The 43,443-nt window shown below is 69.6% G+C and carries 42 protein-coding genes and 1 pseudogene; 20 read left to right on the forward strand and 23 right to left on the reverse strand.

Going from position 1 to position 43,443, the window contains the following annotated elements; all coding sequences use genetic code 11:
- Positions 1 to 82 precede the first annotated feature (82 nt).
- The 6 genes and pseudogenes from IMZ11_RS46645 to leuA form a co-directional block, all read right to left on the reverse strand.
- Positions 83 to 457, reverse strand: a pseudogene (locus tag IMZ11_RS46645) (transposase family protein); the annotation flags it as partial.
- 192 nt (positions 458 to 649) lie between these two features.
- On the reverse strand, positions 650 to 1,126 hold the full coding sequence (locus IMZ11_RS07285) for a hypothetical protein (RefSeq protein WP_228638855.1): 477 nt from the start codon (positions 1,124 to 1,126) through the stop codon (positions 650 to 652).
- 299 nt (positions 1,127 to 1,425) lie between these two features.
- On the reverse strand, positions 1,426 to 4,671 hold the full coding sequence (locus tag IMZ11_RS07290) for a DNRLRE domain-containing protein (protein ID WP_228638857.1): 3,246 nt from the start codon (positions 4,669 to 4,671) through the stop codon (positions 1,426 to 1,428).
- Between the two features lie 34 nt (positions 4,672 to 4,705).
- Positions 4,706 to 5,488, reverse strand: a complete 783-nt coding sequence (locus IMZ11_RS07295; protein ID WP_228638858.1) for a hypothetical protein — start codon at positions 5,486 to 5,488, stop codon at positions 4,706 to 4,708.
- A gap of 258 nt (positions 5,489 to 5,746) precedes the next feature.
- Positions 5,747 to 7,138 (reverse strand): serine hydrolase, encoded by a 1,392-nt coding sequence (locus IMZ11_RS07300; RefSeq protein ID WP_228638860.1) that lies wholly within the window; start codon positions 7,136 to 7,138, stop codon positions 5,747 to 5,749.
- A gap of 90 nt (positions 7,139 to 7,228) precedes the next feature.
- Positions 7,229 to 8,935, reverse strand: coding sequence for a 2-isopropylmalate synthase (gene leuA, locus IMZ11_RS07305; protein ID WP_228638932.1), 1,707 nt, complete (start codon positions 8,933 to 8,935; stop codon positions 7,229 to 7,231).
- Positions 8,936 to 9,262: 327 nt separating this feature from the next.
- Here leuA and IMZ11_RS07310 point away from each other — a divergent pair, with 327 nt between their 5' ends.
- A complete protein-coding gene (locus IMZ11_RS07310) occupies positions 9,263 to 9,952 on the forward strand; it encodes a FadR/GntR family transcriptional regulator (RefSeq protein ID WP_228638862.1) in 690 nt (229 codons plus the stop codon).
- A gap of 37 nt (positions 9,953 to 9,989) precedes the next feature.
- On the opposite strand, the gene IMZ11_RS07315 is transcribed toward IMZ11_RS07310, so the two are convergent.
- The gene (locus IMZ11_RS07315) at positions 9,990 to 10,880 is read right to left on the reverse strand and encodes an endonuclease/exonuclease/phosphatase family protein (RefSeq protein ID WP_061258512.1); all 891 of its coding nucleotides are present in this window, start codon (positions 10,878 to 10,880) and stop codon (positions 9,990 to 9,992) included.
- Positions 10,881 to 11,074: 194 nt separating this feature from the next.
- Complete coding sequence (locus IMZ11_RS07320) at positions 11,075 to 11,953, reverse strand: siderophore-interacting protein (RefSeq protein WP_228638864.1); 879 nt, start codon at positions 11,951 to 11,953, stop codon at positions 11,075 to 11,077.
- Between the two features lie 141 nt (positions 11,954 to 12,094).
- On the opposite strand from IMZ11_RS07320, the gene IMZ11_RS07325 reads away from it, so the two are divergent.
- Complete coding sequence (locus IMZ11_RS07325; protein ID WP_228638866.1) at positions 12,095 to 12,934, forward strand: TetR/AcrR family transcriptional regulator C-terminal domain-containing protein; 840 nt, start codon at positions 12,095 to 12,097, stop codon at positions 12,932 to 12,934.
- Positions 12,935 to 12,937: 3 nt separating this feature from the next.
- Complete coding sequence (locus IMZ11_RS07330) at positions 12,938 to 13,930, forward strand: YafY family protein (RefSeq protein WP_228638868.1); 993 nt, start codon at positions 12,938 to 12,940, stop codon at positions 13,928 to 13,930.
- A 7-nt stretch (positions 13,931 to 13,937) separates the two neighbouring features.
- On the opposite strand, the gene IMZ11_RS07335 is transcribed toward IMZ11_RS07330, so the two are convergent.
- Positions 13,938 to 14,528 (reverse strand): CGNR zinc finger domain-containing protein, encoded by a 591-nt coding sequence (locus IMZ11_RS07335; protein WP_228638870.1) that lies wholly within the window; start codon positions 14,526 to 14,528, stop codon positions 13,938 to 13,940.
- A gap of 26 nt (positions 14,529 to 14,554) precedes the next feature.
- Here IMZ11_RS07335 and IMZ11_RS07340 point away from each other — a divergent pair, with 26 nt between their 5' ends.
- Positions 14,555 to 15,034 (forward strand): GNAT family N-acetyltransferase, encoded by a 480-nt coding sequence (locus IMZ11_RS07340; RefSeq protein WP_228638872.1) that lies wholly within the window; start codon positions 14,555 to 14,557, stop codon positions 15,032 to 15,034.
- A 39-nt stretch (positions 15,035 to 15,073) separates the two neighbouring features.
- On the opposite strand, the gene IMZ11_RS07345 is transcribed toward IMZ11_RS07340, so the two are convergent.
- The 3 genes from IMZ11_RS07345 to IMZ11_RS07355 form a co-directional block, all read right to left on the reverse strand.
- On the reverse strand, positions 15,074 to 15,988 hold the full coding sequence (locus IMZ11_RS07345) for an SDR family oxidoreductase (RefSeq protein ID WP_228638874.1): 915 nt from the start codon (positions 15,986 to 15,988) through the stop codon (positions 15,074 to 15,076).
- A gap of 124 nt (positions 15,989 to 16,112) precedes the next feature.
- Positions 16,113 to 17,132 carry a hypothetical protein gene (locus tag IMZ11_RS07350; protein WP_228638875.1) on the reverse strand — a complete coding sequence of 340 codons (1,020 nt, stop codon included), beginning with the start codon at positions 17,130 to 17,132 and terminating at the stop codon, positions 16,113 to 16,115.
- Positions 17,133 to 17,223: 91 nt separating this feature from the next.
- Complete coding sequence (locus IMZ11_RS07355; RefSeq protein WP_228638877.1) at positions 17,224 to 17,664, reverse strand: nuclear transport factor 2 family protein; 441 nt, start codon at positions 17,662 to 17,664, stop codon at positions 17,224 to 17,226.
- Positions 17,665 to 17,755: 91 nt separating this feature from the next.
- On the opposite strand from IMZ11_RS07355, the gene IMZ11_RS07360 reads away from it, so the two are divergent.
- A complete protein-coding gene (locus tag IMZ11_RS07360; RefSeq protein WP_228638879.1) occupies positions 17,756 to 18,322 on the forward strand; it encodes a TetR/AcrR family transcriptional regulator in 567 nt (188 codons plus the stop codon).
- A gap of 193 nt (positions 18,323 to 18,515) precedes the next feature.
- Here the strand turns inward: IMZ11_RS07360 and IMZ11_RS07365 are convergent, their stop codons facing one another.
- Together IMZ11_RS07365 and IMZ11_RS07370 are read right to left on the reverse strand one after the other, a co-directional pair.
- Positions 18,516 to 18,890, reverse strand: a complete 375-nt coding sequence (locus IMZ11_RS07365; RefSeq protein ID WP_228638881.1) for a VOC family protein — start codon at positions 18,888 to 18,890, stop codon at positions 18,516 to 18,518.
- Complete coding sequence (locus IMZ11_RS07370) at positions 18,887 to 19,516, reverse strand: TetR/AcrR family transcriptional regulator (RefSeq protein ID WP_228638883.1); 630 nt, start codon at positions 19,514 to 19,516, stop codon at positions 18,887 to 18,889. The genes IMZ11_RS07365 and IMZ11_RS07370 overlap by 4 nt, the downstream gene beginning before the upstream one ends.
- A gap of 273 nt (positions 19,517 to 19,789) precedes the next feature.
- On the opposite strand from IMZ11_RS07370, the gene IMZ11_RS07375 reads away from it, so the two are divergent.
- A complete protein-coding gene (locus tag IMZ11_RS07375; RefSeq protein ID WP_228638885.1) occupies positions 19,790 to 20,476 on the forward strand; it encodes an MBL fold metallo-hydrolase in 687 nt (228 codons plus the stop codon).
- A gap of 196 nt (positions 20,477 to 20,672) precedes the next feature.
- On the opposite strand, the gene IMZ11_RS07380 is transcribed toward IMZ11_RS07375, so the two are convergent.
- Positions 20,673 to 21,245 (reverse strand): hypothetical protein, encoded by a 573-nt coding sequence (locus IMZ11_RS07380; RefSeq protein ID WP_228638887.1) that lies wholly within the window; start codon positions 21,243 to 21,245, stop codon positions 20,673 to 20,675.
- A gap of 295 nt (positions 21,246 to 21,540) precedes the next feature.
- On the opposite strand from IMZ11_RS07380, the gene IMZ11_RS07385 reads away from it, so the two are divergent.
- Positions 21,541 to 22,317, forward strand: a complete 777-nt coding sequence (locus tag IMZ11_RS07385) for a GNAT family N-acetyltransferase (RefSeq protein WP_228638889.1) — start codon at positions 21,541 to 21,543, stop codon at positions 22,315 to 22,317.
- A gap of 212 nt (positions 22,318 to 22,529) precedes the next feature.
- On the forward strand, positions 22,530 to 23,438 hold the full coding sequence (locus tag IMZ11_RS07390) for an NAD(P)H-binding protein (RefSeq protein WP_228638891.1): 909 nt from the start codon (positions 22,530 to 22,532) through the stop codon (positions 23,436 to 23,438).
- Between the two features lie 135 nt (positions 23,439 to 23,573).
- On the opposite strand, the gene IMZ11_RS07395 is transcribed toward IMZ11_RS07390, so the two are convergent.
- The 3 genes from IMZ11_RS07395 to IMZ11_RS07405 form a co-directional block, all read right to left on the reverse strand.
- Entirely contained in the window at positions 23,574 to 24,161 is a 588-nt protein-coding gene (locus tag IMZ11_RS07395) for a TetR/AcrR family transcriptional regulator (protein ID WP_228638893.1), read from the reverse strand.
- Between the two features lie 170 nt (positions 24,162 to 24,331).
- Positions 24,332 to 25,744 (reverse strand): MFS transporter, encoded by a 1,413-nt coding sequence (locus tag IMZ11_RS07400; protein ID WP_228638895.1) that lies wholly within the window; start codon positions 25,742 to 25,744, stop codon positions 24,332 to 24,334.
- Between the two features lie 180 nt (positions 25,745 to 25,924).
- Positions 25,925 to 27,091 carry an erythromycin esterase family protein gene (locus IMZ11_RS07405; RefSeq protein ID WP_228638897.1) on the reverse strand — a complete coding sequence of 389 codons (1,167 nt, stop codon included), beginning with the start codon at positions 27,089 to 27,091 and terminating at the stop codon, positions 25,925 to 25,927.
- 90 nt (positions 27,092 to 27,181) lie between these two features.
- Here IMZ11_RS07405 and IMZ11_RS07410 point away from each other — a divergent pair, with 90 nt between their 5' ends.
- From IMZ11_RS07410 to IMZ11_RS07420, 3 genes are all read left to right on the forward strand, one after another.
- Positions 27,182 to 27,865 carry a TioE family transcriptional regulator gene (locus IMZ11_RS07410; protein WP_228638899.1) on the forward strand — a complete coding sequence of 228 codons (684 nt, stop codon included), beginning with the start codon at positions 27,182 to 27,184 and terminating at the stop codon, positions 27,863 to 27,865.
- A 285-nt stretch (positions 27,866 to 28,150) separates the two neighbouring features.
- Complete coding sequence (locus IMZ11_RS07415) at positions 28,151 to 28,414, forward strand: hypothetical protein (protein WP_228638902.1); 264 nt, start codon at positions 28,151 to 28,153, stop codon at positions 28,412 to 28,414.
- A 188-nt stretch (positions 28,415 to 28,602) separates the two neighbouring features.
- A complete protein-coding gene (locus IMZ11_RS07420) occupies positions 28,603 to 29,295 on the forward strand; it encodes a formylglycine-generating enzyme family protein (protein WP_228638904.1) in 693 nt (230 codons plus the stop codon).
- A gap of 46 nt (positions 29,296 to 29,341) precedes the next feature.
- Here IMZ11_RS07420 and IMZ11_RS07425 read toward each other — a convergent pair whose 3' ends face one another.
- Together IMZ11_RS07425 and IMZ11_RS07430 are read right to left on the reverse strand one after the other, a co-directional pair.
- Positions 29,342 to 30,496: a cell wall metabolism sensor histidine kinase WalK gene (locus IMZ11_RS07425; RefSeq protein ID WP_228638906.1), complete on the reverse strand. Its 1,155-nt coding sequence runs from the start codon at positions 30,494 to 30,496 to the stop codon at positions 29,342 to 29,344.
- Positions 30,493 to 31,146, reverse strand: a complete 654-nt coding sequence (locus IMZ11_RS07430) for a response regulator transcription factor (protein ID WP_061258486.1) — start codon at positions 31,144 to 31,146, stop codon at positions 30,493 to 30,495. Before IMZ11_RS07430 ends, IMZ11_RS07425 begins: the two co-directional genes overlap by 4 nt.
- 154 nt (positions 31,147 to 31,300) lie before the next feature.
- On the opposite strand from IMZ11_RS07430, the gene IMZ11_RS45895 reads away from it, so the two are divergent.
- Positions 31,301 to 31,684 (forward strand): hypothetical protein, encoded by a 384-nt coding sequence (locus IMZ11_RS45895; RefSeq protein WP_305075852.1) that lies wholly within the window; start codon positions 31,301 to 31,303, stop codon positions 31,682 to 31,684.
- Positions 31,685 to 31,779: 95 nt separating this feature from the next.
- On the opposite strand, the gene IMZ11_RS07440 is transcribed toward IMZ11_RS45895, so the two are convergent.
- Positions 31,780 to 32,469: a TenA family protein gene (locus IMZ11_RS07440; protein ID WP_228638908.1), complete on the reverse strand. Its 690-nt coding sequence runs from the start codon at positions 32,467 to 32,469 to the stop codon at positions 31,780 to 31,782.
- 176 nt (positions 32,470 to 32,645) lie between these two features.
- Between IMZ11_RS07440 and IMZ11_RS07445 the strand changes: the two genes are divergently transcribed.
- The 3 genes from IMZ11_RS07445 to IMZ11_RS07455 are packed head-to-tail and all read left to right on the forward strand — an operon-like array spanning position 32,646 to position 36,341.
- Positions 32,646 to 33,833, forward strand: coding sequence for an acyl-CoA dehydrogenase family protein (locus IMZ11_RS07445; RefSeq protein WP_228638910.1), 1,188 nt, complete (start codon positions 32,646 to 32,648; stop codon positions 33,831 to 33,833).
- The gene (locus tag IMZ11_RS07450) at positions 33,830 to 34,810 is read left to right on the forward strand and encodes an acyl-CoA dehydrogenase family protein (protein WP_228638912.1); all 981 of its coding nucleotides are present in this window, start codon (positions 33,830 to 33,832) and stop codon (positions 34,808 to 34,810) included. Before IMZ11_RS07445 ends, IMZ11_RS07450 begins: the two co-directional genes overlap by 4 nt.
- A 1-nt stretch (position 34,811) precedes the next feature.
- Positions 34,812 to 36,341, forward strand: coding sequence for an AMP-binding protein (locus IMZ11_RS07455; RefSeq protein WP_228638914.1), 1,530 nt, complete (start codon positions 34,812 to 34,814; stop codon positions 36,339 to 36,341).
- A gap of 23 nt (positions 36,342 to 36,364) precedes the next feature.
- Here IMZ11_RS07455 and IMZ11_RS07460 read toward each other — a convergent pair whose 3' ends face one another.
- The gene (locus IMZ11_RS07460; RefSeq protein ID WP_061258481.1) at positions 36,365 to 36,955 is read right to left on the reverse strand and encodes a helix-turn-helix transcriptional regulator; all 591 of its coding nucleotides are present in this window, start codon (positions 36,953 to 36,955) and stop codon (positions 36,365 to 36,367) included.
- Positions 36,956 to 37,038: 83 nt separating this feature from the next.
- On the opposite strand from IMZ11_RS07460, the gene IMZ11_RS45900 reads away from it, so the two are divergent.
- Both IMZ11_RS45900 and IMZ11_RS07475 read left to right on the forward strand, forming a co-directional pair.
- Positions 37,039 to 38,772: an FAD-dependent oxidoreductase gene (locus IMZ11_RS45900; RefSeq protein ID WP_305075853.1), complete on the forward strand. Its 1,734-nt coding sequence runs from the start codon at positions 37,039 to 37,041 to the stop codon at positions 38,770 to 38,772.
- Positions 38,773 to 39,324: 552 nt separating this feature from the next.
- The gene (locus IMZ11_RS07475; RefSeq protein ID WP_228638916.1) at positions 39,325 to 40,620 is read left to right on the forward strand and encodes a dicarboxylate/amino acid:cation symporter; all 1,296 of its coding nucleotides are present in this window, start codon (positions 39,325 to 39,327) and stop codon (positions 40,618 to 40,620) included.
- A gap of 116 nt (positions 40,621 to 40,736) precedes the next feature.
- Here the strand turns inward: IMZ11_RS07475 and IMZ11_RS07480 are convergent, their stop codons facing one another.
- Positions 40,737 to 41,573, reverse strand: a complete 837-nt coding sequence (locus IMZ11_RS07480; protein WP_228638918.1) for an alpha/beta fold hydrolase — start codon at positions 41,571 to 41,573, stop codon at positions 40,737 to 40,739.
- Between the two features lie 104 nt (positions 41,574 to 41,677).
- Here IMZ11_RS07480 and IMZ11_RS07485 point away from each other — a divergent pair, with 104 nt between their 5' ends.
- From IMZ11_RS07485 to IMZ11_RS07495, 3 genes are all read left to right on the forward strand, one after another.
- Positions 41,678 to 42,142, forward strand: coding sequence for a MarR family winged helix-turn-helix transcriptional regulator (locus tag IMZ11_RS07485; RefSeq protein WP_228638920.1), 465 nt, complete (start codon positions 41,678 to 41,680; stop codon positions 42,140 to 42,142).
- Positions 42,143 to 42,438: 296 nt separating this feature from the next.
- Entirely contained in the window at positions 42,439 to 42,654 is a 216-nt protein-coding gene (locus IMZ11_RS07490) for a hypothetical protein (protein ID WP_228638922.1), read from the forward strand.
- A gap of 4 nt (positions 42,655 to 42,658) precedes the next feature.
- A partial coding sequence (locus IMZ11_RS07495; protein ID WP_228638924.1) for a winged helix DNA-binding domain-containing protein occupies positions 42,659 to 43,443 on the forward strand: 785 nt, incomplete at its 3' end.

Here is a 43,443-nt window from a genome sequence, read left to right on the forward strand (position 1 = left end):
CTATCGCGATCACCTGACGCAGGCGCCGCCCATCCGGCGGGGCGCTGGAGGCGACAGGCATCCGGCTCGCAATCCATGAACCGACCGCGCGGTCAAGGACGTCGGCATCCACGTGGCCGAGCGCGCGGCGGATGGTGGCCTCATGCGGAGGCCGCCACCGCCCGGTCGCCGGATCGCGTCGGACCCCGAGGACGGCCAGGACTTGCGCGGGAGCATCGGTCACCCACTCGGCGATGGCGGTCAGCGAACACGCTCCGGCCGCGACGGTCACCGCGGCGACGGCCAGCAGCGTGCACCAGGCATGACGGACTCCACGGCGTCGCCGGGGATCAGGCACCGCGGCCAAGTGCTCTAGCAGACTCCGACAGTCCGTCACCGGGAGTCCGGCGGCGTCCGCGGGGAGAGCGGCGAGTTGGCTCAAGGCAGGCGGAATCAGGAATGATGAGGGGGCAGGCACGATCTTCTCTGATCATGTGGCGTAGACACCCTCATGATCGCTTAGGTCGTGCCTGCTCGCATGTCCGGCCGTGTCCCACAGTCAGCCCCCACGGTCCTCGACCGGAATCACGCGACTATGCCGAGGCCCTGACAGATCAGGTGCCTACCAAACCGACGCAAAGACCACCATCTAACATACCGCAGTCTGCCGTTACGAAAGGTCAATCGGGGATTTTCCGACGAATGGCCAGAACTGGAGAAGGTAGAATTCATTGCCTGGCGGAATCTTCTCAACTGTGCGATCAATGGTCGCAGTGTCCCTCAGAAGCCTGCAATGGGCTCGTATATTCCACCAGGAATTGCGCCGACCAAGATCGAAAATTGGGTGGTCGCCATCTGATCCCATCAGCTCTTCGAGGTGCACACGGCCCGCCTCGGAAAAGAATTCCTCCTCCTGAACCTCATTCCAGCCTCCCGACAAATGAGGGGTCTGATTCCATAGCTCGAAACGCACTTCAACGGTGTGGCCAGAGTCGTGAGCAGTGAGCCGCATGACATTGGGAGCTACCAGAAACCATGCGGATTCATCACCATCGAAATCCCAAGGGGCACCCTCCTCATCGATAATCTCGAACTGTGAATACTCGACCGATACCGAATCGGTCAATTCGGCGACTGGATTAGGCATTGAATTCTCCATCTGAACCGCCCAGAAGTGATTCCCTACTCTCATATAGAGGCCGGGCAGAGTCGATAGATACAGAACCTGAGACAGGCAGGCAGGGCTACCTGCATTCTCGAATGCTGAGATGCTGAAGGCTCTTCGGGCGGGCGGGCCTCTCACTCGCAGCGCACGCAGTCTGTGTCCATCGACCGAGACGACGTTCGTCTCGACTTGTGAGAATGCAGTAGGCCCTGGACAGGTGGGAGTGTCGTCCGCCCAAGAGCCTTGCGAACGACACTCCCGCCCTATGTAAGAGATTGTATTTACATCGAAGTGAATCCGATGGTGAACATATCGCCATCGATTATGCGATTGTTGTAGTACCACGCCTTGAGCGAGTTGCCGAACCTTTGGTTCTGCCTAGCGTTGATCAAGCGAACCGAGAAATTGTAGGAGGGATTTGCATTAAGTGAGCCCTGATAGGTTGAGGCGAAGGGGAACTCATCGCAGTTCAGGGCCTTGTCTCCGTACAGCTTGATACTCCCTGGCCACGTCTTTGAGATTTCGGTACGACAGATTCTCGACGACTCCTCTTGCTGCTCGTCGCGTTTGTCCCCGTTGGTCATCCTGGAGAGTGGATGTTCGCTGGTCAGACCAGGAAGATTCTTCACAGTTAACGGCGGCAATCCAGGGAAGTTGGACCCTCCAGGAACTGGATACGCACCGTTGTGGAATATGAGCGCCTTATAGAGGTGATCGAACTGCTCGGGCCACGTTTCACCGTGCTGATTGGTATCATTCCTGCCCAGATCAAGCGAAGGCATCCCCATCAAGGTGACGCACCCCCCTCCCAGCTTGTTGTACCCGAACTTGATCGCAGCTGACTTGTCGCACCGTACGAAGATCTCCGAACCTTTCCGAGCCATCTTTCTCGTGCCGGTTGAGGAGGTAACCTTTACATACGGCTGAATACTGCATTGCTCGATTCCATTGGGGGCAGCGAGGTGCGTCGACTTGAACCGAACAGAGGCGTCCCAGTCGTGGCCATCATAGCCGAGTCCCCAGGAGTAAAGCGGTCTCTTTAGTACACCGTACCCTTCGGCAGGCGCGCAAGTGCGGACCGCATCTCCAGAGTCACTGTCGTAGGCGAGATCCCATTCGAATTGCGCGTCAAATAGAGTCCCCAACGAGAATCCTGGCTGAAACTTCTGGTAAATAGTGAACTCTCGCCGGTTCAACTCTGTTTCGACTCGGACGTAATAGGTGAGGAAGGCGTCGCCGATCTTCTTTTTGACGGGGCCTCTCTTGACCCACTGGTGCGCTACCACATCCACGATCTGGCACCAGTTGAAGCGATTCTTTAACCAGCCTCGTACGCTTTTCGCCCACTCGGGATTGTTGGTGCATTCGGACCACGACGTAATGTTCTCGGGCCACGACTTGTCTGACGGAATAATATTCGCGGTGCCCATATAGCCTGAAGCTGAAGCTTGGGCCTTGCCTTGCTTGCTCCTGGCCGAAATCTTCTCACGGAGTTCCTTAACCAGCTTGGGAACTTCACGCTTCGGCCCGCTCGCCGTGGCTTTGCGTGAGGCCGCCCCCGCTACCGAGGTCATTCGCAGGTCGTCCAGATAGACGGTCTGACTTGACTCCTCTATAAGGACGTCTGCCTCCGCCCACAGCACGGCATTTGCCGTTCCTGCGGGCGCGGTGACGACAACGGTCTCCAGCGGCTGCCACAGGCCAGTGGAGAGCTCGCTGTGTCCGGCGGAGCTATCCAGAAAGTTCCAGTCGGCGTCATACCAGTCCACGCCGTACCAGCCTGTCGCGTCCGCTTCGGGGCGGACCCATCCAGTCAACTGATACGTACCCTCCGTAACGGAGAGATCCTGCGCGATCGCTGTGCAGCATCCCGGGCCGCCGAGCTTCGCTGACGCCGACCCCTCATACGCCTGTTCGGTCGACTGCGTGAGCTCATCCCCCTCCCACCACGAATACCAGGGCGATACGCCGGACTCGAAGGATGGGTTGGAATTCAGAGCGACGGAGGATGCGGTCGGCGTAGGCGTGGGAGAAGGCGTTGGTGTGGGGGTCACCGTGTCAGAGGGGCTTGGGCTCGGCGAAGGTGAAGTGGTCGGTTCCGGTGACGGGGTCGTTTTGGGTGCCGGCCCAAGGAGTAGCAGTTCGTCCATGTGCAGTGACGCTTGTGCTACGGGCGGTGTAATTACCGCTCTGAGCTGAGCAGTGACCGCGTTAGCAGGTGGCCAGTAGGCAGTCTCTTCCTGGGTCCACGTGTCTGCCTCAAGATCGCGGCTTGCCAGATCGGAACCGATGACGTTGCCTGCCGAATCAAACCAGTCAATGCCATATCGAATGGATGTACCTGTTCCGACCGGCCGGAACCAGCCCGACGCGATGTAGAACTCGGTCGCTGTAACAGGAATCGCCGATTCGGACCTGATAGCAGTCTCGGATACCCCTTCATTGGTGACGACCAATGCGGATCCTTGCACCTCATGAGCTAGAGCTGTGCTTTGAGTCAGCGCTCCGCCCTCAACAGACCAAGGCTCGACTGTCGACTCGAAATATGGGTTCTGGTTCAAAATCGCATTTGGGAACCCAGTCGCCGTCGGCGTCGGCCGTGGTGTTGGCGTACTGGTCGGAGGCGTGTCATTGCCGTCGTCCGCGTAGCTGTCCTCGATCTCCTCGTCGGTCAGCCCATCTGGATGGGTCTGTGCCATGAGGTCGCTCCTGTAGGTGACGCCAGAGGTGCGGGCTTCCTCACGAGCTTCCTCTGCTGTCAACGCACGCACGACCGGAGGGGTGTCGCCCGAATTCCCAGCTGCAACCTGTGCCAGGTCTGCCTCGTAGGAGTCCTCGACGGTGCTGCCATGTTCGACCATATAGGCGACTTGAAGCGACTCAGGCGGTGTGTAGTCGATGAACAGGATCGGCATGTGATCGTCCTGACGGTCAGCGGTGCCGGTCTCCTTGGACCTGTACTGCCGCCAGTTGATCACCGCTGACTCGCTCGGGGCCATCATGACCAGACCGTAGTCCTGCTCGCCGTCTGCCCATGACTGCACAATGTCCTCGATCGAGTACAGCAGTTCCCCTGGACCGGAGCATGTAGTCGGGGTGTCGCTGTAGGCAGCCCTGTTTCCCACCTGGCCGCTCGTGGTGTAGCCGGGCTGGTTGTTCCACGTCAAAGTGGTGGCATCCCACGTCGAGGTCAGTTTGCGGACGACGATCCCCGACTCCACTTCAAGGCCGCAGTTGCTACCGTCGCTACTGCCGGAGCGGTAGTTCCAGACCATGAAGTCCGCATTGTGAATCGTCGCCAGCGCCAGCGGCTCTGTCACGACGAACCGCACATAGACGCGGGCGATGTCGGCGCTGGTCTTCGTGGTGCCCGCGCGCAGGTAGCCAGTGGGCCGAGCCATGGCGGGGTCGTTCTTGTTGACGAAAGCGTCTTGAGCCAGGCCGGCACCGACCCATTCGCTCGCAATGGAGATTGTCACCGGATAGGTGATGTCGGTGCTGGCCAGGAACGCTACGTCCGGCTGCAAGATCAGACTGGAGCCCGATTTGGTCTCCTCTACCTTAACGTCGACGTCGCCGACCTTCCCTGAGTCGGGCGAGTGCGTCCAGTGCTTGAAGGGCGATAGGTGCCCTCGCGGCGCCGCCATAGGCGGACATCAACTGCGGGCTACCATCGCTCGCCTTGGCGTACGACATACCCTTGGGCAAGGTCACCGGCAGTTCTACCTTCAAGGGGCCGGTCGGGCGCTTGCGCAGCACCACATCCTGGGTGAACCCGTCGGCGAGGGCTGTGATCACCAGGTCCGTACCTGTGGAGACCGCGTCCTGGTAGGTGATCGTGTTGCCGGAGATCTTTGGCGCCGGTAGCTTCCTGGCCCAACTGAATCCGGCCTTGCCGTCCTCGCCCTTCGCGGTGACCAGGTGTATGGAGCCCTCTCCACCGAAGGTCAGCGGCGTCTTCACCCGTTTTGGTGCGAACGTCCCGTCAGATTGTTTGACGATCGTGGTGTCGATCGGCTTCCAGGTCTTCTTGCCGTTCTTGCCGGCGACCTGGAGCTGCACCGGACCCGTGCTCAGTTCCGCGTGTAGCGTCTTACCATCGGTGTTCGCCCACACCTTCATGTTTTCTGTGTACTGCGATGGCACCGGCACTCGCTTGCCCGTTTTAGCAGCTTCGGCCTTGGCCGCCTCAAGCGCCTCGTCGACAACAGGCGTCCCGCCCTCGGGCACTGACGCCTTTATGGCGGCGGATACCCCATTCGAATCAGCAGCTGAGACCGGATCCGCAGCCGAAGGATTCGGCAAGCCAACCAGGATCGATGGCGTGAGCACCGCCAGGATCAAGCCCGCGATCCTCCTGCGTACGACTCTCCTGCTGAAGCGAAGGGAGGCGAATCTTGGATTGTGTACATACACCTCATTCAAGGCATTTCAAAGTGTCAGAAGATCACTATCACCCCATGAATGATCTTTGACAAGGGCTCAGCCTGGATCCCGGGGCTCAAGCGTTCTCGGCTGATGGGACAGTCGCGCCCCTGAGACGGGCGGGTCGTTGAGGGCACTCCAGTACGGAGGCCGCCCGGCGCGCGTCCGGGGCCGCGATCAGTCCTGCCTCTCCAGCTCGCACCAGTGGCTGAGGAAGTTGCCGAGCCATCCGTCGCCCTCGCCGTTCCGCATCGCCCGCGCGGCGCCGACCAGGCGGCCGTCACGGCAGGAGTCATGGTCCGGGTTGAGTTCCAGGCCCAGCGACGGGCTGTTCACGCGGGCGTCCCTGGTGGGGATCTGGAGCGGGACGCTGAGGCGCAGCTCCCAGTCCTCGGACGCGCCCCCGAACCGCGCCTGCGCGGCCTCGCCGTCCAACTCGACCTCGACGCGGGCGGCCGCCCCCACCCGCAGCACCAGAGGCAGGGCGCCGGCGTCGGTGAAGACATGCCCCGCCCACCTGCCCGGACGGATCGTCGCCGTACGCTCCGAGGGGAGGCCCGGTGGCAGGGAATCGAGGGAGAATCCCGGGACGAGCTCCTCCATGACATGGCCGGCGACCGCCGTCCTCACGGCGGAACCGCTCTGGTTCGTGAGCACGCTGACGGCCAGCCGCAGATCGGGCACGACCGCGAGCATGGTCGCGACGCCCCCCATGCTCCCGCTGTGGCTGATGATCGTGTGGCGGCTCCCTCGCGACACGAACCAGCCGAGCCCGTACCCGAGATGGGCGTTGACCGGAAGCGCGGCGCGCATGGCGGTGGCGGTCCCGGGGCGCAGGATGCCTCGCCCGCCGGCCTGGGAGAGCCCGAACATCGCCAGGTCGGACGCCGTCGCCCAGGCCAGGGTGGCGCCGCGGTGGGTGGTGTCGCACACCGGATAGACCCGTCCGTCCGCGGAGTAGCGCAGCGCCTCCTGGGCCGGACCTTCGTACGTGGGGCCGATATGACAACTCGTCAGCCCCAGTGGGCCGAACACCCGGTCCCGGACGTACGTGGCCGGATCCTGCCCGGTGACCGTTTCCAGGACCACGTCGAGGATGCCGTATCCGAGGTTGGAGTACTCGAAGCCGGAGCCCGGCTCTCTGTACAGCGTCGCGTAGCGTTCGATGCTCTCCCGCGCTGTCGGCTTGATCGCGGGTGAGTCCGCGTAGAAGAAGTCGTAATGGGCGCCGAACCCGGCCCGGTGCTGTAGAACTTGCCGCACGGTCGGAGCGCCGTAGTCGCGGTGGCGGGGAAGGCGGACGCCGCTCAGATGGTCCTCCACCGGATCGTCGAGATCCAGCAGCCCGGCGTCCGCCGCCGCGCACACTGCCGTCGCCGTGATCGGCTTCGTCACGGAGGCCAGCAGGTACGCGGTGTCGCTGGTGGCCGGTCGCCCCTCCGCGACGTCGGCCAGGCCGTACGCCTCGGCGAGGACGACGGCGTCCTCACGGGCGACGGCGACGGAGACCGACGCGCACCCGCCCACCCGCAGCGCCGTGACGCAGTGCTCGGCGAGCCCTTCGAACACGGCGCCCCTTATGCTCTCGATCGCCTCATATCGCGCATTTCGCTGGAAAAGGACTCTACCGGGACCGGAAGGGGCACGATCGAGAGCCGGTCAGCGGTCGGTGCGGTGTCCCCGGGCGCGGTTGACGGCGGCCATCACCGCCCGCACCGACGCGGTCAGTACGGAGGTGTCCTGACCGGCTCCCCAGCACGTGGTCCGGCCGACGCGGCATTCCACGTACGCGATGGCCGGGCTGTCGGGCCCCCGCCCCGTGGCGTGCTCGGCGTACTGGAGGATGTCGACGGTGACACCGGCGGAGGCCAGGGCGTCGGCGAGCGCGGACAGGGGGCCGTTGCCGCCGCCGCGGAGTTCGCGCCGCTGTCCGTCGGCGTCCAGCACGCAGGTGAACTCGTGCCTGCCCGGCGCGGTCTCGCTCGTGGTCCAGCCGGTCAGGGACAGCGGGCCGTGCTCTCCAGGCGCGAGATAGGTGGCCTGGAACAGGTCCCACAGCTCCTTGGCGGTGACCTCGCGGCCTCCGTCGTCGGTCGTGCGCTGCACCACGGCGGAGAAGTCGATCTGCAGGCGGCGCGGCAGGTCGAGCCCGTGGTGGGTGTGCAGCAGGTACGCGATGCCGCCCTTGCCCGACTGGCTGTTGACCCGGATCACCGCCTGGTAGTCGCGGCCCACGTCGGCCGGGTCGATCGGCAGGTACGGAACGTCCCAGGGAGCCCGGCCGACGGGGATGCCCAGATCGGCGGCCCGCAGGTCGTGGTGGGTCAGACCCTTCTTGATGGCGTCCTGGTGGGTGCCGGAGAAGGCGGTGTAGACCAGGTCGCCCGCGTACGGGTGGCGCTCGTGCACCGGGAGGCGGTTGCAGTGCTCGACGACCCGCCGGATCTCGTCGATGTCGCCGAAGTCGAGCATCGGGTCGACGCCCTGCGAGTAGAGGTTCAGGGCGAGGGCGACCAGGTCGACGTTGCCGGTGCGCTCGCCGTTGCCGAACAGGCAGCCCTCGACGCGCTGGGCTCCGGCCAGCACGGCGAGCTCGGCGCAGGCGACGCCGGTGCCGCGGTCGTTGTGCGGGTGCACCGACAGGATCACCGCCTCACGCCGGTCCAGGTGGCGGTGCATGTACTCGATCTGGTCCGCGTAGACGTTGGGGGTGGCGATCTCGACGGTCGCCGGCAGGTTGTGGATCACGGGCCGGTCCGGGGAGGCGTCCCACAGCGCGGTCAGGCCGTTGCACACCTCCAGCACGTAGTCCGGTTCGGTGAGGTTGAAGACCTCGGGAGAGAACTCGAACCGCACCGGCGCTCCTGGGCGGGCGTCCGCCATCCGCGCCACGTGTTCGGCCGCCCGCCGGATGAGCGCGTGCAGTTCGGCCCGGTCGTGTCCGAGCACCACGTTCCGCCAGGTGGGCGCGGTCGCGGTGTACAGGTGCACGACCACGCGCGGCAGGCCGTCGACGGAGGCGAAGGTCCGCTCGATCAGGTCCGCGCGCGCCGCGGTGAAGACCACGATGGTCACGTCGTCGGGTACGGCACCGGCGTCGGCCAGGTGCCGGACGAAGTCGAAGTCCGTCTGGCTGGCCGACGGATAGCCGACCTCGATCTCCTTGAAGCCCATCGCCACCAGCAGGTCGAACATCCGGCGCTTGCGCGACGGGTCCATCGGCTCGGCCAGCGCCTGGTTGCCGTCGCGCAGGTCGACCGGCACCCAGAGGGGCGCCCGTTCGATGCGCCGGGACGGCCAGCCGCGCTCGTCCTCCGACACGACCCGGACGCGTTCGTGCGCGGGCCGATAGCGCTGGTACGGCATCGCGCTCGGCCGTTGCGGGTTCCACGCCGGCGCGTCGGCGGGAACGGGGTCGTACGGCGTGCGCAGGGTGGGGAACGCCGTCGGCGACGGGGACGAGACCGGGGACACAGTCGGGGACATGGTCGGGGAAGAGGACGGGGTGCGGGTGGTCATCGGCGGGGACTCCTGGCCGGTCGTGGGGTGAGTCGACCGGCAGGGGCGAGCGCCGCGGCGGGGTGCCGGTCGGTTCAGGCCCCGCCGCGGCGGCCGAGAAGGAGACCACGCGACATCATGGGCGTACACTAATCACAACACAGGTCCTCAGACAACCTGAGAGGTGACATTCGGATGCCGCTCGGCACGCTCCGCCCCAGCCCGCTCGTCGAACAGGCCACCGAGCACCTGCGCGAGCAGATCACCGGCGGGCACTGGCCGGTCGGCACCAAACTCCCCGGGGAGAACGCTCTGGCCGCGACCCTCGGTGTCGGGCGCTCCACCGTGCGCGAGGCGCTGCGGGCCCTCGCCGGGGCCGGCCTGGTGCAGGCCCGCCAGGGATCCGGGGTCTTCGTGGTCGCCACGGAACCCGCCGAGGACTGGTCCGCCCGCCTGCGCCGCGCGGCCGTCACGGACGTGTACGAGGTGCGCATGATGGTCGAGGTGCAGGCCGCCCGCCTGGCGGCCGCCCGCCGTACCGACGCCGACGTCACGGCGTTGACCGCCGCGCTGGACGCGCGCCGCGCGGCCGGGCGGGGCGACGACGCGGCCTTCGTCGACGCCGACATCGCCCTGCACGCCGCAGTCGTCGCGGCGGCGGGCAATCCGGTGCTGACGGACCTCTTCGCGGAGTTCGCCCCGGCCCTGCGTCAGGGGCTGATCGACCTGGTCGACCTGCTCGCGCTGCGCGAGGACGATCCCGACCACGGCGACGAGGCCCACGCCGCCCTGGTGGACGCCATCACGCGCGGCGACGTGGACGAGGCGAGCGCCGTCCTGGAGGCCGAGCTCCAGCAGACCCTGGCGTACCTGCACCGCGCCTGAGCCCGCACCACATGAACGGGCGCGGCGATGAGCGGCCTCAGTTCAACCGGAGCGAGGCGACGGCGGCGCGGTGATCGCTGCCGGTCGCCTCCTCGACGCCCGCGCTGGTCGCGGTGAGGCCCCGGTAGAGGATGTGATCGGGCCGCGTGATCGGGAACGACGACGGCCAGGTGAAACCGAAGCCGCCGCCCGCCTCCTGCTGGGCGTCGGTGAGCGGCGGAACCAGCCCCGAGCGCACGCGGTCGGTGGTGGCGGTGTTGAGGTCGCCGAGGAGCAGCAGGTGGTCGCTCGGATCGCGGTCGACGAGGCGCCGGGCGTTGGCCAGGGTCTCGTCACGACGGGCCGTCGCGCCGGGCCGTGCCGAGGCGAGGTGCATCACGTAGACGGTCACCTTCCCCTTGGGCGTCTTCACCACCGCGCGCAGCGCGCGGGTCCACTCCAGGCCGATGTCCACCCTTCGCTGCTCGACGATGGGGAAGCGGCTCCACAGGCCGATGGTGCTGACCTGCGCCTTGTGCGGGAAGAGCCGGTCGAGTTCCTTGGCCGCCGGACCGCCCGGGGTCAGCTCCTGTGCCGCGAACAGGTCCCGGCCCTTCGCCACGGCGTGCACGGCACGTCCCGAGCTGGCGTTGACCACGCCCACGTTGAGGGTGCCGACCGACAGGTCGCTCGTCCCGCCCGGAGGGGTGCGCAGCAGGTCCGGGCCGAACATGACCCCCCACACGAGCGCCGGGAGCGCCACGGCGGCGACCGCCTTCCACGAGCGGCTGAACAACGCGCCGATCAGGAGGACGGGAACGCCGACGCCCAGCCAGGGAAGAAGGCTCTCCAGGATGGGCGTGAACCCGTTCAGGTCCGGCAGGAGCCCGTGCCCTCCGAGAATCAGGGCGAGCGCGCCCGCCATCACGATGATCGCCCGCCTCAGCACGCCGCTCCTTGTCCGCCTCGCCCCGAGGGCTCGGCTGCCCCGAGATGCGTAGGCTAGTCGGCTCCGGCGGCATCCGCGCGCATCGCCGCGTCGTACCCCCTCCGGCCCGGCCGGTCCGTACGGAGGGGCCGTACGGCGGCCGGGTTCCGCCGGCGGGGAGGACGAGCAGCTCAGTGGTCATGCGGTCACGATGATCACTGGAGGGCCCGGGCGTCGGCGAGGCGTTCCCGCGCCTCGGCGAGATCCTCCTCGGTCGGGGCGTCGTCCTGGGTCAGGCGAAGCCGCCAGTATCCGGTGAAGTCGATCGACCGCTTGTCGACGCCGCGGTCGTCGACGAGGTGCCTGCGCAGGGCGCGTACCGCGCCCGACTCCCCGCCGACCCAGGCGAACACCGACCCGCGCGGGAACTCGGCGTCGCGTACGGCGCGGACCAGGATGTCGGAGCGTCCGGCCGGGGTCGGCCCACGGTGCAGCCAGTGCACGGTCACCTCGCCGAGCGTCTCGAACCGCTGCTCGTCGGCGGCGTCGCCGACCTCGATGAAGGCCACCGCGCGGCTTCCCTCGGGCAGCCACTCGATCACCGTGCCGATCGCGGGCAGCGCGGCCTCGTCGCCGGCCAACAACAGCCAGTCGGACCCGGGGACGGACACGCTGAGGGGGACGGGCCGGGCGAAGTCCGCCGACGGGCCGAACATGCCGAGCGTGTCACCGGGGCTCGCGGACTGCGCCCATCGGGTCGCCGGGCCGGCGTCGCCGTGCAGGACGAAGTCGACGTCGATCGTGCCGCGCCGGTGATCGTACGCGCGGACGGTGTAGCTGCGCATCCACGGCCGCTCGTCCTCGGGGATCTCGAGGAACGCCTGGTACCAGCGGTACGCGTCGCTGTCCGCGCTCGGCTCGGGAAGGCGGGGTACGGCCTGCCCGGGGCGCGGAAAGTACAGCTTCACCTGCTGATCGGGTTCGGCGCCGATGGCGCCGGCGAGGCCGTCCCCGGTGAAGGTGACGCGTGCCATGTGCGGCGTGATCCGCGCGACCTCGACGACTTCGATCAACCTGACCGGGGGTTTCCCCATAAGTCCTCCCAAAATGTGATGAGCAGCGAAAACATGGGCGGCTACGTCCGCGAACCGAGGCGGAACCCCCCGGTGCCACTGATATCCTTATGGCGTAAAGAGATAGAGCGAGAGATTACTTTATGCCATAAGGAGTTGCAAGTGGTCGTCTTCGCCGGGCAGGGTGACGCACGTCGTTCGATGTCCCTCCTGTGGCGGGTCCCGGGGTCCGGCGCCGCGCGGGGCGGCCGTGGCCCCAAGCCCGGCCTGAGCGTCGACGTGATCGTGGACGCGGCGATCGCCGTCGCCGACGCCGACGGGATGGCGGCGCTGTCCATGCGCGCGGTGGGCGAACGCCTCGGGCGTACGGGCATGGCCCTCTACACCTACGTCCCCAACAAGGGGGAACTGGTCGACCTCATGTACGACCGGGCACTCGCCGAGTTGCCCGCCGACTACGACCTGGAGGCGGGCTGGCGACCGGCGGTGACGTCCTGGGCCGAGGACACCTGGGAGTTCTACCTGCGTCACCCGTGGGTGCTCCAGGTGTCGCAGGCGCGGCCGGTGCTCGGCCCCAACGAGTACGTCATGCTGGAAACGCTGCTCGCCATCCTGCGCGAGACCGGCCTGGACGCCGCCGTGGTGCGGCGGGTCGTCGGCACGCTCTTCCACTTCGTACGCGGAGCGGCCCAGACGGTCACGGAGTCACGGGAGGCCGCCACGGCGACCGGGGTGCCCGACGACGAGTGGTGGCAGACCCGTTCCGCACTGCTGCGCGAGGTCGTGCCCGATTTCTTCACGCGGTTCCCGATGGTGGCCTGGCTCGAGAGCGACACGGCGCCCCCGGCCGAGGACGACGCCACGCCCTTTCTGGAGCGGGAGGCGAGGAGGACGTTCGAGGTCGGGCTCGACATCCTCCTGGACGGGATCCACGCGGCCGTCCGCCGGGCCGAAGCCGCCGCCCTGTCCCCGGCGGGTTCCACCGCCGGGCGCGAGGAGTGAGCGGTGCGGGCCGCACGGGTCCTGTCCCTGCTGCTGTTGTTGCAGGCACGGCGGGCGATGACGGCCGCCGAACTGGCGGTGGAGCTGGAGGTGTCCGAGCGGACCGTCCAGCGTGACGTCGCCGCACTGGCCGAAGCCGGCGTACCGGTGTACGCGGAACGGGGACGGGCCGGAGGCTACCGGCTCGTGGACGGGTACCGTACCCGGCTGACCGGGCTGGAGCGGGCCGAGGCCGAGGTGCTGCTCCTGGCCGGGTTGCCCGGCCCGCTGCACGAGATGGGGCTGGCCGGTCAGGCGCTCGCCGCGCGGCTGAAGGTGGCCGCGATCCTGGGCGACGGCCCGGGGACGGTCACGCAGCGGTTCCACCTGGACGCGCCCGCCTGGTTCCGCACCGCGCGCCCGCCCGCGCTCCTCGGCGCCGTGGCGCGCGCGGTGTGGGAGGACCGCGTATTGCGGGCCCGGTACGCGCGCGACGGCGCGGCCCGCGAGCGCACGGTGGAACCGTACGGGCTCGTCCTCAAGGCCGGGCACTGGTACCTCGTCGCCCGCGCGGACGACCGGCGGTTCCGCGCCTACCGGGTGGACCGGTTCGAGGCGGCCGAGCCGGGGGAGGAGCGCTTCACGAGGGACGCGGACTTCGATCTCGCGGCCTTCTGGGAGGCGAAATCCGCCGAGTTCGCCCGGTCGCTGCTCCGTGAGCACGTCACCGTACGGCTGAGCGCCCGAGGCGTGGCACGCCTGCCCCGGACGCTGGAGGCCACGGCGGCGGCGGAGGCCCTCGACACGGCGGGCGAGCCGGACGAGGAGGGCCGGGTCACGGTGCGGCTGCCGGTGGAGTCCCAGGAGGTCGCCTACGACCAGATGCTGCGGCTGGGACCGGAGGCCGAGGTCCTCGACCCGCCGGAACTGCGGGAGCGGATGGCGCGGGCGGCCCGGCGCGCGGCCGCTCTCTACCAGTGTCAGCAAGTGTCCGACAGGCGTTCTGCCGGCAGATGAACGGTGCTCACGACCCCGAGTCGACACCGCTGACAGGGTTCTGTCGGTTCGCCGAAGCGTCAGGACGCATGGGACGACCGACGGCGCGGCTCGCGCGATGGCGGCGTACCGCGTCGCGGTTGGCGCACCGCTGGGAGCAATAGCGCTGCCGCCCGGTGCGGGAGGTGTCGGCGAAGATCGTGCTACACCCGGTCACGGCACACCGCCGGAGCCGGTGCATGCCCCGCCCCGCCAGGTGCAGCGCGGTGCCCACGGAGATGAGTGCGAACAACACGGAGCCGAGCGGCTGCCGGTCGTCGCGGTAGTGCAGATGCCAGCCGCTGCCCGCGTGGTCGGTCAGCCGCGGGTAGGCGGCGGACTCGGCCAGCATGCGATTGACCAACTCGGCGCGCTCGTGCTCGTCGGCGGCGTCGACGACCTTCTCCCACGCCTCCAGTACGGCGTGGGTACGGTCCAGGTCCTGCGGCGTGACCGGACTTTCCAGCACGAGCCCGGCGGCGCGGCAACGGTCCGCGAGTTCCTCGACGGTCGCCGGACGCCGGTTGGCCAGGGCCGCGGTCAGGTTCACGACATCCTCGCCGTAAGGGTTGAAGCGCATAAGACCATTACAGCAGTCTAATCCGCATGACACACCACACCGATGTACGGCAGGCGTCGGAGGACGACGTCGCGGAGCTCGTACGCCTGCGGGCGTTGTTGTTCGAGACCCTCGGCGGCGACTTCTTCAACCCCTCATCAGCGGGCGACGACTGGCGGAACGCCCTCGCCACGGTTCTGAAGGACAAACTGACGTCGGACGACGCGCGGATCCTGGTCGTCGACGGCGACAACGGCCTCGCCGCCTGTGGAATCGGCACCATCGAGCAGTGGTTTCCCGGCCCGCACTCACGGAACGGCCGGATCGGGCACGTGATCGGCGTGGTCACCGATCCGGCGTTTCGACGGCGTGGCCACAGCCGCGCGATCATGCGGGGCCTTCTCGACTGGTTCCGGGAACGTGAAGCCGTCCGAGTGGACCTGTACGCCTCTCGCGAGGGCGAACCGCTCTACCGGGAACTCGGCTTCTTCGACCACCCCGACCCCGCGCTGTGCTGGCGCCCGTGACGGCACCGGGCGACCACCGAGGTTCCGGGATCGGGTCGGTCAGCGGTAGCCGGTCGCGTCGGCGGGCTTCCCCGCGTCCTGAACATCGACGATGTAACGCCAGGCGTCCGGCCGACTGCCGTCGAGGTCGGTGAAGCCGTAGACACCGGCGAGCTGCCCGCTGGACAGCGACCGCCCGTTCCAGCGGGAGACGTCAGGGTCGGCGGCCAGCGCGACGACGGCACGCCCGACGAACGACGGCGTCTCGGAGATGCAGAAGTGCGGTTGGCTCGGCAACGCGTCCCGCCAGGTCTCCTCGGTGACGCCGAAGGTGTCAAGCATGATCTCCGAGCGCAGCCACCCCGGCGTCAGCGCCACGGCGGTCGCGCCGCGCGGGTCCAGCTCGTGGCCGAGCGCGAAGGCCATGCGGAGCACGGCGGCCTTGGCGACGTCATAGAAGAACGAGACGCGGTAGGTGTCGCGGTTGTACTCGGCGGTGCCGTCGGTCATCTCCACCACCAGCCCGCCACGGTGACGCAGCAGCAGCGGCAGCGCGTGATGGCTGGTGATCGCGTGCGTGTCCACCGCGAGCCGGAGCAGCCGCAGCCCCTTGTCGAGGTCGTGCTCCCACACCGTGGAGTTCCACTCGAACAGCAGCTCGCCGCCCCAGATGTCGTTGACCAGGACGTCCAGCCGGCCCTGCTCGGCGTCGATGCGCTCGACCAGGGCCCGTACCTGGTCCGGGACCAGATGATCGGTCGGGACCGCGATGCCCCGGCCTCCGGCGGCGGTGACCAGGTCGGCGGTGTCCTCGATGGTCTCCGGCCGGTCGTACTCCGAGCGGCGCTCGCGGGTGCTGCGGCCGGTCACGTAGACGGTGGCCCCGGCCGCTCCGAGCTCGACCGCGATCCCTCGGCCGGCCCCGCGTGTGGCCCCCGCCACCAGGGCGACCCTGCCGTCAAGTGCTGCTGACATATGCGTCCTCACATGCGTGCTCGTCAGTGTTCTCATCGTGGAGCCGGTGTCCGCGGTCACCGGCTCCACGATGATGTCGCCGATACCCGACACCTCATGTCGTGTTTTCCACGGAGCTACGCGATCACGAGGGTGCGATGGCCTCGGCGGTTCGCCAGAGCTCGGGCAGGGTGGCCAGCACGCGCTCACCGCGGCGCCGCCGATCGTCGAACGTCTCCGCGCCGAGGTCCGCGAGCAGCGCGCGCAGGCCGTCCTCGTACGGCCGGGTGGCGGAACCGGCGACGGACAGCTTCGCCAGGCACCGCGAGTACGTCGCGACCAGCCAGAAGACCGCCTCGCGATGGAGCCCGCGTCCGATGAGCTCCCGGGTTCCGCCGATCGAGATCGCGCGGCCCGCATCGCTGACGTCCGACGCGAAGCGGTACGACTCCGCCTGGACCGCCGCCGCCGCGTCGAACGCCTTCTCCAGCACGGCGAGGTGGTGCTCCACGCGGCTCCGGCCCATCTCGGCGCATCCCAGCAGTTCCAGGAGGCTTTCGTGGCACTCCAGCCGGTCGCGTTCGGCGAGGAGTTCCCGGACGGCCGCATACCGTCGCCGGATGGTCGGGTTCCGCAGTCCGGCGACGAGCAGGACGTGCGTCGTCACCCCGGTGCCGAACAGCCACGGCATGACCTGGTCGGGGAACGACGCCGCCGTGTCCATGCCGTTGATCATCGTGCGTACGGCGTCCGCCGCGTGCGCGCAGCGCGCCAGCACCCAGCGCCGCCGAGCGAAGTCGACGGACACCGCCCGCTGGATCTCGGTCAGCCGCCCGGTGGGGTCGGCCAGCACGCTCGGCACGTGGAAACCGCCCGCCAGGTGGTAGTCCCCCAGCACGGCCTCCGGCGTGCCGAGCGATGCCGCGGGCATGAAGGAGACCTCCAGCAGCACGCCGCGGTGGACGAACTTGCCGAGCTTCGCCGGTGCCTCGGCGGTGTCGAGCACCACCATCACGTCCACGTCGGAACTCGGCTCCAGTTCCTCGTCACCGTGCGCCCAGAGCGTGGAGCCGGTGAGGAACGCGCCGGCGAATCCGGGGACGCCCACCCCCTCCTCGGTCACCCATCGCCGTGCGATCTCCCTGGCCTGCGCGACGCGCGTCATCGTCCCTTGCCCCTTTCGTTCGTACGCGGTGGCTGTCCGTCCACCGCCGGCGTAGGGCGCTCCGGCGATGCCGGGAGCGGAGTCCGGGAGCTCAGGCGTCGCCGAGTGCGATCCGGACGAAGTCACCCGTGGTGGTGGCCCAGTAGTCCCGGAACAGCACGACCCGGCCGTCACGGACGCGCCACACCTGGACGTACGGCACTTTGAGCACGTCACCGGTCGTCTCCACGTCCACGTGCACCTCGATCTCGGCGATGATCACCTCGGGGTCCGCGGTCTCGTGCACGGTCATGACGCTCTTGTCCTGGTCGAGGCGCATGCCCGCCTGCGCCGTCCCCCGGCCGAGCGAGGTGAGCATGGCCCTGATCTCTTCCCGTCCCTGGAAGCGGCTGGGGGTCCCCGGCGGGGCGAACGGGAACTCGATGACGGCGTCGTCGCTGAAGAGGGCGGCCTGCGCGTCGCGGTCTTCGGTCAGCCCCGCGCGGAGATAGCGCTCGAAGATCTCGCGGGGCCCGGCCGTGGTCGTGCTCATGACTGTCTCCTCTGATCGCCGATACAATCGGAGTCGTGACTCCGATTAGAGGATACGAAGTGATGACTCCGTTTGTCCATGGGGTGCCTCGATGAGCGCCTCCCCGGCGGGCCGGCCGATGCGCGCGGACGCCGCGCGGAACCGGGCTCGCGTCCTGGAGGCCGCCGAGGCCGTGTTCGCCGAGAACGGGACGTCCGCGTCGACCGAGGACGTGGCCCGGCGAGCCGGCGTCGGCATCGCCACCGTGTTCCGGCACTTCCCGACGAAGGGGGCGCTGATCGAGGCGGTGTTCGCCGGGCTCATGCGGCGCTTCGCCGACGAGGCCGACGCCCTGTGCGCGGCCGAGGACCCGGCCGAGGCGTTCTTCTCCTTCCTCACCCGGATCGTGGACGTCTCGGCCACGAAGAACGCCTACACCGAGGCGCTGACGGCCGCCGGTGTCGACGTGGACGACGTCCTCGCCGAGGGGCGGCAGGAGCTGCCCCGGGCGCTCGGCGCGCTGCTCGACCGCGCCCAGCGAGCGGGGGCCGTCCGCGCGGACATCGGCGTTCCCGAACTGATCGTGCTCATGGTCGGCACCTCGCGCGCGGCCGAACGCGCCACCCCGGAGATCCAGGCCCGCATCCTGGGGATCGTCTTCGACGGTCTCCGGCGCTGATCGGCCGTGCGGCGCCTTCGGGCCGCTCTGTCGGAGCGCCCGAGCGCCCCGCGCCGACGCCTGACCAGGCGGACCGGCTCCTCCCGGACCGCGAACGCACCTCCGGTCGTAACGACCACACATGCGCCGCGACCCGCGTCTTCCGTCCGGACGACGTGGGACCGCATGTCCGTCGCGACTGCCGCCGGCGGCGTCACACCGGCGACATCACCTCGTACAGGTTCCGTGCCGAGTCGACGAAGAACAGGCCGCGCGGGCACAGCGGATGATCGATCCGCCCGTTGTCCGGGTGGGCCGGATCGTTGCCGTACGGCACGCCGGCCGCGCGGATGCGGGCCAGGATCTGGTCGAAGGTCGCCGGGTCCACGTCGAACGCCAGATGGTGCCCTTCGGGATTCTCCACGGTCATGAAGTCGAGGGTCAGCGTCTCGTTCACCCGTACGGGGGCGAAGTGTCCGTTGCGACCGGCGGGCGGCAGTTCCTCCAGACCCATGATCGACGCGAAGAACCGGGCCGCCTGGCGGTTGTCGACCGCGGGGACGATGGTGTGGTTCAGGGTGATGGTCACGTCACGCTCCCCGGGTCATTGAGTGCACCGTGGAGGAGAACGCCGACGAAGTCCTCCACGGTCGCCTCCGCACCGCCGGAAGTGGGGTGGAGCCGGGTGAAGGGCATCCCGAGGAAGATCGAAGCGACCTTCCCCGGCTCCAGGCGAAGCGCGTCGCGATCGGGTTCGATCAGCTCGGCCACGGCGTCGCCGAGCACTCTCATCGACGCCTCGCGGCTGCCCGGAGGCGGCCGGTCACCGGGTGAGCGGCCGCGGCCGTGGCCGGAGGCGTGCAGGCTCCCGATCACCGCGCCGATGCGCGCAAGGTGGGCGCGCAGTGCCTCGGCGGCCTCGATCAGCCGTGCGGACAACGGCTGGTCGAGGGGGATCGAGGCCAGCTCGCGCAGGACGTGGTCGGGGTTCACCGCCTCGGCCACGCACGCGTCCAGCACGTCGTCCTTGTCCTTGAACGCCCGGAAGATGGTGGCCTCGCCGATGCCGGCGGCCCGGGCGATCTGGCTCGTGGTGACCGCGGCGCCGTTTTCGGCGACCAGCGGCAGCGCCGCCGCCACGATCATCGCTCTGCGTTGTTCGGAGGTCATGCCCGGCGCGCGTCGCCGGGGAGGCGTGTCTGGCTTTTCCGTCATGCATGAAAGCGTACGGAGTGAGTACTCACTCCGTCAAAGGGGTATTCGACCGCCGTCCGTCCCGGTGGAGCCCGGTGACGTTCCGGATCCCGCACACGGCCCCCGTAGGGAGGCGGGTCGCCACGAGGTCATGCGCCCGACCCCTTCTGGGCGCCGACCCGCGTGATCGGTCGGCGGCCAGGGCCTCGGCGAAGCGCGCGGCGCGCCTGGTTCGCGACGGTGTACGCACCGGTGGCGGGTAGTGCGGCAGACTCCCCAGGAGAAGGAGGCACATTGATCCATATTTCTGGACGTGTATGGCTCTATCCCGCCGACCCGGACCCGGCCAGCGTCCAGGGCAGCGTCGCCGTCATCGCCGATGACGCGGGCAGCGTCGTGGTCGACGCCGGACACAGCCCGGACCTGGCGCGGCGTGTTCAGGCCGCGATGATCCGGGCCGGGCTCCCGCCCGCCCGGCGGCTCGTCTACACCCACCATCACTGGGACCACACCTGGGGGGCCTGCGCCTGGGACGGCGTGGAGGTCGTCGGCCACGAGACCGGACGCGCGTTGATGGAGGCGGAGGCCCGGCGGCCGTGGAGCCACGCCTACCTGCGCGAGCAGATCGCCGAGAATCCGCGGCTCGAACCCAGCTTCGGCGCCAGGGCCAGGGCCATGGACTCATGGGAGGGCTTCCGCCTCGTCCCGGCCCACACGACCTTCACCGACCGCCTCAGCCTGCCCGGCGGGATCGAGGTGCGGCACGTCGGCGGTCACCACGCGCCCGACTCGATCGTCGTGGCGGTCCCCGACTCCTCGGTGATGCTGCTCGGTGACTGCTTCTACCCGCCGCCGTACCACCTGCGCGTACCCGGCGACGAGCCGGACCTCGCGCAGCTCGGCACGCTGGTCGACGAGGGGTTCGAGTGGTACGTCGACAGCCACGACACCCCGTGGCGCAACCCCCACCTTCCGCGCTGAGACCGGAACCCGCCGCCTTGTCGAGATGAGACGGCGCGAGGACGCCGAGGGCGAGGAGCGCGGGGGAGCGGCGTCATGGCCGTCCGGAGGCGTCCCGTGTCGTCCGGTGGCGCCCTGTGTCGTCCGGTGGCGCCCGTGCCGTTCATGGCGTCCGGCCCGGCGAGGGTGTTCTCCGACTGCGGTCGTTCGACGGGGGTCAGTAGTCCCAGAGCGCGTTCTGCACGATCGTCGCCAGTCCCGGCGTGGCCCACTGATCGACGATCAGGATCTTCTCCTTCGGCAGATACCATTCACGCTGCTTGAACGTCGTCTTCTGCAGGCCGTTGTCGTACCGTACACACCGGCCCGGGTACACGCGGTAGTGCGCCTTGTGCATCACGCCGACGTTCCGGTACGCCGCGGTGATCGCCTTGCCCAGGACCTGGCCGTACGCGGGATTCGTCGCGCACGGCGCCACGTCGCTCGCCGGATAGTACGGGCCCTGGTCGGGGTCATATCGCTGGAAGCCCTCGCCTCCGGTCTTGAGTGCCTTCGGCCCGATCACCCAGAAGCTGTCGCACCGAGGCTCGAAGTACTTTCCCTTCGGCCGCGCGCAGGAACCCGTCACCACCCGGACCTGGTCCGCGCTGCCGTACACCTGCCAGGAACTCGGGATCTCCAGGGTCAGCCCGCCGCGCAGCCGCAGCATCGTGGTCCCGGAGGACGCCGCCGACGCCGGTACCTGAACGGTCAGCGAGGCGACGCCCGCCGCGACGAGCAAGGTCATCATTTTTTGCATCATGGCGGCGACGCTATCGACGCCGACTTGCAGATGATCTTGATTTGTCTAGGGATTTCCTGACGAATGCTGCCCGTCGGCGAGTGCGCATCCGCGTACGTCCCCGTCGACCCGCCGCCCATCAGCGCCTGGAGGAGGACGCACCCGGGCCGCGCTACCGGGGCGGGCGACGGGCCGAACTCCACCCTCGCCCTGCGAGGCGTGGTGATCGACCTGCCCGGCTTGGGCCGGGGCCGGCGGCGAAATCCGGTTGTCACATCCGCAGGACTGGTGCTGGGGTGGGCGGATGGATCGCGACACGGTGCTGGCGGCCTTCGACCGCCAGATGAGGCAGGACATGCGGGCCGACGGCCCCGGCGCGCGGGTCGAGTGGGCCGACGGCGTGGTGCGGCAGGTCGGCCCGGACGACGCCTGGAACGGCGTCGTCTGGTCGGACCTCGACCGGTCCACCGCGGACGCGGCGATCACGGCGCAGGTGCGGTACTTCACCTTGATCGGGCGCGAGTTCGAGTGGAAGCTGTACGCCCACGACCGGCCGGACGACCTCTCCGGGCGGCTGCGAGCGGCCGGTTTCGTGCCCGAGCCGGAAGAGACGGTGATGGTCGCAGAGATCCGCGACCTGCCCACCGCCGTCGAACTTCCGGAGGGGATCCGGTTGCTGCCGGTCACCGACGCCGCCGGGGTGGAGCTCATGACGGACGTTCACGAGCGGGCTTTCGGTACGGCTCGCCCCCAGATCATGCGGAGGTTCCTCGCGCAGATGGCCGAGGAGCCCGGCTCGGTCGCAGCCGTCGTCGCCATGGCCGGTGACGTGCCGGTGAGCGCGGCACGGGTGGAGATGCACTCGGGCACGCGCTTCGCCAGTCTCTGGGGCGGGGGAACCGTACCGGCCTGGCGCGGGCGGGGTGTCTATCGGGCGCTCGTCGCCTTCCGTGCCCGCGTCGCGGCCGAGCGCGGCTACCGCTATCTGCAGGTCGACGCCTCCAACCAGAGCCGCCCCATCCTGCGCCGGCTCGGCTTCGAGCCGCTGAGCACCACCACTCCGTACGTGTACCAGCCCTAGAGCTCGGCCATCTCCGGCGCCTTTTTCGCGTCTGGGCGACGGGCGGTTCACGGGGCACGGAGGGTCGCGTGCCGGCACCTCGGTCCGAGCGCCTACCGGGCGCCTACCGGGCGCCTATCGGGCGACGCGTCGCCGGCCTGGCGACGAGGATCCGAGCGGCGCGGCGTGGGTAGCGGATCGTTGATTCCGGCGAGGAGATGACGATGCCCGATATGCGACCCATTCTCGTAACCGGCGCCGCGGGGCGCGTCGGAGCGGTCGGCCGAACCGTGGTCGAGATTCTGCGGCAGCGCGACCTCCCTGTTCGTGCGCTCGTCCATCACGAGAACGACCTGGCCCAGGCGCTGCGCGCGACGGGAGCCGAGGTCGTGGCCGGCGATCTCACGCGCGGTGCGGATGTCGTCCGCGCGATGGCCGGCTGTCGTCGCGTGTACTTCGGCATGAGCGTGTCCGCCGCGTACGTCGACGCGACGGTCACCGCGGCGGCCGCCGCTCGCGAGCAGGGGGACGTGGAGGTACTCGTCAACATCTCGCAGATGACGGTCTCCCAGATGAGCCTCACGAGCACGGCGGAATCGACGCAGCAGCGGCTGCACTGGCTCGCCGAACAGGTCCTCGAATGGTCCGGCCTGCCGGTCGTGCACGTACGGCCGACCGTGTTCATGGAGAACCCGCTTTTCATGGCCTTCGCCGTTTCCTCGATCGCGAAGGACGGCACGATCCGGCTGCCGTTCGGCTCCGGCCGTACCTCGCCCGTCGCGGCCCGTGACGTCGCCGAAGTGGTCGCGACCGTCCTCGCGGACCCCTTCCCGCACATCGGGAAGGTCTACGAACTGACCGGGCCGCGATCTCAGGACATGACCGGCATGGCGGCGGAGTTCTCCGAAGCGCTGGGCCGGCCCGTCACGTACGTCGATGTGCCCTATCGGCAGTGGGTCGACCGGGAACTGAGCGCGCTCGGGCTGCCCGACCACGTGTTCGAGCACCTCGCCGTCATGGCGTGCCTCCACTCGGAAGGTCGCTACGACCGCGCGACGCGTGACGTCGAGGAGGTCACTGGAAGGCGGGCGTCCAGTGTGCGGGATTTCGTCGTGGCCAACCCCGCGCTGTTCCAGAGCTGAAGCCGCCGCCGGCGCCGGCGGTCTCGTCAGTGGAACGTCCTGGCGCCGGTCGAGACGCTCATCCCGATCTGGGTGACCATCTCCGCATGAGGGGCTGGTTTTCGGCGGAGTGAGAGGACCGCCGGAGACGTGCGTCTACTGACCGGCCATGAAGACGGCGCGAAGGGTCGTGTTCAGCACCCGGGCCGCGTCGTTCTGGTCGAGCCGGCCCGCGTCCACCTCCTGCGCCGCGCTGTGCAGGGTGGCGTAGAAGTGCGCGACCAGCCAGGTCGGCGGCAGATCCGTACGGAAGACTCCGTCGTCCTGGCCGCGGAGGATGAGCCGCTCGACGCGGGCGAGCGCCTCGTCGTGGTAGTGACGGATGCGCTCCGTGGGCAGGACGCGGTCGGCGGCGGCCAGCAGGCGACGATTCCTGTCGAGGAGCTCCCAGCTGGACACGATGAGCCGGCTGATCGCCTCAGGCGCGGGGAGCTCGTCGTAGGCGGAGTCGTCGAGGGCGATGTTCGCCAGGGTGACCGCGTGGTCGAGCACGGCCTCGAGGAGGGCTTCTCGTGTGGGGAAGTGCCCGTACAGGGTGACCCGGCCGACGCCGGCGGCCTTGGCGATGTCGGCGGTGCTCGCGTCCGGGTCCTTGACCAGCAGGTCGAGTCCGGCCGCGACGATCGCCGCGATGTTGCGCTCGGCGTCGGCGCGCCGGGCCGGCCGCTGGCGTGGAGGCGTCATTGACCTGGCTCCTGGTCGATCGGGGTCGAGCGTCGATCTGGGGTCGAGCGTCGATCCGGGTTCGGGCGTCGATACGGATTCGGCAGGGCGACGACACGCCCTGCCCGGAACCGTATACGGTCCGCCCCGCGGAGTGAGATCGCAGTACGCGGGGGCGCTGCGCGGCCCTGTCAGTGGACGTGTGGTCCGTCGAGTGCGGGCAGCTTCCCTGAGGGCAACAGGCCGAGGGCGACGACCGCTGAGATCACCGCGGTGACCGCCCAGGCCGTGAACCCGTTCGTGAATCCGGTGACGGTACCGCCGATCAGACTGGGCGCGGCGAGGCTGGAGGCCACCGCGACACCGATCGCCCCGCCGAGCTCGTGGAAGGTGTTGACGACACCGGAGGCGAGCCCCGACTCGTGCCGGGCGACCAGCGAGAGCGCGGTGGTGGTGGCCGACACGAACACCGCTCCGAGTCCGACCGAGGCGACGACCAGGCCCGTCACCAGGACGACGGGGGTGATGGCGAGTACGGCGACCAGCCCGGTGCCGATCGCGGCCAGGGCCAGGCCGGTCGCCGCGGGGACACGGCCGCCGAGGCGCCCCACCAGCCGGCCGCCCAGGTGCGCGCCCAGGCCGGTGCCGACCGCCACCGGCAGGAACAACAGGCCGGTGACCAGGGCGCTGTACCCCTGATGGCGCTGCAGATAGAACGAGCCGAGGAAGAACAGGCCGATCAGCAGCCCGGTGGCGACCAGCATCAGGAACGCGCCCGCCAGGACCGGCCGCTGCGCGAGAAGCCGGACGCGCATGAGCGGGGCGCGCACCGCTCGTTCGACTACGGCGAAGAGGATGTAGAGGATCGCCGCGGCGGCCGTCGTCGCCACCGTGACCAGGTCACCCCAGCCTTCGTCCCCGGCGTTGACCAGGCCGTAGATCAGGGATCCGGTGGCGGCGGTGACGAGCAGCGCCCCCGGCAGGTCGACGCGCTGCCGCGTGGGTTGTGCCGTACCGGCTCGGACGACGAGGGGCAGCGCCACGAGTACGGCCAGGCCGACCGGGACGTTGATGAAGAAGATCCAGCGCCAGCCGGGTCCGGCGGTCAGCGCGCCGCCGAGGAGCACGCCGACGGCCGATCCCGCGCCGCCGATGGCGGCCCACACTCCGAGCGCCCAGTTGCGCTCCGGGCCGTGGAAGGTGGTGGTGACGGTGGCCAGCGCGGCGGGGGACAGCAGTGCCGCTCCGATGCCCTGGCCGATCCGGCCGCCGACCAGCAGGGCGGCGGTGCCCGCGAGGCCGGAGGTCAGCGAGGCGAGGACGAAGATCGCGAGACCGGTGAGCATCAGGCGGCGCGCGCCGAACAGGTCCGCCAGCCGCCCGCCGAGCAGCATGAGGCCGCCGAAGAACAGCGTGTACGCGGTGACGACCCAGGTGAGGGTGGCCCGGTCGAGGCCGAGGTCGGCTCCGATGTCGGGCAGGGCGACGTTCACCACGGTGACGTCGAGGATCAGCATGAACTGGGCGACGCTGATCAGCGTCAGCGCCCGCCATCGGCGCGGGTCCGGCGGCGCGTGATGGACGGTGGGGGAGCTGTGGATCATGACACCTCATAACTCGAACACTGGTGTACGAGTTAATACCATAGCCCCGCAGGGTATCCAAGTCGCCGGGAGCCGGTGACCATCACCTCTGATTCGCGGGCGCGGCCCCCTGGCCGATGGCAGGGGGCCGCGCCCGGCGCCGCTCGTGCGTGTCGGCCCGGCCTGGCACGCGCGGGCCTGTCAATCCGGCCTGGCGACCTGCGTGAGGAAGACGACGCCGTCGATCATGTCGAGCTGGGCCGCGTCCAGCGGGAAATAGGCGAAGTCGTGGGAGACGCGCGGGGCGGGCTTCGTGACGGCCTCGGCCAGGCGGCGGGCGTCGATGAGAGAGTGGTCCCACGGGAGCGCGGACAGGATGCCCTCGACGGTGTCCGGGGGCGGGGTGTTGTCGCCGATCCTGCCGAGGGCCGAGGCCAGGAAGGCGTACCGGGCGCCCAGGCGCGTTCCGGTGATCGCCCCCGCGCTCCACCACTCCAGCACCTGGTCGCCGAACGGCATGAAGCTCTTGTTCCGCTGCAGGTGGAGGTTGGAGGCGAAGACCAGGGCCGGGCCGTGCTCGGCGACGGCACGCAGATTGGCGGCCATCATCGCGTCCCGCAGGGCCGACAGCCGGGTCCACCGTGCCGGGGACGCGTCGGCCATCCAGTGGTGGTAGCGGAGCAGACCGACGGCGGTGCGCCCGTACAGTGCCGCCCGCTCCCTGTCCTCCGCGCTCAGCCGCGGCGCCTGCGTGTCGAGCAGCGCCACCAGGTCGTCGGCGATCACCCGCAGCCGCTGGGCGTCGGCGGACTGGCCGATCGACTGGGACGGATCCATGGCCGCGGCCTCGTTCTCCCACCGGTCGTCCGGGCCCAGCAGCGTGTCGAGGGTTTCCCTCGTTACTACAGTGCGGGGGAACGGGCCGTCGAGGAGGGCGTAGAGGGCGGTGAGCGCCTGGCGCGGGCTCGCCGCCCAATACTCCAGAGGGCCGTCGAACCCGAAGAACCGGAGCTTTTCGTCATGCTCCTCGTTGTACGCCCGCATCCAGCGTACGAGGTCGCGGTTGGCCGGTGAGGTGCCGAAGCCGTGGCTGAAGCCGCGTCCCATGACGTCGTCGAGCGTGCCCGCGCCCGTCCTGATGTGGTCGTCCACCACGAGTCCCATGAGGCAGTCGCTCTCGATGGCGAACGACCGGTAGCCCTCGTGCTCGACCAGATGCCGGAAGATCTCGTTGCGCAGCTCACCCAGTTCCCCCACGAAGTGCCTGGCCTCGCCCAGGCCGAGCAGCAGGGGCGTGGCGGGAAGCGACCGGAGGAACGCCGAGACGCCCGCGCCATCGAGTAGCCGGGCCGTGTCCTTGATGTCCATTCCTTCAACGGTATCGTTGAACACTCGGTGTAAACTTTTCCAGGAAATCCGCACTTTCATTGCGATGGACCTTCAATCGGTGATGCATCCATGAGGCCAGTGGACCTGGCGCGTGAGCACGGCATGTCCACCCAGGCGATCAGGAACTACGAGGACGCCGGCATCCTGCCCCCCGCTGAACGCACCGTCCACGGCTATCGCACCTATACGCCGCTGCACGCGCGAGCCCTGCGCGCGTTCCTCGCCCTTGTGCCCGGGCACGGTCACCAGACGGCCACGTCGATCATGCGGGCGGCCAACCGGGGTGCCACCGAGGACGCGCTGCGGCTCATCGACGAGAGTCACGGCCAGCTCCTCGACGACCGCCGCACCCTTCAAGCCGTCGAAGCCGCGCTCCGCGATCTGGCGCCGGTCCCGCAGGAGCGCGGCGACACGTTCATCGGCCCCCTGGCCAGGAGGCTCGGCATCCGCCCTGCCACTCTGCGCAAATGGGAGAACGCCGGGCTGGTCCGGCCGCGCCGCGATCCGCGGACGGGCTACCGGATCTACAGCGCGGCCGACGTGCGCGACGCTCGGCTGGCCCACCAGCTCAGGCGGGGCGGCTACCTGCTGGAGCAGATCGCCCCACTGATCGCTCAGGTCCGCTCCGCGGGAGGCGTCGCCCCGCTGGAGTCGGCCCTGCGCGACTGGCAGGCCCGCCTGTCCGCCCGGGGCCGCGCCATGCTCAAGGGCGCCGCCGACCTGGACGCGTACCTCAGCACCCGCGAACCCTGAGGCCGGGTCACGTCCACCGCAGGAAACGGCATGGCCGCGGAAGCACACCATGCTTGAGTGCCGGGGCATTTCGCCTGATCAAGGGTTCGGCATTCGATCAAAAGCAGCACGTTGTGCCTGAGCATGTCGCGCAGTGGCGTCGTCGAACATGGTGCCGAAAGCCACTGAGGGCCTCGCCCTCGTGCGGCGTCTTCAAGGAGGCGAACGAACGCCGTCTTGATGCGGAGAGTAATGGAAAGGTAACGTATCATGATGATCGTATTACTCCCCACGGAGAGACTCTCCATGATCAGAACAGTGCTCAAGGCCGGGATCGTGACGGCCGCCCTGCTCGCCGCTCCGGTGGTCCTCTCGGCCCCCGCCCACGCCGCCACCTCGACCGTCGGTGGGACCAGCCGGGTGCCTGCCGGCGACGACGTGTACCGCGACTGGTACGCGAGCCACTCCAACTGTGTGACAGCGGGCCAGGGCGGAATCGACCGGGGCCACTGGGACCACTACACCTGCTCCGAGGGTGACTGGCTGTGGCACCTGTGGACCAACCGCTGAGCGACGGCTCGACGGCGTACGGAAGGCGCCCGCCGCGGCGGGCGCCTTCCCCGTTGTCCGCGGCGGTCGACGAGCCTCGGAACCGTGATTCTGGATCTACAGCCGATCCGAAAGCCGCCAGGGAACTCGTCGAGTATGGTTCGGCATGGATGGGAAGAAAGTCGTGATCGCGTAGGATTCGACCCACGATGAGCCTTGAACCAGCGCCGCGCCACGCGACCGTCGAGCGCATGATCGGGATTCCCGCCGGGGAGATCGTCCTGCGGGACGAGGGCACGCGGACGAGTTGGAAGGTCGAGATCGGAGCCTTCCACCTGGCAACCCATCCCGTGACCCGCGAGCTGTACGGCGCCGTTCGAGGCGAGGCGCCCGCGAGCCCGGCGGGGCCGCGGACTCCGGTGACCGAGGTCTCCTGGATGGAGGCCGTCCGGTTCTGCAACCTGCTCTCGCAGGCGACCGGGCTCACCCCCTGCTACGCGATGGGCGACGACCCTGACGGGCAGGACGTGGTCTGCGACTGGGAGGCCGACGGCTATCGCCTCCCGTCCGAGGCGGAGTGGGAGTACGCGTGCCGGGCCGGGACCTCCGACGTCCGCTACGGAGACCTGGACGAGATCGCCTGGTACCGCGACAACTCCGGCGGCGAGGTGCACGATGTCGCGACCAGGGCGCCGAACGCGTGGGGCCTCCACGACATGATCGGCAACGTGTGGGAGTGGTGCTGGGACGTCTACGATCCCGGCGTCTACGGGCCGTACCGCGTGTTCCGCGGCGGAAGCTGGTCCGATCGCCCGCGAGGATGCCGGGCATCCTGCCGCCGCAAGAGTCACCCGACCTTCCGCATCGACGACCTCGGGTTCCGCCTCGCCCGGTCGCTGTGAGCGAGGGGACGCTCCTGTCGATGTGGCCCGGCGCGCGGCCGCTCCCTCAGGGGCTGACCGGACGGGCTTGTCCCGTAGGCGGGTCCGGGCGCTCGGCGCGCGGGATCTCCGGACGCTCCAGGACGACGGTCACCTCGAGCCCGCCTTCCGGGAGGGGGTGGGCCTCCAGCACGCCGCGATGGGCGTCGACGATGGCGGTGACGATCGACAGGCCCAACCCCAGGCCGTCGCCGGTCGCCCTCCTGCCGGTTTCCATGCGCTGGAAGGGCTGCAGGAGCGTGTCGACCCGGTCGGGCGGGATCACCGGGCCGCTGTTGGAGATCCTCAAGGTCGGACGGCCGGCCTGTACGGCGGTCGCCACCGTGATCCAGCCGTCGGGCACGTTGTGCCGTACGGCGTTGTCCAGCAAATTCGCGACCAGGCGTTCGATCAGAGCGGGGTCGCCGGACGCGGGTGCCGGGTGAAGCGCGGACCGGACGCGGACGCCCGGGTCCCCTTGGCGGCCGATGGCCTGGCGGGTGATCACGGCCAGATCGAAGGGCTGCCGGTGATCCAGTCCCTGCTGGCCGCGGGCCAGGGTGAGGAGGGCCTCGATCAGCCGCTCCTGGTGCTTGCCGGCGGCCAGCAGCCGTTCCATCACGACCCGCAGTGACTCGGCGTCGGCCTCCACGTCGGCGAGTGCGACCTCGACCATGGCCTGTTGCAGCGTCAGGGGAGTGCGCAGCTCGTGGGAGGCGTTGGCGACGAACCGCCGCTGCGCGGTGAACGCGGCCTCCAGCCGGTTCAGCAGCTCGTCGAACGTGTCGGCCAGTTCTTTGAGCTCGTCGTCCGGCCCGGACGCGGCCAGCCGCCGGTCGAGGCGGTCGGCCGTGATGCGCCGGACGGTGGCCGTCATCTCGCCCAGCGGCCGCAGCACGCGCCCGGCCATGAGCCATCCCAGCAGCATCGACGCGAACGCCATGACCGCCAGCGCGATCAGGGAGTTGACCAGGAGCCGGCGCAGGTTCTCGGCCTGCTGTTCCTCCACCTGGGGCACCGGGACCGGCAGCCGCATCCCACCAGGCGGCGTGGGAGCGGTCGGCGGCCCGGGGAAGGGCGAGTGCTCGACCAGGACGTAGATGAGCACGACCAGCAGCACTCCGGCCATCAGGAACAGGCCGCTGTAGAGCAGGGTCAGGCGCAGCCGCACCGTCCGTCTCATATTCGGTATCCGGCCTGTGGGACCGTCTCGATCAGCGGCGGGTCGCCGAGCTTGCGGCGCAACCGGCTGATCGTCACCTTGACGGTCTGCGTGAACGGGTCGGCGAACTCGTCCCACGCCCGCTCCAGGAGCTGTTCGGCGGAGACGACGGCGCCCCCGGCGGCCAGCAGCAGCTCCAGCACGGCGAACTCCTTGGGGCTCAGCGGCAGTCGCTGCCCGTCGCGGGTCGCGATCCGGGTGGCCGGGTCGAGACGCAGATCGCCGTGGACCAGCACCGGCGGAAGAGCCGGGCGTGACCGCCTGGCCAGGGCCCGGATCCGGGCGACCAACTCGGCGAAGGCGAACGGCTTGGGAAGGTAGTCGTCCGCGCCGACGCCCAAACCGGTCACCCTGTCCTCGATCGTGCCGGCGGCGGTGAGCATCAGCACCCGCGCCGGATGGCCCGAACCGATCAGTGACCTGCACACCTCGTCGCCGTGCAGTCCCGGCAGGTCCCGGTCGAGGACGACGACGTCGTAGTGGTTGGCCGAGGTGCGGTCGAGCGCGGCGTGGCCGTCCAGCACCACGTCGACGGCCATGCCCTCGCGGCGCAGCCCCGCGGCCACGGTCTGGGCGAGTTCCTCGTGGTCTTCGACCATCAGCACCCTCATGATCCCCCCAGGATGCGCCGGTGCCGGTTACAGCGGGGTAACCGTCGCCGTTCCCGACCCGTAACCGGCCTTCGGCTTTTCTGGCTCCATCGGCAGACGCCGACAGATGTCGGCAGACATCGATGGAAACGGAGGAACCATTATGTACGGCTCGATGATCAGGAGAACGGTTCTCGCCGCGGCGGTCCTGGCCGCGGGCGTGGCGGGGCCGGCCGCCCCGGCCCTGGCGTCCGCCGGGGACGGCGAGGCGTTCACCGCCTGCATGCGTTCGCACGGGCTGCCCGGCTTTCCCGAGGTCGCGGTTTCGACCGACGGGCTGATCAACCTCGACATCAAAGGGGAGCGCGTCGACGTCTTCTCCGACACGTACGGGGCGGCGGTGAAGGCGTGCGAGTCGCTGCTTCCCACTCCCGCCCATCTGCCGAAGGCGCCCGTCGCCCCGGAAGCGCCCACCGCCCCCGTCGCCCCGGATACGCCCGTCGCTCCGATCGCCCCGGATACGCCCGTCGCCCCGATCGCTCCGTCGCTACCGTCCTGATCAGGGGGGTCTCGGTCGTCCCCGGCGTGTTCCCGCGTCCGTCCACGAGCGGGAGGTGATCACGAACGGGACGGGCGGACGCGTGCCGTGAGTCGCTATTCGCCGGGAAGGGCCGACGCTTCGGCGGCCATGTCGAAGAAGCGCCGTTCCAGGTGGGTCGCGCGCTGGAAGACGTCGAGTACCCGTGACTGCTCCGCGTCGGGGAGATGGGGTCCGAGGCGGTCCAGCTCACCGCGGAGGAAGTCCACCCAGGCGCGGAAGCCGGGGCCGTCGTGCAGGCCGATCCACTCGCGGTGGACGAAGTTCTCCGGGAGTGGATCGCGTGCGCGGCTCGCCCAGCCGAGATACGTCCACTCGGCCACGCACAGCACCGCGATGATCAGCGCGTACCGCCGGCCGGCGCGCGCCTCGTCCATGAGGGCGCGGAAGTCCACCGTCACGGGCTCCAGCGTCTCCGGGACCAGGTCCGCACCCAGCGCCGCCAGGGCGCGGTGGAAGTAGCCCCGCTCGGTGTCGGTCACGGTAAGGCCGAGGAAGCGGCCGATGGGAACCCGAGCCTCGAACGAGTCGGCGCAGGCCACGGCGGCGCCGAGTAGCGCGGTGAAGGCGTCGACGAACTGGAAGTCCTGCACCAGGTAGTGGCGCATGTCGGCCTCGCCGCGGATGATGGCGGCGGCGAAGGGGTGCGTCACCACCGCGGTCCAGTCGGGCTCGCTGGACGAGCGCAGCCATTCGCTGAAGACGGGATCGCTCGCTGTCGTACGCCACTGGGCGAAGGGAATCACAGGGCTCCTCCGACTCGTGCTCGCTCCTGCATGGTCTCAAGGCGCGGAACTCGCCCGTCCGTTCCCCCTGCCCCTCTCTCGCCGACGATTCATCGCCAAAGCATGTGACGTTCCTTCTAGAACAAAGATCTGCTGCGTGTTTAAGTGGGTGAAAACGCAGCGAAAGGGACGCACGTATGGAGCAAGGGGAGTACCGGCGGCGAGCCAGAACCTGGCTGGAGGAGAACGCGGGAGCGCGGGCCGAGGCCGATCCCGGCACGGACGGCCTGGCCGCCGCGCGGGCCTTCATGGCGGAGCTGCACGACGCGGGCTACTCCGGCATCACCTGGCCGAAGCAGTGGGGCGGCCAGGGGCTCACCCAGGCGGAGGAGCGCGCCTTCGCCGCGGAGGCCAGGGACTTCACGCTGCCGACCTACGTCTTCTCGATCGGCCTGGGCATGTGCGGGCCCACCCTGGTGGACCTGGGAACCGACGCCCAGCGGACCAGGTACATCCGCCCACTGCTGCGGGGCGAGGAGATCTGGTGCCAGTTGTTCTCCGAGCCCGGTGCGGGCAGCGACGTCGCCGCGCTGCAGACCCGGGCCGTACCCGCCGGCGACGGCTGGATCGTCAACGGGCAGAAGGTGTGGACGTCGGTCGCGCAGCACGCCGACTTCGGCCTGCTGCTTACCCGCACCGACGTGGACGTGCCCAAGCACCAGGGCCTGACGATGTTCATCGTGGACATGCACGCCCCCGGCGTCACGATCCGCCCGCTCACGGACATGACCGGCCACGCCCGCTTCAACGAGATCTTCTTCGACGACGTCCACATCCCCGCCGAGAGCCTGGTCGGGGAGGTCAACGGTGGCTGGAAGTGCGCGGTCACGACCCTGCTGCACGAGCGGCTGTCCATCTCCGCCGAGGTCGGCATGAGCGGGCAGAAGGACAACCCCGCCACGTTCGCCGCGTTGCGGAAGGTCGTCGACACCTCCGACCCACTGGTACGCGACCAGCTCGTCGAGCTCCACATCCGCTCCCGCGCGCTGGCCCTGTTCAACCAGCGGCTGGCGCAGGAGACCAGGGCGGGGATCTTCCCCGGAGCCCGGGGGAGCGCGGCCAAGCTGCTGCTCGCGGAGCTCACCAACTTCAGCGCCGACCTCGCGGTCTCGCTGGTCGGCCCGGAGGCGGTCGCCTACGACGAGGGCAGCGGTGGCGGCGGGCTCGCCGGGGCGATCGCGCTGGCTCCCGCCATGTCCCTCGGCGGCGGCACCAACGAGATCATGCGCAACATCATCGGTGACCGCGTGCTCGGCCTGCCGCCCGAGCCCCGCCTGGACAAGACCGTGCCGTTCAAGGACCTGAAGGTGGGGACCCAGTCATGAACCTCGTTCTCACCGCCGAGCAGCAGGAGCTGCGCGCCGCCGTCCGCTCCTTCCTCGGTACGGCCTCGCCGCTCGCCAAGGTCCGCCGGGACATGGACTCCGAGCAAGGCTACGACCCGGAGGTGTATCGCAGGCTCACCGGCGAGCTCGGGCTGGCGGGGCTGGTCGTCCCGGAGGACCGGGGCGGCGCGGGGGCGGGCCACGCCGAACTGGCCGTCGTCCTGGAGGAGACCGGCGCCGCGCTGCTCCCCGGCCCGTTCCTGGCCACGACCTTCGCCGTGATCCTCCTCACCGAGCTGGGGGACAAGGAGCTGCTGCCCGGCGTCACGGCCGGGACCACGATCGCCACGGTCGCGCTGGACGCGGATCGGGTGCTCAACGGGGCCGAGGCCGACGTCATCCTGGTGATCGACGGCGGCGAGGTCCGCGCCGTGCGCGGCGGCGACCGTACTCCGTTGACCACGCTGGATCCGACCCGCAGGCAGGCGCGGGCCGCGCTGGACAGCGGCGAGGTGGTCGGCGCCTCCGAGGCGGCGGTCGCCCGCGCCCGCGATCTGTTCGCGGTGGCCCTGGCCGCCGAACAGCTCGGCGTGCTGCGCGCGACACTGGACGCCATCGTCGCCTACAGCAAGATCCGCGTGACCTTCGGCCGGCCGATCGGCTCGTACCAGGGCGTCAAACACAAGCTCGCCGACATGCACTGCCGGCTGGAGCAGGCCGAGTCGATCGTCCGGTTCGCCGCCTGGGCCGCCGACGAGTCGGCCGGGGAACTGCCCGCGGCGGCCGCGCTGGCCCAGGCGTACGTCGGGCGGGCCTGCTTCGAGACGGCCCGCGACAGCCTGCTGCTGCACGGCGGTATCGGTTTCACCTGGGAGCACGACGCGCATCTGTACTACAAGCGGGCGAAGTCCGACGAAGTACTGCTCGGGCCGACCCGCGTCCACCGGACCAGGCTCGCGGACCTGCTGGAGCTCTGACATGCCCGACCACAGCGAACTCGCCGGTTTCTACCGGATCGCCGAGGCCGACCCGGACCGGCCCGCGGTGATCGACGCGGACGGTGCGGTGACGAGCTACGGCGACCTGCACGCCATGGTCAACCGGGTCTCGCACGGCCTGCGGGCCCGCGGGCTGGCCCGGGGCGACGTGGTCGCCGGTGTGGTGCCCAACAGCCTGGACGCGGTCGTGATCCTGATGGCGACCGGGCAGATCGGCCTCTACCACGTCCCGATCAACTGGCATCTCACCGCGAGCGAGATCGGCTACATCCTCGACGACTGCGACGCCGCGATCGTGATCACCGCCCCGGCCCATGAGCAGACCGTACGGCAGGCGGCCGGCGCGGCCGAGGTCCACGTCGGCCTGGCGGAGCTCGCCGCAGGGCAGCCCTCTTCGCCGCCCGACGACCGCACCGCCGGGAGCGTCATGTGGTACACCTCCGGCACCACGGGCTTTCCCAAAGGTGTGCAGCGGCCGCTGTCCGGTGCTCGGCCGGAGGATCTCGTCCCTGTGTCCGTCTGGTTCCTCGGCGAGGTGTGCGACCTGCGGCCGGGGCCCGCCGTCCACCTGGTGACGTCGCCGATGTACCACTCCTCCCCGTGTGCGCACACGCAGTTCGCGCTGCACCTGGGCCATACGGTGGTGATCGCGCCGCGCTTCGACCCGGCCGAGATCCTGGCGCTGGTCGACAGGTACCGGGTGACCAACGCGATGATGGTGCCGACGATGTTCCACCGGATGCTCCGGCTTCCGGCGGAGGTGCGGGAGCGGTACGACCTGTCCTCGCTCCGGCAGGTCATCCACACCGGTGCCGCCTGCCCGGTGGCCGTCAAGCAGGCGATCATGGACTGGTGGGGGCCGGTGCTCTACGAGTACTACGGCTCCACTGAGTCGACGGTCGCCTTCGCGGTGAAACCGCACGACTGGCTGGCCCGCCCCGGAACCGTCGGCCGTCCCGCCCCCGGCTTCCGGGCGCGGATCCTCGCCGAGAACGGCGCGGAGCTGCCGCCGGGCGAACCCGGTCTGATCTACGTCACGTCCTCGCTCGGCGGCTTCGTGTACCGCAAGGACCCGGCCAAGACCGCCGCCAGTATGCGTGACGAGTGGTACACCCCCGGCGACATCGGCTATCTGGATGAGGACGGCTTCCTGTTCCTCTGCGACCGCCGTACCGACCTGATCGTCTCCGGCGGGGTCAACGTCTATCCGGCCGAGATCGAGGCCGCCCTGCTGGAGCACCCCGCCGTGGCCGACGTCGCCGTGATCGGCGTCCCGGACGAGGAATGGGGCCATGTCGTGGTGGCCCTGGTCCAGGTGGTCGAGGGCGCCGGAGTCACCGCCGAGGAGCTGCTCAAGCACTGCGAGCCCAGGATCGCCAGGTTCAAGCACCCCAGGGTGATCGAGTTCCGGGCCGAACTGCCGCGCACCCCGACCGGGAAGCTGTCGCGCTCCAGCGTCAGGGAGGAGTACCTCGCCACGAGAGGAAACGTCCGCTCCGACGTCGAGTAGTTTCCCCGCGGCGGGTGCGCGGGTCACTTGCCGGTGGGGCGGGCACGCACATGCATCCGCTCGCCCTGCGGCCCGAACAGGCTGATGAACTCGACCGGCTCCGGCCCGGGGTTGGCGAACGCGTGCGGTACGCGGGTGTCGAACTCGGCTGCCTCCCCCGCGGTGAGGACGAGGTCGTGCTCGCCCAGGAGCAGCCGCAGCCGGCCGGACAGGACGTAGAGCCACTCGTAGCCCTCGTGCGTTCGCTGCTCCAGCTCGCCTCCGCACCCGTGCCCGGCGGGCACGACCTGCTTGTAGGCGGCCAGCCCGCCCAGATGGCGGGTGAGCGGGACGAAGGTCATGCCGTGCCGGCTGAAGGGGCGGGGGTGGATGCGGGGGTCGCCGGTCGGCGGCGCGCCGACCAACTCGTCCAGCGGTACGTGGTGGGCGTGGGCCAGGGGCAGCAGCAGCTCCAGAGTGGGCTTGCGCTGCCCGGACTCCAGGCGCGAAAGGGTGCTGAGGGAGATCCCGGTCGTCTCGCTCAGCTCGGCCAGGGTGACGCCGCGTTCGCGGCGCAGCGCTCGCAGGCGCGGGCCCACAGCGGTCAAAACGGTCACGAGGTCACTGTCTGCCATCTTCCTATTTGCTGGGTTGGCAAGAGGATTTGTCAAATCATGGGGGCGGGGCGGAGCATCTCCCGTGGACGGAGGTACTTCGCATGACTGAGCGAACAAGAGAGATCGTTGCCCCCCAGGGGGAGGAGCGGCGTTACGAGGTCGTGGTCGTGGGTGGGGGAGCCGCCGGGCTGAGCGGGGCGCTGACCCTGGCCCGGGCACGCCGCTCGGTGCTGGTGATCGACGCCGGGAGGCCGCGCAACGCACCGGCTGGGCATGTCCACAGCTACCTCGGCCGCGAGGGCACGCCACCCGCGGACCTGCTCGCCACCGGCCGGGCGGAGGTGACCGGGTACGGCGGCGAGATCGTGGACGGCGACGTCGTGGCGGTCGAGCGCCTGGACGCCGGAGGCTTCCGTGTCGTACTCGACGGCGGGACCGCGGTCGTCGCGGACCGGCTGCTGGTGACCACCGGCCTGGTCGACGAACTGCCCCCGGTGCCGGGAGTGGCGGAGCGGTGGGGGCGCGAGGTGCTGCACTGCCCGTACTGTCACGGCTGGGAGGTGCGCGGCCAGGCGATCGGAATCCTGGCCACCGGGCCGCTGGCGGTCCACCAAGCGCTGATGTGGCGGCAGTGGAGCACGGACGTCACCCTCTTCGCGCACACCGCGCCTCGGATCGGCGATGACGATTATGAGCGACTCGTCGCCCGCGGCATCGCCGTGGTGGACGGGGAGGTGAAGGGTCTGGAGGTGACGGACGACCGGCTCACCGGCGTACGGCTGACCGGCGGCCGGGTGGTCTCCTGTCAGGCTCTCGTGGTCGGGCCGCGCTTCACCGCTCGTGCCGACATCCTCACCGGCCTTGGCCTGGAGACGACCGAGCAGGAGATGGGCGGACATGTGGTCGGCACTTACGTCGCCGCGGACCCGTCCGGAGCGACGCGAGTCCCCGGGGTGTGGGTGGCCGGCAATGTGGCCAACCTGACCGAGCAGGTCATCGGCGCCGCCGCCGCGGGGGTGCGCGCCGCCGCGGCCATCAACGCCGACCTGACCGCCGAGGAGACCAGCCGGGCCGTCGCCGCCCGCCGGCACGACCGGCACCACCATCCCGTACGCGAAGACACGGGACACGCGGACACGGGACACGCGGACACGGGACACGCGGACACGGGACATGAGCACACGAGGGAGCACACGCCGATGACAGAGGACAACGCCGCGACCGAGGAGTTCTGGGACGCCCGCTACGGTCAGAGCGACCAGATCTGGAGCGGGAACCCCAACGCCGTCCTGGTCCGTGAGGTCACCGGCCTTGAGCCGGGCAGGGCCCTGGACCTGGGATGTGGTGAGGGAGCCGACGCGATCTGGCTCGCCCGGCGTGGATGGCACGTCACCGCGGTCGACATCTCCCGCGTCGCCCTGGACCGGGCGGCGAAGTGGGCGGCAGCGGAGGACGTCGCCGATCGCATCGACTGGCAGTGGCACGACCTCGGGAAGTCTTTCCCCAGCGGCGTCTTCGAGCTCGTCTCGGCCCATTTCCTGCACTCGCCCGTGGAGTTGCCGCGAGAGGAAATCCTGCGGACGGCCGCCGCGGCCGTCGCGCCCGGCGGGGTCCTCCTCGTCGTCGGGCACGCGGGGTTCCCCTCCTGGGAGCACAATCCGCATCCGGAGCTGCACTTCCCCACGTCGGACGAGGTCCTCGACGCGCTTGACCTCCCCGACGGACAGTGGGAGGTCCTGCTCAGCGAGGAGTACGAGCGCGTCCAGACCGACCTTGAAGGGCAGCCGGCCACCCGTTTGGACAACGTGCTCAAGATCCGACGTCTGGGCGCCTGATCCCGGGCGGCTTCCTGCCCACGCATCGCACTCCTGGGGTGGTGCAGGGCTGTCAGGGCGCCGCGTGGCCGCTGCTCGTCGGCGCCGGACAGCGGTTGGTCTTCCTTCCGGCGTGACCAGAGGAGGCCGACCCCGGTTGTCCGCGAGCAGCTGAAGGTGGGGCCGTGCACGGAAGGTGTGCGGCCCCACAACCGGTGTGCGGCCCACTCAACACGCGGGGCGGACATCACGGTTCGCCCTCATCTGTCGGGGCCTGCCTGGTGCGGTGCGGTGCGGGCGGTTCGGGGCCCAGGGCGCACCGAGGTCGGAGAACGACCACGGCGATAATATGTGAGCCATGTCACACTTCGGAAAGGGAATGTCGGTTGCGACGGGGGATGTTGTAGCCGCTCGTGAGGTTCTCGGTGGTCATCGTGTGGCTCGTCGAGCGGTTGCACGTCGATCTGTGCCGCATCGACGGCGATCTCTGTCGCTGAACACGCCTTCGATCTCCCCCCTTCCTCACCCGCGTGCCGTGTCCACTCCGGCATGCCTTTCTCCGGAGTCTTGTTCGTGAAGAAGTTCTCCTTCTCCCTGCAGTTGCTGCTGGGCCTCGTCGTCGGCGTCGGCCTCGGGCTCATCGCCCGCGCCGCCGAGGTCGCCTGGCTCGCCGACACGCTGACCGAGGTCGGCAAGATCTTCGTCCAGCTTCTCAAGCTCGCGGTCCCGCCGCTGGTCTTCACCGCGGTCGTCGTCAGCGTGGCCAACCTGCGCAACGTCAGCGGAGCCGCCAGGCTCGCCGGAAAGACGCTCCTCTGGTTCATGGTCACCTCGCTGGTCGCGGTGGCCGCCGCGATCGGCCTCGGCCTGCTGATCAATCCCGGCCAGGGCGTCACCATCGCCACCGAGGGCGCCAAGGCCGTCGACCTGGACGGCGCCGGAACCTGGCTCGACTTCCTGACCGGCATCGTCCCGACCAACGTCGTCACCGCGTTCACCGAGCTCAACGTCCTCCAGATCGTCTTCCTGGGAGTCGTCTTCGGCGCCGCCGCCATGGCGGTCGGCGAGAAGGCCGAGCCGTTCCTGAACGTCAGCCGTTCGGTCCTGGAACTGGTCCAGAAGGCCCTCTGGTGGGTCATCCGCCTGGCCCCGATCGGAACCGCCGGCCTGATCGGTAAGTCGGTGGCCACCTACGGCTGGGATCTGCTGGCTCCGCTGGCGAAGTTCAGCGTGGGCGTCTACGTCGGCTGCTTCATCGTGCTGCTGGTGATCTATCCGGCGCTGCTCGCCCTCGTGGGCAAGGTCAGCCCGTTCACCTTCTACCGCAACGCCTGGCCCGCGATCGAGCTGGCCTTCGTCTCCCGCTCCTCCGTCGGCACCATGCCGCTGACCCAGCGCGTGACCACCGACCGGCTCGGCGTCGACCGTGACTACGCGTCCTTCGCGGTGCCGTTCGGTGCGACCACCAAGATGGACGGCTGCGCGGCGGTCTACCCGGCGCTCGCCGCGATCTTCGTGGCGCAGGTGTTCGACGTCCCGCTCGGCGTCGGCGACTACCTGCTGATCGCGTTCGTCTCCGTGGTCGGCTCCGCCGCCACCGCCGGCCTGACCGGCGCGATCGTGATGCTGACCCTGACCCTGAGCACGCTCGGCCTGCCCCTGGAGGGCGTCGGCCTGCTGCTGGCGATCGACCCGATCCTGGACATGATCCGCACCGCCACCAACGTCGCGGGCCAGATGGTGGTCCCGGTCCTGGTGGGACGTTCGGAGAACCGCCTCGACGAGAGTGTCTTCACGGCGCCGCCGCAGCCGCTCGACGACGTCCCCCCGGGTAAGGCCGCCGGGTCGTCCGAGCCGGCCCTCGCCTGACATCCCCGGCGGAAACACACGGGCGCGGCGCCCGCGACCTTCGACAACCAGGAAGGTCGCGGACGCCGCGCCCGTCGTCCGTCCGGCCCGAGGTCTTCACCTCGCCGGTCGTCGGATCAAGCCACGTTCTGGAGGACGCGGCGCAGTTGGTCGGCGTAGGCGCGGGGGTGGGTGGTGTTGCCGTTGTGGCCGCCCGGGAACTCCGTGATCTCGGTGCCGAGCACGACGGCCAGTTCCTGGGCGCAGCGGTAGTCGAAGACGGCACGCGGGGTGGTACGACCGGCGGCGGACACGATGCGCGTGGAGGTGGCGGGCAGCTCGGTGACGGACAGGGTGTCGCCGATGACGGCGGTGAAGTCGTGTTCGATGAAGAACCCGAAGTTGGCGACCCGCTGGGCGTTCATGGGCTGAGGGGTCAGGCCGGGCTCGGCGTCGGGGTTGGCCGGGTCGATGCCCAGCACCGCGGTGATGGCCTTGATCGCCGGCTCCAGTCCGTCGCGGCGATGAATCCGCTGGATCTCGGCCAGCTCTTCCTCGTGCCGGACCCGCTCGGCGTGGGGGAGCAGCCGGGGAGCGACCGGCTCGTGCGCGACGAGGGTGGCGATTTGGCCGGGGTGGCGGACGGCGAGGTGCAGGCCGATGACGGCGCCGAGGCTGCAACCGAGCATCAGGGCCGGTTCGTCGGTGAGTGCGGCGAGCAGGTGGTGGACGTCCTCCGCGTGCTCGGCCAGTGTCACGCCCCGGCCGGGGTCGTCCAGGGTGCTGCGGGACAGGCCGCGCCGGTCGTAGGTCACCACGGTGTAGTCGTCGCTGATCCGGTCGACCAGATCGGTGCTGCGGCCCGCGTCGCCTTCGCCGCTCTGGGAGATCAGCAGTGTCGGGCCCGTGCCGCGTACCTCGTAGTGGAGGGTCGCGCCGGGAACGGGCAGGCGGCCGGTCGTGGTGGTGGCCATGTCGACTCCTTCGATGTCGGGGCTTCTGGCGCCGTACTCGAACCATAAAGCATCAAATTTGATACATCAACCTAGATGTATCTTTTCTGATGTACCTTGGACGCGTGAACGGAGTCGAACTGTTCCTGCTGGGGCGCACGCTGATGAAGATCGGCGAGGAGGCCCTGCCCACGGAAGGGCTGGGCGACCAGCCGACCAGCGTTCGGACGGTCCTGATCGTGGTCAGCGACGTGCGGGCGCATCCCGGCAGCGCGGTCGGGGAGATCGCCACCCGCACCGGCCTACCGCAGAGCGCCGTGTCCGCGGGGGTGGCCCGCCTCCGCGAAGCCGGCGCCGTCGTCACCGAACCCGACTCCCGCGACCGTCGCCGTCTCCTGATCCGGCCCGCCCCCGAGATCTCCGACCGGGTGGAACAGGTCCGCTCGACCTCCATCGACGGTGCGCTGGCGAAAGCCCTGGACACCGCCGACCCGCAACGGGTCGCCGAGATCGTCGCCCTCCTGGAAGAGGTCGCACGACACCTGACTCCACAGGCACTCGTCCGCCTACGCAGCGAGGACGTCCAGTAGACGGTCGCTTTCGGCGGCGACGACGCGAGGAGCCGGGGTGATCCGCTCGGGTCTTCGCGATCATCAGTCGTCATCGACGCTTCGGACAGACCCGGCCGGTGCGGTGGGCGCGCGCGAAGGACGTGCCCGAGAAGCGGTCACTACCTGACCGCTTCTCCTGCGACTGTGGTCACCGAGCAGGGGCAGGCGAGCCGAGCCCATCAGAGTCTGGGCGGCGGAGCTGCCGTCACGCGTTCCGTCATGGCGCCGCCGGCTCCCACCGGACCAACACACGACTCGAAGGCAAGGACGTAGCGGTGAAGATGCGCGCACGGGGCCGGACCGGAATCCAGGTCGGCCCCCACTGCCTGGGCACCATGACGGGCGGCCAGGCCGGGGACCCCGACCGCGGGGGCGGCCCGCCGGAGATGGGCCTGCGCACAGGCCGCTACCGCAAGGGCCGGCCCGAGCCACGGAACGCGCGGATGAAATGGGTGCCCCGGCTCCTGACCGACGAGCGCGCGGCGGCGTGAGCCGATGACCGTTCTCGACGTCCGGGCGCTCAACCGCGCGACGCTCGCCCGCCAGTTGCTGCTCGACCACGCCGACATGCCGGCCCTCGACGCCGTCGCGCACCTGTGCGGCCTGCAGGCCCAGGAGCCGCAGGAGCCGTTCGTCGGGCTCTGGTCGCGGCTGCGCGCCTTCGACCCGGCGGACCTCTCGAACCTGCTGATCGGCCGAAGCGTCGTACGGACCCACCTCATGCGCCGCACTGTCCACCTGCTGACCGCCGACGACGTCCTCGCATGGCGTGCCCGCCACGACGCGATGCTGCGCCAACGGGTCCTTGGGACCTACCGCGGCGAGCTCGACGGATTGGACCTCGACGAGCTCGCCGAGGCGGGACTGGCGGTGATGGCCGACGGCGAGCCCCGGTCGATGGGCGAACTCGCGCGAGCCCTCGCCGACCGCTGGCCGGCGCCAGGCACGCGGGCACTGGGCGAGATGCTGGTCGCCGCCCTCATCCCGATGGTGCAGCTGCCGCCCCGCGGGATATGGCGCACCAAGGCGGGCGTGCGCAACGTCCCGCTCTCCTCCTGGCTGGGCCGCAAGATCGACCCGTCCGCCCTGGACGGCTCGGACCCGGTCGGCCAGGAGCTGGCACGCCGCTATCTGGCCGCCTACGGCCCCGCGGCCACGGCCGACCTACGCGCCTGGTCCGGCCTCGCCGGACTCCCCGCCGCGGTCGCCGCGATACGGGAGGAACTGGTCACCTTCCGCGACGAGCGCGGCCGAGAACTCCTCGACCTCCCCGACGCTCC

This window comes from Microtetraspora sp. AC03309 (genome assembly GCF_020826795.1).
In the GTDB taxonomy this organism is placed as follows: Bacteria; Actinomycetota; Actinomycetes; order Streptosporangiales; family Streptosporangiaceae; genus Microtetraspora; species Microtetraspora glauca.

Coding starts and splice junctions, on each gene's coding strand:
- IMZ11_RS07405 (WP_228638897.1), bottom strand. CDS start 27,091: ATGGACATCAAGGACACGGCCCGGCTACTCGATGGCGCGGGCGTCTCG.
- IMZ11_RS07370 (WP_228638883.1), bottom strand. CDS start 19,516: ATGACGGAAAAGCCAGACACGCCTCCCCGGCGACGCGCGCCGGGCATG.
- IMZ11_RS07360 (WP_228638879.1), top strand. CDS start 17,756: ATGAGCGCCTCCCCGGCGGGCCGGCCGATGCGCGCGGACGCCGCGCGG.
- leuA (WP_228638932.1), bottom strand. CDS start 8,935: ATGCCGTACCAGCGCTATCGGCCCGCGCACGAACGCGTCCGGGTCGTG.
- IMZ11_RS07345 (WP_228638874.1), bottom strand. CDS start 15,988: ATGTCAGCAGCACTTGACGGCAGGGTCGCCCTGGTGGCGGGGGCCACA.
- IMZ11_RS07460 (WP_061258481.1), bottom strand. CDS start 36,955: ATGGCAGACAGTGACCTCGTGACCGTTTTGACCGCTGTGGGCCCGCGC.
- IMZ11_RS07380 (WP_228638887.1), bottom strand. CDS start 21,245: ATGATGACCTTGCTCGTCGCGGCGGGCGTCGCCTCGCTGACCGTTCAG.
- IMZ11_RS07355 (WP_228638877.1), bottom strand. CDS start 17,664: ATGAGCACGACCACGGCCGGGCCCCGCGAGATCTTCGAGCGCTATCTC.
- IMZ11_RS07350 (WP_228638875.1), bottom strand. CDS start 17,132: ATGACGCGCGTCGCGCAGGCCAGGGAGATCGCACGGCGATGGGTGACC.
- IMZ11_RS07420 (WP_228638904.1), top strand. CDS start 28,603: ATGAGCCTTGAACCAGCGCCGCGCCACGCGACCGTCGAGCGCATGATC.
- IMZ11_RS07415 (WP_228638902.1), top strand. CDS start 28,151: ATGATCAGAACAGTGCTCAAGGCCGGGATCGTGACGGCCGCCCTGCTC.
- IMZ11_RS07455 (WP_228638914.1), top strand. CDS start 34,812: ATGCCCGACCACAGCGAACTCGCCGGTTTCTACCGGATCGCCGAGGCC.
- IMZ11_RS07400 (WP_228638895.1), bottom strand. CDS start 25,744: ATGATCCACAGCTCCCCCACCGTCCATCACGCGCCGCCGGACCCGCGC.
- IMZ11_RS07320 (WP_228638864.1), bottom strand. CDS start 11,953: ATGGGGAAACCCCCGGTCAGGTTGATCGAAGTCGTCGAGGTCGCGCGG.
- IMZ11_RS07425 (WP_228638906.1), bottom strand. CDS start 30,496: ATGAGACGGACGGTGCGGCTGCGCCTGACCCTGCTCTACAGCGGCCTG.
- IMZ11_RS07395 (WP_228638893.1), bottom strand. CDS start 24,161: ATGACGCCTCCACGCCAGCGGCCGGCCCGGCGCGCCGACGCCGAGCGC.
- IMZ11_RS07410 (WP_228638899.1), top strand. CDS start 27,182: ATGAGGCCAGTGGACCTGGCGCGTGAGCACGGCATGTCCACCCAGGCG.
- IMZ11_RS07480 (WP_228638918.1), bottom strand. CDS start 41,573: ATGGCCACCACCACGACCGGCCGCCTGCCCGTTCCCGGCGCGACCCTC.
- IMZ11_RS07430 (WP_061258486.1), bottom strand. CDS start 31,146: ATGAGGGTGCTGATGGTCGAAGACCACGAGGAACTCGCCCAGACCGTG.
- IMZ11_RS07445 (WP_228638910.1), top strand. CDS start 32,646: ATGGAGCAAGGGGAGTACCGGCGGCGAGCCAGAACCTGGCTGGAGGAG.
- IMZ11_RS07385 (WP_228638889.1), top strand. CDS start 21,541: ATGGATCGCGACACGGTGCTGGCGGCCTTCGACCGCCAGATGAGGCAG.
- IMZ11_RS07285 (WP_228638855.1), bottom strand. CDS start 1,126: ATGCCTAATCCAGTCGCCGAATTGACCGATTCGGTATCGGTCGAGTAT.
- IMZ11_RS45895 (WP_305075852.1), top strand. CDS start 31,301: ATGATCAGGAGAACGGTTCTCGCCGCGGCGGTCCTGGCCGCGGGCGTG.
- IMZ11_RS45900 (WP_305075853.1), top strand. CDS start 37,039: ATGACTGAGCGAACAAGAGAGATCGTTGCCCCCCAGGGGGAGGAGCGG.
- IMZ11_RS07335 (WP_228638870.1), bottom strand. CDS start 14,528: ATGCGCTTCAACCCTTACGGCGAGGATGTCGTGAACCTGACCGCGGCC.
- IMZ11_RS07340 (WP_228638872.1), top strand. CDS start 14,555: ATGACACACCACACCGATGTACGGCAGGCGTCGGAGGACGACGTCGCG.
- IMZ11_RS07450 (WP_228638912.1), top strand. CDS start 33,830: ATGAACCTCGTTCTCACCGCCGAGCAGCAGGAGCTGCGCGCCGCCGTC.
- IMZ11_RS07390 (WP_228638891.1), top strand. CDS start 22,530: ATGCGACCCATTCTCGTAACCGGCGCCGCGGGGCGCGTCGGAGCGGTC.
- IMZ11_RS07310 (WP_228638862.1), top strand. CDS start 9,263: ATGCCGCTCGGCACGCTCCGCCCCAGCCCGCTCGTCGAACAGGCCACC.